52 protein-coding genes and 3 pseudogenes (2 of these 55 running past the window's edge) are annotated in these 57,286 nt (G+C 70.9%); 35 read left to right on the top strand and 20 right to left on the bottom strand.

What is annotated here, in order from left to right; genetic code table 11:
* Positions 1-725 carry the 3' portion of a transglycosylase domain-containing protein gene (locus AB0F61_RS10020; RefSeq protein ID WP_357806401.1) on the top strand. It extends 1,390 nt beyond the left edge of the window, so the window shows 725 of its 2,115 coding nt (coding positions 1,391-2,115); its start codon lies beyond the left edge, outside the window; it ends in the stop codon at positions 723-725.
* Positions 726-737: 12 nt separating this feature from the next.
* On the opposite strand, the gene AB0F61_RS10025 is transcribed toward AB0F61_RS10020, so the two are convergent.
* On the bottom strand, positions 738-2,198 hold the full coding sequence (locus AB0F61_RS10025) for an SDR family oxidoreductase (protein WP_357806404.1): 1,461 nt from the start codon (positions 2,196-2,198) through the stop codon (positions 738-740).
* Between the two features lie 35 nt (positions 2,199-2,233).
* Here AB0F61_RS10025 and glyA point away from each other — a divergent pair, with 35 nt between their 5' ends.
* From glyA to AB0F61_RS10090, 13 genes are all read left to right on the top strand, one after another.
* Positions 2,234-3,523 (top strand): serine hydroxymethyltransferase, encoded by a 1,290-nt coding sequence (gene glyA, locus AB0F61_RS10030; RefSeq protein WP_357806407.1) that lies wholly within the window; start codon positions 2,234-2,236, stop codon positions 3,521-3,523.
* Complete coding sequence (locus AB0F61_RS10035; protein WP_357806411.1) at positions 3,516-3,941, top strand: hypothetical protein; 426 nt, start codon at positions 3,516-3,518, stop codon at positions 3,939-3,941. The genes glyA and AB0F61_RS10035 overlap by 8 nt, the downstream gene beginning before the upstream one ends.
* Positions 3,942-4,130: 189 nt before the next feature.
* Positions 4,131-4,367, top strand: coding sequence for an AtpZ/AtpI family protein (locus AB0F61_RS10040; protein ID WP_124773539.1), 237 nt, complete (start codon positions 4,131-4,133; stop codon positions 4,365-4,367).
* Positions 4,368-4,378: 11 nt separating this feature from the next.
* The gene (atpB, locus tag AB0F61_RS10045) at positions 4,379-5,176 is read left to right on the top strand and encodes a F0F1 ATP synthase subunit A (RefSeq protein ID WP_357806415.1); all 798 of its coding nucleotides are present in this window, start codon (positions 4,379-4,381) and stop codon (positions 5,174-5,176) included.
* Positions 5,177-5,239: 63 nt separating this feature from the next.
* On the top strand, positions 5,240-5,467 hold the full coding sequence (locus AB0F61_RS10050) for an ATP synthase F0 subunit C (RefSeq protein WP_074314047.1): 228 nt from the start codon (positions 5,240-5,242) through the stop codon (positions 5,465-5,467).
* 32 nt (positions 5,468-5,499) lie between these two features.
* A complete protein-coding gene (locus AB0F61_RS10055) occupies positions 5,500-6,039 on the top strand; it encodes a F0F1 ATP synthase subunit B (RefSeq protein WP_357806564.1) in 540 nt (179 codons plus the stop codon).
* The gene (locus AB0F61_RS10060; RefSeq protein WP_357806418.1) at positions 6,039-6,860 is read left to right on the top strand and encodes a F0F1 ATP synthase subunit delta; all 822 of its coding nucleotides are present in this window, start codon (positions 6,039-6,041) and stop codon (positions 6,858-6,860) included. Before AB0F61_RS10055 ends, AB0F61_RS10060 begins: the two co-directional genes overlap by 1 nt.
* 140 nt (positions 6,861-7,000) lie before the next feature.
* On the top strand, positions 7,001-8,653 hold the full coding sequence (atpA, locus tag AB0F61_RS10065; RefSeq protein WP_357806420.1) for a F0F1 ATP synthase subunit alpha: 1,653 nt from the start codon (positions 7,001-7,003) through the stop codon (positions 8,651-8,653).
* Positions 8,654-8,657: 4 nt separating this feature from the next.
* A complete protein-coding gene (locus AB0F61_RS10070; protein ID WP_357806424.1) occupies positions 8,658-9,587 on the top strand; it encodes a F0F1 ATP synthase subunit gamma in 930 nt (309 codons plus the stop codon).
* The gene (atpD, locus tag AB0F61_RS10075) at positions 9,587-11,023 is read left to right on the top strand and encodes a F0F1 ATP synthase subunit beta (protein WP_357806426.1); all 1,437 of its coding nucleotides are present in this window, start codon (positions 9,587-9,589) and stop codon (positions 11,021-11,023) included. Before AB0F61_RS10070 ends, atpD begins: the two co-directional genes overlap by 1 nt.
* Before the next feature lie 222 nt (positions 11,024-11,245).
* Positions 11,246-12,391 (top strand): LCP family protein, encoded by a 1,146-nt coding sequence (locus AB0F61_RS10080; protein ID WP_357806567.1) that lies wholly within the window; start codon positions 11,246-11,248, stop codon positions 12,389-12,391.
* An 88-nt stretch (positions 12,392-12,479) separates the two neighbouring features.
* Positions 12,480-12,761 (top strand): F0F1 ATP synthase subunit epsilon, encoded by a 282-nt coding sequence (locus AB0F61_RS10085; protein ID WP_357246353.1) that lies wholly within the window; start codon positions 12,480-12,482, stop codon positions 12,759-12,761.
* Between the two features lie 12 nt (positions 12,762-12,773).
* Positions 12,774-13,229: a DUF2550 domain-containing protein gene (locus tag AB0F61_RS10090; RefSeq protein WP_357246350.1), complete on the top strand. Its 456-nt coding sequence runs from the start codon at positions 12,774-12,776 to the stop codon at positions 13,227-13,229.
* 563 nt (positions 13,230-13,792) lie between these two features.
* Here AB0F61_RS10090 and AB0F61_RS10095 read toward each other — a convergent pair.
* Positions 13,793-14,365: a cob(I)yrinic acid a,c-diamide adenosyltransferase gene (locus AB0F61_RS10095; RefSeq protein ID WP_357806430.1), complete on the bottom strand. Its 573-nt coding sequence runs from the start codon at positions 14,363-14,365 to the stop codon at positions 13,793-13,795.
* Between AB0F61_RS10095 and murA the strand changes: the two genes are divergently transcribed.
* Complete coding sequence (murA, locus tag AB0F61_RS10100; RefSeq protein WP_357806433.1) at positions 14,364-15,806, top strand: UDP-N-acetylglucosamine 1-carboxyvinyltransferase; 1,443 nt, start codon at positions 14,364-14,366, stop codon at positions 15,804-15,806. The two genes, AB0F61_RS10095 and murA, sit on opposite strands and share 2 nt — an antisense overlap.
* Before the next feature lie 78 nt (positions 15,807-15,884).
* Here murA and AB0F61_RS10105 read toward each other — a convergent pair whose 3' ends face one another.
* Entirely contained in the window at positions 15,885-16,433 is a 549-nt protein-coding gene (locus tag AB0F61_RS10105; protein WP_357806436.1) for an RNA polymerase sigma factor, read from the bottom strand.
* A 44-nt stretch (positions 16,434-16,477) separates the two neighbouring features.
* On the opposite strand from AB0F61_RS10105, the gene AB0F61_RS10110 reads away from it, so the two are divergent.
* Positions 16,478-17,911 carry a serine/threonine-protein kinase gene (locus tag AB0F61_RS10110; RefSeq protein WP_357806438.1) on the top strand — a complete coding sequence of 478 codons (1,434 nt, stop codon included), beginning with the start codon at positions 16,478-16,480 and terminating at the stop codon, positions 17,909-17,911.
* On the opposite strand, the gene AB0F61_RS10115 is transcribed toward AB0F61_RS10110, so the two are convergent.
* Positions 17,902-18,516 carry a hypothetical protein gene (locus tag AB0F61_RS10115; RefSeq protein ID WP_357806441.1) on the bottom strand — a complete coding sequence of 205 codons (615 nt, stop codon included), beginning with the start codon at positions 18,514-18,516 and terminating at the stop codon, positions 17,902-17,904. The two genes, AB0F61_RS10110 and AB0F61_RS10115, sit on opposite strands and share 10 nt — an antisense overlap.
* Positions 18,517-18,739: 223 nt before the next feature.
* Here AB0F61_RS10115 and AB0F61_RS10120 point away from each other — a divergent pair, with 223 nt between their 5' ends.
* The gene (locus tag AB0F61_RS10120; protein ID WP_357806443.1) at positions 18,740-19,588 is read left to right on the top strand and encodes a 3-hydroxyacyl-CoA dehydrogenase family protein; all 849 of its coding nucleotides are present in this window, start codon (positions 18,740-18,742) and stop codon (positions 19,586-19,588) included.
* Between the two features lie 40 nt (positions 19,589-19,628).
* Here the strand turns inward: AB0F61_RS10120 and AB0F61_RS10125 are convergent, their stop codons facing one another.
* On the bottom strand, positions 19,629-20,474 hold the full coding sequence (locus tag AB0F61_RS10125; RefSeq protein ID WP_357806446.1) for an ABC transporter permease: 846 nt from the start codon (positions 20,472-20,474) through the stop codon (positions 19,629-19,631).
* Entirely contained in the window at positions 20,471-21,322 is an 852-nt protein-coding gene (locus AB0F61_RS10130) for an ABC transporter ATP-binding protein (RefSeq protein ID WP_357806450.1), read from the bottom strand. The genes AB0F61_RS10125 and AB0F61_RS10130 overlap by 4 nt, the downstream gene beginning before the upstream one ends.
* Before the next feature lie 151 nt (positions 21,323-21,473).
* Here AB0F61_RS10130 and AB0F61_RS10135 point away from each other — a divergent pair, with 151 nt between their 5' ends.
* Positions 21,474-23,480, top strand: coding sequence for a protein meaA (locus AB0F61_RS10135; RefSeq protein WP_357806453.1), 2,007 nt, complete (start codon positions 21,474-21,476; stop codon positions 23,478-23,480).
* Positions 23,481-23,496: 16 nt separating this feature from the next.
* Here AB0F61_RS10135 and AB0F61_RS10140 read toward each other — a convergent pair whose 3' ends face one another.
* The 3 genes from AB0F61_RS10140 to AB0F61_RS10150 form a co-directional block, all read right to left on the bottom strand.
* Complete coding sequence (locus AB0F61_RS10140; protein ID WP_357806456.1) at positions 23,497-23,793, bottom strand: DUF1540 domain-containing protein; 297 nt, start codon at positions 23,791-23,793, stop codon at positions 23,497-23,499.
* 98 nt (positions 23,794-23,891) lie between these two features.
* On the bottom strand, positions 23,892-24,578 hold the full coding sequence (locus tag AB0F61_RS10145; protein WP_357806458.1) for a response regulator transcription factor: 687 nt from the start codon (positions 24,576-24,578) through the stop codon (positions 23,892-23,894).
* The gene (locus AB0F61_RS10150; RefSeq protein WP_357806461.1) at positions 24,575-25,801 is read right to left on the bottom strand and encodes a sensor histidine kinase; all 1,227 of its coding nucleotides are present in this window, start codon (positions 25,799-25,801) and stop codon (positions 24,575-24,577) included. The genes AB0F61_RS10145 and AB0F61_RS10150 overlap by 4 nt, the downstream gene beginning before the upstream one ends.
* A 241-nt stretch (positions 25,802-26,042) precedes the next feature.
* Here AB0F61_RS10150 and AB0F61_RS10155 point away from each other — a divergent pair, with 241 nt between their 5' ends.
* Complete coding sequence (locus tag AB0F61_RS10155; RefSeq protein ID WP_357806464.1) at positions 26,043-26,501, top strand: hypothetical protein; 459 nt, start codon at positions 26,043-26,045, stop codon at positions 26,499-26,501.
* Positions 26,502-26,564: 63 nt separating this feature from the next.
* Here AB0F61_RS10155 and AB0F61_RS10160 read toward each other — a convergent pair whose 3' ends face one another.
* Positions 26,565-27,182 (bottom strand): DUF4126 domain-containing protein, encoded by a 618-nt coding sequence (locus tag AB0F61_RS10160; protein WP_357806467.1) that lies wholly within the window; start codon positions 27,180-27,182, stop codon positions 26,565-26,567.
* A gap of 71 nt (positions 27,183-27,253) precedes the next feature.
* Between AB0F61_RS10160 and nucS the strand changes: the two genes are divergently transcribed.
* Positions 27,254-27,913, top strand: a complete 660-nt coding sequence (gene nucS, locus AB0F61_RS10165; protein ID WP_357806469.1) for an endonuclease NucS — start codon at positions 27,254-27,256, stop codon at positions 27,911-27,913.
* 5 nt (positions 27,914-27,918) lie between these two features.
* On the opposite strand, the gene AB0F61_RS10170 is transcribed toward nucS, so the two are convergent.
* A complete protein-coding gene (locus AB0F61_RS10170) occupies positions 27,919-28,578 on the bottom strand; it encodes a class I SAM-dependent methyltransferase (RefSeq protein WP_357806472.1) in 660 nt (219 codons plus the stop codon).
* Positions 28,579-28,658: 80 nt separating this feature from the next.
* A complete protein-coding gene (locus AB0F61_RS10175; protein ID WP_357806474.1) occupies positions 28,659-30,155 on the bottom strand; it encodes an aldehyde dehydrogenase family protein in 1,497 nt (498 codons plus the stop codon).
* A gap of 276 nt (positions 30,156-30,431) precedes the next feature.
* Here AB0F61_RS10175 and AB0F61_RS10180 point away from each other — a divergent pair, with 276 nt between their 5' ends.
* From AB0F61_RS10180 to AB0F61_RS10210, 7 genes are all read left to right on the top strand, one after another.
* Complete coding sequence (locus AB0F61_RS10180) at positions 30,432-30,827, top strand: FHA domain-containing protein (RefSeq protein WP_357806477.1); 396 nt, start codon at positions 30,432-30,434, stop codon at positions 30,825-30,827.
* A gap of 100 nt (positions 30,828-30,927) precedes the next feature.
* Positions 30,928-31,992, top strand: coding sequence for an alpha/beta hydrolase (locus AB0F61_RS10185; protein ID WP_357806480.1), 1,065 nt, complete (start codon positions 30,928-30,930; stop codon positions 31,990-31,992).
* Between the two features lie 126 nt (positions 31,993-32,118).
* Positions 32,119-33,909, top strand: coding sequence for a 3-hydroxybutyryl-CoA dehydrogenase (locus AB0F61_RS10190; RefSeq protein ID WP_357806483.1), 1,791 nt, complete (start codon positions 32,119-32,121; stop codon positions 33,907-33,909).
* A gap of 40 nt (positions 33,910-33,949) precedes the next feature.
* Positions 33,950-34,444, top strand: coding sequence for a SigE family RNA polymerase sigma factor (locus AB0F61_RS10195; protein WP_357806488.1), 495 nt, complete (start codon positions 33,950-33,952; stop codon positions 34,442-34,444).
* Positions 34,441-35,502 (top strand): hypothetical protein, encoded by a 1,062-nt coding sequence (locus AB0F61_RS10200; protein ID WP_357806491.1) that lies wholly within the window; start codon positions 34,441-34,443, stop codon positions 35,500-35,502. The genes AB0F61_RS10195 and AB0F61_RS10200 overlap by 4 nt, the downstream gene beginning before the upstream one ends.
* Positions 35,503-35,539: 37 nt before the next feature.
* A complete protein-coding gene (locus AB0F61_RS10205; protein ID WP_036411703.1) occupies positions 35,540-35,869 on the top strand; it encodes a hypothetical protein in 330 nt (109 codons plus the stop codon).
* Between the two features lie 158 nt (positions 35,870-36,027).
* Positions 36,028-36,837, top strand: a complete 810-nt coding sequence (locus AB0F61_RS10210) for an alpha/beta hydrolase (protein WP_357806494.1) — start codon at positions 36,028-36,030, stop codon at positions 36,835-36,837.
* 16 nt (positions 36,838-36,853) lie between these two features.
* On the opposite strand, the gene AB0F61_RS10215 is transcribed toward AB0F61_RS10210, so the two are convergent.
* The 3 genes and pseudogenes from AB0F61_RS10215 to AB0F61_RS10225 all read right to left on the bottom strand — a co-directional run.
* Positions 36,854-37,954: an AI-2E family transporter gene (locus tag AB0F61_RS10215; protein WP_357806570.1), complete on the bottom strand. Its 1,101-nt coding sequence runs from the start codon at positions 37,952-37,954 to the stop codon at positions 36,854-36,856.
* Between the two features lie 108 nt (positions 37,955-38,062).
* On the bottom strand, positions 38,063-38,251 hold the full coding sequence (locus tag AB0F61_RS10220) for a DUF397 domain-containing protein (RefSeq protein WP_357806496.1): 189 nt from the start codon (positions 38,249-38,251) through the stop codon (positions 38,063-38,065).
* Positions 38,242-38,385 (bottom strand): annotated as a pseudogene (locus AB0F61_RS10225) (DNA-binding protein); the annotation flags it as partial. The gene AB0F61_RS10220 and the pseudogene AB0F61_RS10225, both read right to left, overlap by 10 nt.
* Between AB0F61_RS10225 and AB0F61_RS10230 the strand changes: the two are divergent.
* Positions 38,385-38,714: pseudogene (locus AB0F61_RS10230) on the top strand (hypothetical protein); the annotation flags it as partial. The pseudogenes AB0F61_RS10225 and AB0F61_RS10230 sit on opposite strands and share 1 nt — an antisense overlap.
* 94 nt (positions 38,715-38,808) lie before the next feature.
* Here the strand turns inward: AB0F61_RS10230 and AB0F61_RS10235 are convergent.
* The 4 genes from AB0F61_RS10235 to mce all read right to left on the bottom strand — a co-directional run bounded on the left by AB0F61_RS10235 (position 38,809) and on the right by mce (position 44,833).
* Positions 38,809-40,875: a hypothetical protein gene (locus AB0F61_RS10235; protein ID WP_357806498.1), complete on the bottom strand. Its 2,067-nt coding sequence runs from the start codon at positions 40,873-40,875 to the stop codon at positions 38,809-38,811.
* Positions 40,876-41,052: 177 nt separating this feature from the next.
* Positions 41,053-42,312 (bottom strand): DivIVA domain-containing protein, encoded by a 1,260-nt coding sequence (locus tag AB0F61_RS10240; protein WP_357806501.1) that lies wholly within the window; start codon positions 42,310-42,312, stop codon positions 41,053-41,055.
* A 315-nt stretch (positions 42,313-42,627) separates the two neighbouring features.
* Entirely contained in the window at positions 42,628-43,983 is a 1,356-nt protein-coding gene (gene ccrA / locus AB0F61_RS10245) for a crotonyl-CoA carboxylase/reductase (protein ID WP_357806573.1), read from the bottom strand.
* A 379-nt stretch (positions 43,984-44,362) separates the two neighbouring features.
* Entirely contained in the window at positions 44,363-44,833 is a 471-nt protein-coding gene (gene mce / locus AB0F61_RS10250; RefSeq protein WP_357806505.1) for a methylmalonyl-CoA epimerase, read from the bottom strand.
* Positions 44,834-44,910: 77 nt separating this feature from the next.
* Here mce and AB0F61_RS10255 point away from each other — a divergent pair, with 77 nt between their 5' ends.
* From AB0F61_RS10255 to AB0F61_RS10280, 6 genes and pseudogenes are all read left to right on the top strand, one after another.
* Positions 44,911-46,110, top strand: coding sequence for an acetyl-CoA C-acetyltransferase (locus AB0F61_RS10255; protein WP_357806508.1), 1,200 nt, complete (start codon positions 44,911-44,913; stop codon positions 46,108-46,110).
* 65 nt (positions 46,111-46,175) lie between these two features.
* Positions 46,176-47,111 (top strand): methylmalonyl Co-A mutase-associated GTPase MeaB, encoded by a 936-nt coding sequence (gene meaB, locus AB0F61_RS10260; RefSeq protein WP_357806578.1) that lies wholly within the window; start codon positions 46,176-46,178, stop codon positions 47,109-47,111.
* 114 nt (positions 47,112-47,225) lie between these two features.
* Positions 47,226-47,627, top strand: a complete 402-nt coding sequence (locus AB0F61_RS10265) for an Asp23/Gls24 family envelope stress response protein (protein WP_357806581.1) — start codon at positions 47,226-47,228, stop codon at positions 47,625-47,627.
* A gap of 125 nt (positions 47,628-47,752) precedes the next feature.
* The gene (locus tag AB0F61_RS10270; protein ID WP_357806510.1) at positions 47,753-49,441 is read left to right on the top strand and encodes a methylmalonyl-CoA mutase family protein; all 1,689 of its coding nucleotides are present in this window, start codon (positions 47,753-47,755) and stop codon (positions 49,439-49,441) included.
* Between the two features lie 244 nt (positions 49,442-49,685).
* Positions 49,686-50,609 carry a tetratricopeptide repeat protein gene (locus AB0F61_RS10275; RefSeq protein WP_357806513.1) on the top strand — a complete coding sequence of 308 codons (924 nt, stop codon included), beginning with the start codon at positions 49,686-49,688 and terminating at the stop codon, positions 50,607-50,609.
* A gap of 66 nt (positions 50,610-50,675) precedes the next feature.
* Positions 50,676-51,644 (top strand): annotated as a pseudogene (locus tag AB0F61_RS10280) (arginase family protein); the annotation flags it as partial.
* 865 nt (positions 51,645-52,509) lie between these two features.
* On the opposite strand, the gene AB0F61_RS10285 reads toward AB0F61_RS10280, so the two are convergent.
* A complete protein-coding gene (locus tag AB0F61_RS10285) occupies positions 52,510-54,474 on the bottom strand; it encodes a penicillin-binding transpeptidase domain-containing protein (RefSeq protein ID WP_357806515.1) in 1,965 nt (654 codons plus the stop codon).
* A 289-nt stretch (positions 54,475-54,763) separates the two neighbouring features.
* Here AB0F61_RS10285 and AB0F61_RS10290 point away from each other — a divergent pair, with 289 nt between their 5' ends.
* A protein-coding gene (locus AB0F61_RS10290) for an NAD-glutamate dehydrogenase (protein WP_357806518.1) crosses the window boundary here: on the top strand, positions 54,764-57,286 show its 5' portion. 2,547 nt of this gene lie beyond the right edge of the window; 2,523 of the gene's 5,070 nt are visible here — the first part of the coding sequence; its start codon is at positions 54,764-54,766; its stop codon lies beyond the right edge, outside the window.

Consider the following 57,286-nt stretch of genomic DNA (forward strand, 5'->3'; position numbering starts at 1 on the left):
CCGCGATGGACGGCCCCCGCACCATGTGGAGCGCGTTCGGCCGGTCGGTGAACACGTACTTCGCCTGGCTTACCGAGAAGGTCGGCGCCGACCGGGTGGTGGAGATGGCCGAGCGACTGGGCATCGTGCTGCGGGCCGACGACGACGCCCGACTGGCCCGGTACGGCGCGAAGGACTGGGGTCCGTTCACCCTGGGCGTCGCCGCGACCACGCCGCTGGACCTGGCCACCGCGTACGCCACGGTGGCGGCCGAGGGGACCTGGTGCGCGCCGCTGCCGGTGGTGTCGATCACCGACGCGGGTGGCCGCCCGGTCGACGCCGCCAAGCCGGACTGCCGGCAGGTGCTCGACGTCGACGTCGCTCGGGCGGCCACCGACGCGGCTCGCTGCCCGGTCGGTGACCAGTCGATGTACGGGCGCTGCGACGGCGCCACCGCACCCAACCTGCGCGCGCGGCTCGGCCGACCGGTGGCGGGCAAGACCGGCAGCTCGGAGCACTACGAGACGGAGACGGTCGTCGCGTTCACGCCGCAACTCGCGGTCGCCTCGATGGCGGCGAACCCGGACGATCCCCGGGACGCGGTCGGTCAGGCAGTGCAGGCCCGGATGGTGGACGCGGTCGGCGAGGTGCTCTCCACCGCCCTGCGCGGCCAACCGGTACGCGACTTCGTCCCGCCGAGCGAACGAACCGCCTTCCAGGTCACCGGAGCCCGCACCGGCAACTGAAGCCGCTGTGGGTCAGGGGGTTTGTTCGGCGTTGCGGGCGATGTTGCGGGCCATGCCGCCGAAGACCACAGTGTGGAACGGGGCCACCGACTTCCAGTAGGCGTGCCCCGGCAGGCCGCGCGGCAGGAAGACGGCGCGTTGCTGGTAGCGGCTGCGGCCGTCGTCGGCCGGAACCACCCGCATCTCCAGCCAGGCCCGGCCGGGTAGCCGCATCTCCGCGCGGAGCCGCAGCAACTCACCGGGGATGATCTCCTCGACCCGCCAGAAGTCCAGCGCCTCGCCGACCTGGAGGTGATGCGGGTCGCGTCGGCCTCGGCGCAGCCCGACCCCGCCGACCAGCCGGTCCAGCCAGCCGCGGATCGACCAGGCGAGGGGGAAGGAGTACCAGCCGTGTTCGCCGCCGACGCCCTCGACGACCCGCCAGAGCGCCAGCGGCGAGGCGTCCACCGCCCGTTCCCGGACGTCGGTGTAGGCGGTGCCGCCGGACCACACCGGGTCGGTGGGCAGCGGTTCGGCGGGTGCGTCCGGGCCGCTCGCGTTCGACCAGCGGGTCTCCACCTGGGCGTCGCGCACCTTGGCCAGCGCCAGCGCCACCGCGTCATCGAAGCCGGTCAGCCCGCCCGGCGGGTCGGGGACGTAGCGGGCAATGTCGTGTTCGTCCGCTACCGCCTCCTGGATCAGGCTCTCCACCAGCGGGCGGGCGATGGCATTCGGCACCGGGGTGATCAGGCCGACCCAGTGCGAGGAGAGCGAGGGGGTGAGCGCCCGGACCGGCACGATGAGCCGCCGGCGCAGCCCGGCCACCCGGGCGTAACGCTGCATCATCTCGCGGAACGTGAGCACGTCCGGTCCGCCGATGTCGAAGCCACGGTTGACGTCCGGCGGCAGCGCGGTGCAGCCGACCAGGTAGCTCAGCACGTCGCGGACGGCGATCGGCTGGATCCGGTTGCGCACCCAACGCGGCGTGACCATGGCAGGGAGTCGCTCGGTCAGGTACCGCAGCATCTCGAACGACGCCGAACCCGACCCGATGATCACCGCGGCCCGCAGCACCGCCGTGGGCACCCCACTGCCCAGCAGGATCCGGCCCACCTCGGCCCGGGAGCGCAGGTGCGGCGAGGGGACCGCGTCGGTGGCCGGCAGCGGACCGCCCAGGTAGACGATCCGGCGTACGCCTGCCGCGCGGGCCGCCGCCGCGAAGTTCGTCGCCGCCGCCCGGTCGGCGGCCTCGAAGTCGGGCCGGCCGAGTGAGTGCACCAGGAAGTAGGCGACGTCCACGTCGGCGAAGACGGCCGGCAACGTGTCCGGCCGACTCAGGTCCCCCTCGACGATCTCGGCGGCCGAGGCCCAGGGCACGTCGCGCAGCCGGACCGCCTTGCGGGCGAGGCACCGCACGGTGTGACCCTCGGCGAGCAGCAGCGGCGTCAGCCGCCCGCCGATGTATCCGGTTGCTCCGGTGACGAGGCATCTCACGAGGTCCAGTCTGCGGCCCCCTAGACTCGTTCGCTGTGGAGACCGAGACGAGCACCTTCTGGGGGCCGGATTTCGCGCAGCTCAGGGCGACCGACCCGGAGATCGCCGGGGTGGTCCTCGGTGAGCTGGACCGGTTGCGGGGTGGCCTGCAGCTCATCGCCAGCGAAAATCTGACCTCGCCGGCGGTGCTGGCCGCGCTCGGCTCGACGCTCACCAACAAGTACGCCGAGGGCTACCCGGGTCGGCGTTACTACGGCGGCTGCGCCGAGGTGGACCGGGCCGAGGAGATCGGCATCGCCCGGGCCAAGGAGCTGTTCGGGGCCGAGCACGCCAACCTCCAGCCACACTCCGGGGCGAGCGCCAACCTGGCCGCGTACGCGGCGCTTGTGCAGCCGGGGGACACGGTGCTGGCGATGGACCTGCCGCACGGCGGGCACCTCACCCACGGCAGTCGGGTGAACTTCTCCGGCAAGTGGTTCCACCCGGTCGGCTACCCGGTCCGGCCGGACACCGAGCTGATCGACTACGACGAGGTACGGGATCTGGCGCGGGCGCACCGACCCAAGCTGATCATCTGTGGTGCCACCGCGTACCCCCGTCTGATCGACTTCGCCCGGTTCCGGGAGATCGCCGACGAGGTCGGGGCGTACCTGATGGTGGACGCCGCGCACTTCATCGGCCTGGTCGCCGGCCGGGCGATCCCGTCCCCGGTGCCGTACGCGGACGTCGTCTGCGCCACCACCCACAAGGTGCTGCGCGGCCCGCGCGGCGGCATGATCCTCTGCCGCGAGTCGCTGGCCCAGCGGATCGACAAGGCGGTCTTCCCGTTCACCCAGGGCGGTCCGCTCATGCACGCGGTCGCGGCCAAGGCGGTCGCCCTGCGCGAGGCCGCCCAGCCGGAGTTCCAGACGTACGCCCGGCAGGTGGTGAGCAACGCCCAGGCGCTCGCGGCCGGGCTGGCCGACGAGGGGATGCGTCAGGTGTCCGGCGGCACCGACACCCACCTCGCCCTGATCGACCTGCGGGAGGCGGGGGTGACCGGGGCGGAGGCCGAGCGGCGCTGCGACGCAGCGTCGATCACCCTGAACAAGAACGCCATCCCGTACGACCCGCAGCCCCCGATGGTGGCCTCCGGTCTGCGGGTGGGCACCCCGTGCGTCACCACCCAGGGCATGCGGGAGGGGGAGCTGCGGCAGGTGGCGACCCTGATCGCCCGCGCGGTGCGCACCGATCCCGGGGCACCGGGCGGGGCCGACGAGCTGACCCGGATCGGTGCCGACGTGGCCGAGCTGGTCGCGGCGTTTCCGGCGTACCCCCGTGGCTGAGCCCGTGGTGGTCGCGCCCGACGGCGACCGGCGGTGGCGGCTGCGGCACCTGCCGGTGTTGCTGGCGGCGTCGGTGGGGCTGGCCGTGGTCGCCGCGGTCGTGGGTGCGGCGACCGGCGGCGCGACCGCCGCGCTCGGCGCGGCGGCCGGCGTGGGCGTCACGGTGTTCAGCTACACCCTCACCACAGTGGTGCTGGCCTGGGCCGACCAGATCAACCCGCAACTGCTGCTGCCGTTGGGCCTGGGCCTGTACGCGCTGAAGTTCACCCTGTTGGGTGTCGTGCTGGTGGCGGTGGCCTCGACCGGCTGGCCCGGGTTGATTCCGCTTTGCCTCGGCATCGTCGCCGGGGTGGCAGTGTGGACAGCGGTGCACCTCTGGTGGCTGACCAGGGTGTACGCCCACCGGCCACGGGACTGACCTGGCGATCGGCCGGCCGTCCCAACCAGCGGACGCGCCGCAATATGTCGGCCTCCGGTCATTTTCCGACGGGCGGAAGGGGAGTAGCGTGCCCACAGACGACGGCGCCCACGAGATGCCCACACAACGATGGTTGTGCGGGGGGTGAGGCACAGCCTCGTCTTCCCGGCTGATATCGTTCGCCCCGTCATGGCTGATGACCAAACCCCCCGTCCCGCCGGTGAACCGGACGACTATCCGTCCGGTGCCGGTCAGGGTTGGACCGCGCTCAGCTACCTCATCGGAGGCATGCTCGTGTGGGGTTTCATCGGCTGGCTGGTCGACCAGTGGCTCGACACCGGTGGCGTCGCCACCGGGATCGGCTTCGTGCTCGGCATGGCCGGGGGAGTCATCCTGGTCATCCGCCGACTCGGCACGCCTACTTAGGAAGGGACGCGGTGTTCGGACAGGCGAACGTCCTGGCAGCTGGCCAGGCGAATTTCCCACCCAGTGTGGAGGACTTCTACCTGCCCAGCATCCTGCCCTGGGGTGCACACGACTCGTACTGGATCACCAAGTTCACCTTGATGATCTGGATCGCGGTCGGTGTGCTGATCATCTTCTTCCTGGCGACCTACCGGAACCCGAAGCTGGTGCCGACCAAGAAGCAGTGGTTCGCCGAGTCGATCTACGGCTTCGTGCGTAACAACATCTCGGTCGACATGATCGGCCACCAGGGTGTGCGGTTCGCTCCGTACTTCACGACGCTGTTCTGCTTCGTGCTGGTGACGAACGCGTTCGCGATCATCCCGCTCTTCCAGATCTCGCCGAACTCGCACATCGCCTTCCCGGCGATCCTCGCGGTGATCAGCTACGTGCTGTTCAACTACATCGGCATCCGGCACCACGGCTTCGGCAAATACTTCAAGCACGCCCTGATCCCGCCGGCACCGTGGTACATCCTGCCGCTGCTGATCCCGATCGAGGCGTTCTCGACCTTCATCATCCGGCCGTTCTCGCTGGCCGTACGTCTCTTCGCGAACATGTTCGCCGGCCACATGCTCCTGCTGGTCTTCACGCTCGGCGGCTTCGCGATGCTCAACGCCAACGCCTGGCTGGCGCCGGTCTCGGTGGTCTCCTGGGTGATGACCGTGGCGCTGACCCTTCTCGAGGCGCTGGTCATCGTCCTGCAGGCCTACGTCTTCACGGTGTTGAGCGCCAGCTACATCCAGGGCGCGCTCGCCGAAGAGCACTGATCCACGCACCAACCGTTGTCGTCCCGCGTGAGAGTCACGCGTGATAACCAGGAGGAACCACTAATGGATTACGTCGCCGCGGTAGAGGGCAGCACCGCCGCCATCGGCTACGGCCTCGCGGCCATCGGCCCGGGTATCGGCGTTGGCCTGGTCTTCGCCGCCTACATCCAGTCGACCGCCCGCCAGCCGGAGTCGTCCCGGATGACCCTGCCGTACGTCTGGATCGGCTTCGCCGTCATCGAGGCGCTCGCGCTGTTCGGCATCGCCTTCGGCTTCATCTGGGCCGGCTGATTCCGCCCCTTCCGACCGGGAGGTCACCCATGTTGTTCCTCCTCGCCGCCGAGGGTGGAGAGTCAGACCACAACCCGATCATCCCGATCGGGGAGGAGATCGTGGTCGGCACGATCGCCTTCGCCGTGCTCTGCTTCGTGCTGATGAAGTTCGTCTTCCCGCGGATGGAGCAGACGTTCCAGGCTCGGGTCGACGCGATCGAGGGCGGCATCAAGCGCGCCGAGGCCGCTCAGGCCGAGGCGAACCAGCTGCTCGAGCAGTACCGTGCCCAGCTCGCTGAGGCCCGGACCGACGCCGCCAAGATCCGTGACGACGCGCGGGCCGACGCCGAGGGGATCCGGCAGGACATCCTCGCCAAGGCGCGGGAAGAGTCCGACCGGGTCATCCAGGCCGGCAAGGACGCGCTCGCCGCCGAGCGGGCCACCATCGTGCGTGAGCTGCGTGCCGAGGTCGGCACCATCGCGGTGGACCTGGCCAGCAAGATCGTTGGCGAGTCGCTGGCCGACGAGGCACGACGCAAGGGCACCGTCGACCGGTTCCTGAGCGGTCTCGAGAGCACGGGGGCCCGCTGATGCAGGCCGCCAGCCGGGAGTCGTACAAGGTCGCGGCCGAGGGCCTCGACGCGTACGTCCGCGGCACCGACGCGGTCGCTGCGGCTCACACCGCCAACGACCTGCTCGCCGTTGCTGGGCTGCTGCGGCGCGAGCCGCGGCTGCGCCGGGCGCTGTCGGACCCGGCCCGGTCCGGCGCGGACCGCGCCGAACTGCTCGGCGGGATGCTGCGCGGCAAGGTCGGCGACGGTGCGCTCGACCTGCTCGCCACGCTGGTCTCCGGCCGTTGGTCGACGCCGTCGGAGTTGCTCGACGGCGTCGAGCGGCTCGGCGTGGAGGCGGCACTGGCCAGCACCGAGGCCTCCGGCGATCTCGGCGAGGTCGAGGACGAGCTGTTCCGCTTCGGGCAGGTCGTCGCCGGCCAGCCCGAACTTTCGGCGGTGCTGTCCAACCCCGCGGTCCCGGTGGACCAGCGGGGGGTCCTGGTCGGCGACCTGCTCTCCGGCAAGGCCCACCTGGCCACCGTCCGCCTCGTCGAGGTGGCCCTGTCCGGCTTCGGTGGGCGCTCCTTCAGCGGATCGCTCACCCGGCTGGTCGAACTCGCCGCCGAACGGCGGGACCGTCAGGTGGCGTACGTCACCGTGGCGGCCCCGTTGAGTGACGAGGAGGAGCGCCGACTGGGTGCGAGCCTCGCTGGGATATACGGTCGAGAGGTCTCCGTCAAGCAGACGGTCGACCCCCACGTCCTGGGTGGCGTGAGCGTGCGGGTCGGTTCCGACCTGTACGACGGCACCATCCTGCGCCGCCTCAACGAGACCCGCAACGCGCTCGCGAAGCGCTGAACGGCTTCGCCGCCCAGCGGCTGAGCGGCTCAGCCGCTCAGCGTCGGGCGGCTCAGCCGCTCAGCGCCCGGAATGACAGACGCCATTCGGACCGGTCGGTACTAGGTATCCCGGGCCCCTGAATTTTAAGGAAGCAGAGGATGGCCGAGCTGACCATCTCGACGGAGGAGATCCGCGGCGCCCTGGAGCGCTACGTCTCTTCCTACTCGTCCGACGTCTCCCGCGAGGAGGTCGGCACCGTCGCCGACACCGGTGACGGTATCGCCCACGTCGAGGGCCTGCCCTCGACCATGACCAACGAGCTCCTGGAGTTCGAGGACGGCACGCTCGGCGTGGCGTTGAACCTCGACGTCCGGGAGATCGGTGTCGTCGTTCTCGGTGACTCCGCCAAGCTGGAGGAGGGGCAGCGCGTCAAGCGCACCGAGCGGGTTCTCTCCGTTCCGGTCGGCGACGCCTTCCTCGGCCGCGTGGTCGACGCGCTCGGCCAGCCGATCGACGGGCTCGGTGACATCGCCAACGAGGGCTACCGCGAGCTGGAGCTGCAGGCTCCGAACGTGATGTCCCGCCAGTCGGTGTTCGAGCCGCTGCAGACCGGCATCAAGGCCATCGACGCGATGACCCCGATCGGTCGGGGTCAGCGGCAGCTGATCATCGGTGACCGCAAGACCGGTAAGACCACTGTCGCCCTGGACGCGATCCTCAACCAGCGGGACAACTGGCGCACCGGCGACCCGAAGAAGCAGGTCCGCTGCATCTACGTCGCCATCGGCCAGAAGGCCTCCACGATCGCCTCGATCAAGGGCCAGCTCGAAGAGGCCGGCGCGATGGAGTACACGACCATCGTGGCCTCCCCGGCGTCCGACCCGGCCGGCTTCAAGTACCTGGCCCCGTACACCGGCTCGTCCATCGGGCAGCACTGGATGTACGGCGGCAAGCACGTCCTGATCGTCTTCGACGACCTGAGCAAGCAGGCCGAGGCGTACCGGGCCGTGTCGCTGCTGCTGCGTCGCCCGCCGGGCCGTGAGGCGTACCCGGGTGACGTCTTCTACCTGCACTCCCGCCTGTTGGAGCGCTGCGCGAAGCTCTCCGACGAGCTGGGTGGCGGTTCGATGACCGGTCTGCCGATCATCGAGACGAAGGCCAACGACATCTCGGCCTTCATCCCGACCAACGTCATCTCGATCACCGACGGCCAGATCTTCCTGGAGACCGACCTGTTCAACCAGGGCGTTCGTCCGGCGATCAACGTCGGCACCTCGGTCTCCCGGGTCGGCGGCGCCGCCCAGGTGAAGCCGATGCGCAAGGTCGCCGGTTCGCTGCGGCTCAACCTGGCCCAGTACCGCGAGCTGGAGGCGTTCGCCGCCTTCGCCTCCGACCTGGACCGGGCCTCCCGGGCCCAGCTCGACCGCGGTGTCCGCCTCGTCGAGCTGCTCAAGCAGCCGAACTACTCGCCGTTCCCGGTCGAGCAGGAGGTCGTCTCGGTCTGGGCCGGTGTCGAGGGCAAGCTGGACGACATCCCGGTGGGCGAGGTTCGTCGCTTCGAGGCGGAGTTCCTCCAGTACCTGCGGCACAAGCACGAGGGTGTGCTTGCCGGTATCGCCGACAACCAGTGGGGCGACGACATCGTCGGTTCGCTGGACGCGGCGATCACCGAGTTCAAGCAGGTCTTCCTCAACAAGGACGACGAGCGCAAGGTCAACGACGCGCCGGCCGCACCGCTTGAGGGCGACGAGAACCGCGAGACGGTGACCCGCTTCCGCGACAGCGCGACCGACCGCCCGGCCGAGAGCTGATCCCGTGGCGGCCCAGGTACGCGTTCTTCGTCAACGGATCCGCTCGGCGAAGTCGATGAAGAAGATCACCAAGGCGATGGAGCTCGTGGCGACGAGCCGGATCGCCAAGGCTCAGGCCCGGGTGCAGGCGTCCCTGCCGTACGCCCAGGCCATCACCGGTGTGCTCACGGCGCTGGCGTCCAACGCGCGGATCGACCACCCGCTGCTCACCCCGCGCGAGCGGGTGCGGCGGGCGGGCGTCCTGTTGGTCACCAGCGACCGTGGCCTGGCCGGCGGCTACAGCTCCAACGCGATCAGGATGGCGGAGTCGCTGATCGCGCGGCTCAAGGCGGACGGCAAGGAGCCGGTGCTCTACGTCATCGGACGTAAGGGCGTCGGGTTCTACCGGTTCCGCGACCGGCCGATCGAGGCGAACTGGACCGGCTTCAGCGAGCAGCCGTCGTTCGAGGACGCCCGTACCGTTGGTGAGACCCTGATCAAGGCGTTCACCGCCGGTGCGGACGACGCAGACGGCGGTGCCGGAGCGGACGGGGTGCTCGGCGTCGACGAGTTGCACATCGTCTACACCGAGTTCCACTCGCTGATGACGCAGAACCCGGTCACCAAGGTCATCGGTCCGATGCAGGTGGAGGACCGGCCGCGCTCCGAGGGGCTGCTGCCGGCGTACGAGTTCGAGCCGGAGGCGGAGGCGCTGCTCGACGCGCTCCTGCCGAGGTACATCAACACGCGGATCTACGCGGCGTTGATCGAGTCGGCGGCGAGTGAGTCGGCGGCACGGCGGCGGGCGATGAAGAGCGCCACCGACAACGCCGAAGACATGATCGAGAAGTACACGCGCGAGATGAACTCGGCTCGCCAGGCCGGGATCACCCAGGAGATCAGCGAGATCGTCGGCGGCGCCAACGCGCTGGCCGCGTCGGGAAGTGAAGTGTGATGACTGCACCAGTAGAGACCAAGACGGCCACGGGTCGCGTGGTCCGGGTCATCGGCCCGGTCGTCGACGCCGAGTTCCCGCGCGACGCCATGCCGGCCCTGTTCAACGCCCTCAACGTCAAGGTGAACCTGTCCGGCGGTGAGAAGACGCTGACCCTGGAGGTCGCCCAGCACCTGGGTGACAACCTGGTCCGTGCCATCTCGATGCAGCCGACCGACGGCCTGGTCCGCGGCGCGGAGGTGCGTGACCTCGGCGAGCCGATCAGTGTGCCGGTGGGCGACGCGGTCAAGGGCCACGTGTTCAACGCGATCGGCGAGGTGCTCAACCTCAAAGAGGGCGAGACGTTCGAGGCGGACGACCGGTGGGGCATCCACCGCAAGGCCCCGGCCTTCGCGGACCTGGAGCCGAAGACCGAGATGCTGGAGACCGGCATCAAGGTGATCGACCTGCTCGCCCCGTACGTCAAGGGCGGCAAGATCGGCCTGTTCGGCGGCGCGGGCGTGGGCAAGACGGTGCTCATCCAGGAGATGATCACCCGGGTTGCCCGCAACTTCGGTGGTACCTCGGTGTTCGCCGGCGTGGGTGAGCGCACCCGTGAGGGCAACGACCTCATCGCCGAGATGACCGAGTCCGGCGTCATCGACAAGACCGCGCTTGTCTACGGCCAGATGGACGAGCCGCCGGGCACCCGGCTGCGGGTGGCGCTCTCCGCGCTGACCATGGCGGAGTACTTCCGGGACGTGAAGAAGCAGGAGGTGCTGCTCTTCATCGACAACATCTTCCGCTTCACCCAGGCCGGGTCCGAGGTGTCCACGCTGCTCGGCCGCATGCCGAGCGCCGTGGGTTACCAGCCGACCCTGGCCGACGAGATGGGCGAGCTCCAGGAGCGGATCACCTCCGTCCGGGGCCAGGCCATCACCTCCATGCAGGCGATCTACGTGCCGGCGGACGACTACACCGACCCCGCCCCGGCCACCACGTTCGCCCACCTGGACGCGACCACCAACCTGGAGCGGTCGATCTCCGACAAGGGCATCTACCCGGCCGTGGACCCGCTGGCGTCCTCGTCCCGGATCCTCGCCCCGGAGTTCGTCGGCCAGGAGCACTTCCAGGTCGCCACCGAGGTGAAGCGGATCCTGCAGCGCTACCGCGACCTGCAGGACATCATCGCCATCCTCGGCATCGAGGAGCTCTCCGAGGAAGACAAGATCACCGTGGCGCGGGCCCGGCGGATCGAGCGCTTCCTCTCGCAGAACACCTACGCGGCGGAGCAGTTCACCGGCGTGCCGGGCTCGACGGTCCCGATCAAGGAGACCATCGAGGCGTTCCGCAAAATCAGCGAGGGTGAGTACGATCACTTCCCCGAGCAGGCGTTCTTCATGTGCGGCGGTCTTGAGGACCTGGAGCGCAAGGCTGAGGAGCTGATGAAGGCCTGACCGGCCCGATTCGACAGGTAACAAAAAGACTGCCCCGGCAATGCCGGGGCAGTCTTTTGTTCATCTTCGCGTCCTACCATCGTCGCGGTCCGTTACTCGGGGTCGTCCGTTTCGAACAACCCGAGATAGGTTCTATCCGCACGCTCACCCGAACGAGCGTTGATCTCTGCAACCTTTCGACGACGTGCGCCCGTCTTCCTTGCGTGGGCGTAACGAACGGAGCTGCTCGTGGGTAAGGCCGGCAAGCGTGGCCGCAAGTCATCCGTCTGGCGCGGCGTGCCGCGCTGGGCCAGGATCTGCACGGTGTTCGGCACCGTGCTGGTCGTGCTCAGCGGAGCGGTGCTCGTCGGCACGGAGGCCCTGATGGCCCGCTACGAGGGTGCGGTCGGCAAGGCGGACCTGTTCGGGGACCAGGCGGCGGGCGCCCAGCCGAAGAAGAGCGACATCAAGGGCCCACTCAACATCCTGCTCGTCGGCATCGACCCGCGTACACCGACCGCCGCGCCGCTGGCCGACTCGATCATGGTGCTGCACGTGCCGTCGTCCATGGACCGGGCCTACCTCTTCTCCCTGCCGCGCGACCTCTACGTGCCCATCCCGCCGTTCAAGAAGGCCGACTTCCCCGGCGAGACCACGAAGATCAACGCTGCCATGTCGTTCGGCAGCAAGGTGCCGGGGGCCAACCCCGACGCGGCGCGGGGCTTCGAGCTGCTGGCCACCACGGTGCAGAACGTGACGGGCATCAAGCGGTTCGATGCCGGCGCCATCATCAACTTCACCGGCTTCCAGAAGATCGTCGACGCGATGGGCGGCGTCGACATGTACATCGAGCGCGACGTCAAGTCCGAGCACAAGCAGCCGGACGGTAAGCCGCGGCCGGGCAAGACGTACGGCGAGGGTTACGTCGGCCCGCAGGCGCTCTACAAGAAGGGCAACCAGCACCTCAGCGGGTGGCAGGCGCTTGACTACGTCCGGCAGCGCTACCCGAAGAACGGTGTTCCGGACTCCGACTACGGTCGGCAGCGCCACCAGCAGCAGTTCGTCAAGGCCATGGTGGGCCAGGCGTTCAGCGCCGACGTGGTGGCCAACCCGATCAAGCTGGACAAGGTGCTCCGCGCCGCCGGCCAGTCGCTCATCTTCAACGGTCGGGGCAGCAGCGTTGTCGACTTCGGGCTCGCCCTGAAGGACATCCGCCCCAACACCATTCAGATGATCAAGCTCGCCGGTGGTGAGCTCAAGAACAGCAGGGGTGCCTACCTCGGTGAGCAGTTCCAGGCGGATGTCCCGGACTTCTTCACCGCACTGCACAACGAGCAGCTCGACGCCTTCCTGCTTGAGCATCCGGACTTCGTGAACAAGACCAAGTAGTCGTGGCGCGGGTTCTCCCACCCGCGTTGGGAGCGCGTGCGCGTCAGGCTAGACTTTCGGCAATCCGTCGCCGCAGCAAGGAGACAGCGTGGCAAAGCAGCTTCACGTCGAGCTCGTCGCCGTCGAGGAGAAGGTCTGGTCCGGTGACGCCGAAATGGTCGTCGCCCGGACGACCGAAGGCGAGCTCGGTGTCCTGCCGGGGCACGCGCCGCTGCTCGGCCAGCTCGCCGAGCCCGGTCAGGTCCGCATCAAGCTCGCCGGCGGTGAGCAGGTCTCCTACGAGGTGGCCGGCGGCTTCCTCTCGGTGAGCGCCGACGGCGTCATCGTGCTGGCCGAGAGCGCTACCCCGGTCTCCGCGCAGAGCCGCTGAGTCACACCGGGGATGGACATCGTCGAAGGAATCGGGATCGGCGTTGTCGTCATCCTCGGCGCGCTTCTGACCCTCTTCGTCCGGCGAGCCCTGGTCACCCGCAGCGGTGGCATCATCCGGCTCAGCGTCCGCGTCACCACCATGCTCGACGGCCGTGGCTGGTCGCCCGGCTTCGGCCGGTTCGCCGGTGACGAGCTGCGGTGGTACCGGATGTTCAGCTTCGCGATCCGTCCCAAGCGGGTGCTCTCCCGCAAAGGGCTGGCGGTCGAACGCCGTCGGTTGCCGGAGGGTCAGGAACGGCTCTCCATGCCGGCCGACTGGGTGATCCTCCGCTGTACCAGTCACCACGCACCGGTGGAGATCGCCATGGCGCGGTCGACAGTCACCGGTTTCCTCTCCTGGCTCGAGGCCGCCCCTCCGGGGGCGGTCTCGCCGCGTATGGCCTCCCAGGACTGGCCGGCTGCCTGACGCCGGTCTTCTGTGGTTGCGCTTGGGGTTTCCGGGGGAGCCCGCCCGGCTCTTTCGTGGTTGCGCTTGGGGTTTCCGGGGGAGCCCGCCCGGCTCCGGGCGGTCAGGCTTGATCCCTGCGCCGGGCGGGCTCCCCCGGAAACCCGTCGTGGGCACTGTGCGTCACTTCGGTGCGGTTTTTCGTCACCTGCCGTTGCCGGTGAGGCTGAGTCTTGCCTTCCCGGGTCGTCTGGCGGCCTTGATCGACTCGGGTTCCTTGATGTCGGGGTGTCCTGCCGGTCTGATACCCCGGTCTCAAGGAACCCGAGTGGATCACGCCGCCCCGCGCTCGCTGCGCGCCCGCGCCGCCGCGGCCTGGCGTCCGTCGTGCGGCCTGGCGTCCGTCGTGCGGCCTGGCGTCCGTTGTGCGGCCTGGCGTCCGCCGTGCCGCGGCGGGCCCTCGCGCGCTGCGCCGTCGCGGGCCCTCGCCCCCCGCGCCGCGGCGGGCCCTCGCGCGCCTCAGGTACGCGTGGGGGCGGCCAGAGTGGGAATCCCTACCTGGACGTGGTGCGATGCGCCGACGGTCAGCGCTTGCCGCCTGGCACCCATAGCACATCTCCCGCCGGATTTGCCGTTCTTGACAGGATAAAGAGCAGATCGGAGAGCCGGTTGAGATACTTTGCCGGGAGGGTGCTGGTCCGTTCCGGATCGTGGCTTACCAGCGCCCACGCCGCGCGTTCGGCACGCCGGGCGGTGGTCCGCGCCACGTGGAGCAGCGCCGCTCCGGGGGTGCCACCGGGGAGGATGAAGGAGTCGAGCTTGCTCAGGCGTGCGTTGTACTCGTCGCACCAACCCTCGAGGCGCTCGACGTACTCCTCGGTCACCCGCAGCGGCGGGTACTTCGGCTCCGCCTCGACCGGGGTGGACAGGTCTGCGCCGACGTCGAACAGATCGTTCTGCACCGACTCCAGCACGCCCCGCAGTTTCTCGTCGAGCCCACCCAGGGCGAGCGCGACGCCGATCGCGGCGTTGCACTCGTCGACGTCCGCGTACGCGGCGATCCGTGGATCGGTCTTCGGCACCTGCTCGTTGTTGCTCAGCCTGGTCATGCCGGCGTCGCCGGCCTTGGTGTAGATGCGCGTGAGGTGGACGGCCATGACGCACAGCCTACGGATTCCCGACCTGACGATCCCGGCGCGGCCGGACAGCGCGGCCAGTTGGCCGGTGGTGGTGGGCCCCGGCGACGCGGGCGACCCGGCGGTCAGCGACGTCGACGTGATCCGGGTGCGCGGTGACGCTCGGCTCGCCGGCACCGTGCACGTGGTGGGGGCCAAGAACTCGGCGTTGAAGCTGATGGCCGCCGCGCTGCTCGCCCCGGGCCGCAGCGTGATCACGAACGTCCCTCGGATCACCGACATCGCGATCATGGGCGAGGTGCTGCGCCGGCTGGGCTGCGGCGTCCGGTTCGACGCGGACGATCCGGTCGACCCGATGGTGGCCCGCGGCGGGGTGGCCCGGTCCCGTTCGGTGACCATCGACGTGCCGGAGCAGCCGGGCACGGACGCCGATTACGACCTGGTCCGACGGTTGCGCGCGTCGATCTGTGTGCTCGGCCCGCTGCTTGCCCGCCGGGGGTACGTGCGGGTGGCCCATCCTGGCGGCGACGCCATCGGGTCGCGAGGGCTGGACATGCACATCTCCGGGCTGACCCGGATGGGCGCGGAGATCTCCGGTGAGCACGGCTTCGTCATCGCCTCCGCCCCGCACGGGCTGCGCGGCGCGGACATCGTGTTGGACTTCCCCAGCGTGGGCGCGACCGAGAACCTGGTGATGGCGGCGGTGCTGGCCCAGGGTGTCACGATGATCGACAACGCCGCCCGGGAGCCGGAGATCGTCGACATCTGCACGATGCTCAACGAGATGGGGGCGCGGATCTCCGGTGCGGGCACGTCCATGTTGCGGATCACCGGCGTGCCGGGTCTGCACGCGGTGCGGCACGCCACGGTGGGGGACCGGATCGTCGCCGGCACCTGGGCGTTCGGGGCGGCGATGACCCGGGGGGACGTGACGGTGACCGGGCTGGACCCGGCGTACCTGGAGGTCGCGCTGGACAAGGTGGTGGCGGCCGGCGGCCTGGTGGAGACCCGGGGAGACGGTTTTCGGGTACGGATGGACGACCGGCCCCGGGCGGTGGACGTGGTGACGTTGCCGTACCCCGGCTTCGCCACCGACCTGCTGCCGATGGCGATCGGGCTGGCCGCGGTCAGTGACGGTGCCTCTCTGATCACCGAGAACATCTTCGACGGCCGGTTCATGTTCGCCAACGAGATGATGCGGCTCGGCGCGGACATCAAGACCGACGGGCACCACGCGGTGGTCCGGGGCCGGGGTCGGCTCTCCGGCGCACCGGTGCAGGCGACCGACATCCGTGCCGGCGCGGGGCTGATCATCGCTGGGCTGTGCGCGCAGGGGGTCACCGAGGTTTCCCACGTGCACCACGTCGACCGGGGCTATCCGGACTTCGTGGCCGACCTGCGGGCGCTCGGGGTGGCGGTCGAGCGGGGCACCACCCCGGAGGAACCGTCGCTGGAGATCTGAGACCGGCTCCGTGCGTGGGGCCGCACCGGTGGGCGTCCACGCGCGCGACGTCCACCCCGGACGGCGGCTCTCGCGATGTCAGGCGGCCTGCAACGAGGCACGTACGTGCCGTCGCGCGTCGTGGATGCGTGACTTCAGGGTGCCGATCGGAATGGCGAGGTGGTCGGCGATCTCGTCGTAGGTCAACTGGCACAGGTCACGCATGACCAGAGGGGCGACCAGTTCGGGTCGGTGAGCCTCCAGCCGTTCCAGCGCGTCCAGCAGGTCGAGCCGGGAGCCCGCGATCACGCTCGTCGTGCGCGGGTCGGCGGCATCGAGCGGAAGCAGTGGCATGGACTGCTCGTCGGCTCGGCGCTTGAGGCTTCGGTACGTCTGCCGGGCGCAGTTGGCCGTGACGACGTACAGCCAGGTGGAGAACTTGGACCGCCCCGCGAAGCCGTCTATCTTGCGAGCGACCTGGAGGAGGGCGTCCTGGCACGCCTCTTCGGCGTCCTGCCGGCACGGGAGGAGGCGCAGACACTGCCGCAGGACCTGCGGGCCGATCCTGATCAGCAGCGCGTCGAGAGCGGCAGCGTCGCCCTTGGCGGCGCGGCCGGCGAGCTCCTCGATCTCAAGATCCTCTGACATGCTCAGGCCCCGTTCCTCCCCGTCCTGGGGGCCATAATACGGGCGTGTCAGTACCCGACAAGATCGGCCGATATCGCGTCCTGCGGCGCATCGGTTCCGGAGCGTTCGCCACTGTGTGGCTCGGCGCGGACGACGCCCTGGACGCGTCGGTGGCGATCAAGGTGCTGGCCGACAACTGGTCGTACCACGCCGATCTGCGGGAGCGCTTCGAGCAGGAAGCACGGATCATGCGGCGGACGGATTCCAGCCTGCTCGTGCGTGTTCTCGACGTCGGTGAGCTGCCGGACGGCCGGCCGTATCTGGTGATGCCGTACGCGGCCGGTGGCACCCTCGCGGATCGGCTCGTCTCGGGGCCCATGCCGGTACGGGAGGCCCTGCTCGTCGCGGCCGATATCGCCAGTGCCGTCACGGTGCTGCACGAGGCCGGTGTGCTGCACCGTGACCTCAAGCCGTCCAATGTGTTGTTCCAACCGGCCGCGGATCGGGATCGGGTACTCGTCGCCGACCTCGGCCTGGCGAAGGCGCTCGCGAACGCGTCCGGCTTCACCATCGCCGCCGGCACACCCGGCTACATGCCGCCCGAGCAGGCTACCCCCGGCGGAGGCCTGGACATCCGCGCCGACGTGTACGCGATCGGCGCGACCATGTACCACATGCTGACCGGGAGCCCTCCCGAGCAGGCCAGCCGCGCGGGCAGGGGCGGGCGGTCGGTGCCCAGGCCGTCTCAGGTGCGGCCCGGCGTGCCCTCCACGGTGGACGACCTGGTGCGACGCGCGCTGCACCACGACCCGCGGCAGCGGTGGGCGTCCGCCGCGGTCCTGGTCGAGGAGCTGCGCCGGGTCATCGCGTCGATGGAACGGGACACGGGTCGCGGCCGGTTCGTGCGGCGGTCGGGGAGGGTCGTCGGCGTCGGTGTCGCACTGACCGCGCTGCTGGCCACGACGGGCTCCAACCCGAGCCTGCCGGCACGGTCGGGTTGGGTACGTGTGCACGACGTCTCTGGTGCCCTGTCGGTCGCGGTGCCGTCGAGCTGGGCCGGCCAGGTGAAGGACGCCGGATGGGATCCTTCGGTGCTGCGACTTCCCGCCGGCCAGGCGCCGGGTCTCGTGGTCGCCCCGGATCTTGACGTCTGGCCGGATCCGGCGAGCGGAATACCAGGTGTGTTCATCGGTGCGAGCAAGGCCCTGCTGGCCGGCGGCGCGGCACCCGCGTTACCCAGCCACACCTCCTGCGTCCAACAGCCTGACCGGACCGTGGACGTGGGCGGCAACCCGGCCCGGGTACGGCGGTGGACGTCGTGTGGCGCCTCGGTCTCGTTCAGCGAGGTGCTGCTCTCCGTGCCGCAGCGCAGCTATGGCGTCTACCTGCAGATCAAACAGGTGGGCGACGCCGACCTGACCGACGAGATCCTGGCCGGCCTGCGGTTGTCCAGCTCACTGGTGCCGCGGGCCGGCCGGTTCGGGTCCGTCTACTCGTAGCAGTTCTGGTTCGCGTACTGCAGAGTCAGTTGGACCACGGTGCCCTTGACCATCTCGATGCGGTAGACGGCCTTGTTGTTGCCGGGCGTCTTCGCGAAGCCGCGACCGTTTGTCGCGTCCCCGTCGGCCGCTGACCACCCCGGGTAGATGCGAAGCATGTCGGCGCTGGACATGCCGACTCGCGCTCCCTCGGGCGTCTTGATGCTGCCGTACGCGTCGATGGTGGCGATCCCCAGAGTTCGGGAGACGTTGACATTCCCCTCGTCGGTCGGGGCGGACCGCAGTTGTGCCAGCGCGCACTCGCCCTGGTAGTCGCCGAACGGGCGCAGGATTCCGGTCGCGGTGGCCTGCTGACGGGACATTCCGAGCTTCAGCGAGCCGAGCCCGTTCGGGCCCAGGACGAGGGCGGTGGTGGTGCCGCTGCTGGACGGCCGCGCGGACGGCGAAGGCGACGCGGACGGCGAAGACGACGTCGGCGTCCCGGTGGTGGGCGCGCTGGCCGTCTGCTCCGGGGAACCGGCCGGTGCCGCGTCACCGCTCCGGTGCGTGGGTGACGCGCACGCCCCCACGAGCAGGAGGCAGGTGAGGGTTCCGACCACAGGCATTGCACGCATCGTTGGCTCCTGGCTCATTGCACTGGGTTGTTGTCGTAGGGTTCGATGCGCCCGAACCGGAGTTTGTTCGCCGCGCGGAGTCGTGAATATGTCACCCCGGCGCGGCTTCGATCCCCGTCCGGGCTGGGTCGGCGTCCGGCAACTCGCTTAGTCATCGTTCAGGCTCGCCGACTAGGGTGCAGTGAGGCACTCAATCGCAGCGAGGGAGAAGCAGATGGCGGGTCGACTCGCGGTCGTCGGGGCTGGGCTGATGGGTTCCGGCATCGCCCAGGTGGCGGCGCAGGCGGGCTGGCAGGTGACGCTGCGCGACCTGGACGACGCGGCCACCACCCGTGGGCTCGGCGGCATCCGGAAGTCGTTGGAGAAGTTCGCCGAGAAGGGCAAGATCGAGGCGTCCGAGGTCGAGGCGACGCTGGCCCGGATCACCCCGACCACGGAGCTGGAGGCGGCGGCCGACGCGGACATCGTGGTCGAGGCGGTCTTCGAGCGGCTGGAGATCAAGCACGAGGTCTTCCGCGCCCTGGACAAGATCTGCAAGGCCGACGCGGTGCTCGCCACCAACACCTCGGCCATCCCGGTCACCCAGATCGCCGCGGTGACCGAGCGGCCGGAGGCGGTCGTCGGCACCCACTTCTTCTCTCCGGTGCCGATGATGCAGCTCTGCGAGCTGGTGCGCGGTTACAAGACAAGCGACGCGACGCTTGACACCGCGCGGGCCTTCGCGGAGGAGATCGGCAAGACGGTGGTGGTCGTCAACCGGGACATCGCCGGCTTCGTCACCACCCGGTTGATCTCCGCCCTGGTGATGGAGGCGGTCAAGCTCGTCGAGTCCGGCGTGGTGTCCGCCGAGGACCTGGACACGGCCTGCCGGCTGGGCTTCGGGCACGCCATGGGCCCGCTTGCCACCACCGACCTGACCGGCGTGGACGTGCTGCTGCACGCCTCGAAGAACATCTACACCGACACGGCCGACGAGAAGTTCTTCCCGCCGGAGCTGCTCCAGCGGATGGTCACCGCCGGCGACCTGGGCCGCAAGACCGGCAAGGGCTTCTACACGTACTGAGTCACGGCGACCGGGGCGGGCACCCGCCCCGGTCGACCGCTCAGCCGTCGCGCTTGGTGGTCCAGCGGAAGGTGGTCAGGCAGAGCACCACACCGATCACGCACCACAGGGCCAGCACCAGCGCGACCCGGCCCAGCTCGAACGAGCCGCCCGGCTCCTGGGCGCCGAAGCTCTCCGGCAGGAAGACCGACCGCAGCCCCTGGCACATCCACTTGAGCGGGAACAGCGCCGCGACCTGCTGCATCCAGGTGGGCAGGTCGGTGAAGACGAAGAACACCCCGGAGATGAACTGGAGCACCAGGGCGACCGGGGTGACGACCGCCGAGCCACTGCGGGCGGTGCGGGCGAGCGACGAGATGGCGATGCCGCAGAGGGTGCAGGCGGTCACCCCGAGCACGGCGACCCAGCCGAAGGTGGCCCACTTCCCGACCGTGCCCGGCAGGTCGAGGTCGAACAACGCCACAGCGACGGCCAGCAGCAGCGCGGTCTCGGCGATGCCGATCGCCACCACCATGATCACCTTGCCGGCGAACCAGACCCACCTGGGCATCGGCGTGCCCCGGTAGCGCTTGAGCACGCCCCGGTCCCGCTCGATCGGAATCCAGATGCCGAGGTTCTGGAAGCTCACGGTCATCAGGCCGGTCGCGATCATGCCGGTGATGAAGTACTGGGTGAACTTGACCCCGCCGCCGATCGTGCCACCGAAGATCGACGCGAAGATCAGGATCATGATGATGGGGAAGCCCATCGTGAAGACCACTGACTCCCGACTGCGCAGGAACTGGGTGATCTCCAGCCGGCCCTGGCGCAGCGCGAGCGCGCCGGCCCCCGGCCGACGGCCATGGCTCGCGGCGACAGGTGTCGCCGGCTTCGTCGTGGTGGTCATCGCGCGTGTCCGATCATGGTGAGGTAGACGTCCTCCAGGGTCGGCCGGGTCACGGTGAGCCCCGGCACCTCGCCGCCGTGGCGCGCCGCCAGCTCGGCCACGAGGGCCGTCGGCGTCGCGCTCTGCGCGCTCTCCAGCGTCCCGTCCGGGGTACGCCAGGAGACCGTGGCCAGGGCCGCCTGTCGGTTGCCCAGCTGGTTCGGGGCGGCCACCTCGACCAGCCGGCCGCCGGCGATCACCCCGACCCGGTCGGCGAGGGTCTCCGCCTCGTCCAGGTAGTGGGTGGTCAGCACGATTGTGGTGCCGGCTGCGGCGAGGTCGCGGATCAGCTCCCAGAACTCGCGGCGGGCCTCCGGGTCGAAACCGGTGGTCGGCTCGTCGAGGAAGAGCAGCTCGGGGCGACCGATGATGCCCAGCGCCACGTCCAGGCGGCGTCGCTGCCCGCCGGAGAGGCTGTGCGTACGGGCCTTCGCCTTGGCGGCCAGCCCGACCCGCTCGATCACCTTGTCCGGGTCGTCCGCGTCGGGATAGAAGCCGGAGAAGTGCCGGATCACCTCGCCCACGGTCAGCTCGTCGAACTCGCCGGTGCCCTGCAACACGATGCCGACGCGGGAGCGCCAGTCGGCGTCCGGGTGGGCGGGGTCCGTGCCGAGCACGGAGACCTCGCCGGCATCCCGGCGTCGGTAACCCTCCAGGATCTCCACCGTGGTGGTCTTGCCTGCGCCGTTCGGGCCGAGCAACGCGAAGACCTCGCCCCGGCGCACGTCGAGGTCCACGCCCGCCACCGCGACGTTGTCGCCGTACGCCTTGCGCAGCCCTCGGACGGAGATGGCCAGCTCGTCATCCATGCCGTCAAGTGTGCGCCCCGACCAGGCCGCCTGCTGCCCCGGGGCATGGCGGTGCGCGCCACTGCGCGCACTTCGCGCCCGGGCGTCCCCGACATGGACCTGTGTGGTTTTCCACAGCCCGTTTTACTGAACGGTAACTTAAGCTCCAGCCATGGATGAGACGGCATCTTCGGGGCGGCTGCCCGAGCGCGACCGCCCGTGGGTGATGCGTACCTACGCCGGCCACTCGTCGGCGACCGCTACCAACGCCCTCTTCCGCCGCAACCTGGCGAAGGGACAGACCGGCCTCTCGGTCGCCTTCGACCTGCCCACGCAGACCGGCTACGACCCGGACCACGAACTGGCCGCCGGCGAGGTCGGTCGGGTCGGCGTGCCGGTGGCCCACCTCGGCGACATGCGGGCGCTCTTCGACGGCATTCCGCTCGCCGAGATGAACACCTCGATGACCATCAACGCCCCGGCGATGTGGCTGCTCTCCCTCTACGGCACTGTCGCCATGGAGCAGGGCTGCACCGCCGACCTGCTCTCCGGGACCACCCAGAACGACATCATCAAGGAGTACCTGTCCCGGGGGACGTACATCTTTCCGCCGGCCGCGTCGCTGCGGCTCACCGCCGACGTCATCGCCCACACGCTGAAGACCATGCCCCGGTGGAACCCGGTCAACATCTGCTCGTACCACCTCCAGGAGGCCGGGGCCACGCCCGTGCAGGAGGTCGGCTTCGCGCTGGCCACAGCGGTCGCCGTGCTCGACGCCGTCCGTGACTCCGGTCAGGTGCCGCCCGAGCGGATGGGCGACGTGGTGCAGCGGATCTCGTTCTTCGTCAACGCCGGGGTGCGTTTCGTCGAGGAGATCGCCAAGATGCGCGCGTTCGGCGTGCTCTGGGACGAGATCACCCGGGACCGGTACGGGGTCACCGAGGCCCGGCAGCGGCGCTTCCGCTACGGGGTGCAGGTCAACTCGCTGGGCCTCACCGAGGCGCAGCCGGAGAACAACATCCAGCGCATCGTGTTGGAGATGCTCGGGGTGACGATGTCCCGCGACGCCCGGGCCCGCGCGGTGCAGTTGCCCGCCTGGAACGAGGCGCTCGGCCTGCCCCGACCCTGGGACCAGCAGTGGTCGCTGCGGATGCAGCAGGTCCTGGCGTACGAGTCGGACCTGCTCGAATATCCGGATCTCTTCGCCGGCTCGCACGTGATGACGGCGCTTGTCGACGAGGTCGTCACCGGGGCGCGGGTCGAGCTGGACAAGGTGCTGGAGTTGGGCGGTGTGGTGGCCGCGGTGGAGACCGGCTACCTCAAGAGCGCGCTCGTCGCCTCGCTGGCCGAGCGCCGCCGCCGGATGGAGTCCGGCGCCGACGTGGTGGTCGGCGTCAACAGGTACGTCGAGACCGAACCCTCCCCGCTGACCGCCGCCGGTGCGGAGGCCGTCGAGCAGGTCGACCCGGCGGTCGAGGCGGCCGCCGGGGACGGCGTACGGCGGTGGCGGGCCGATCGGGACGCGGACGCCGTCGACGCCGCCCTTGCCCGGCTCCGCGCGGACGCCGCGACCACCGCCAATCTGATGCCCGCCACCCTGGAGTGCGTGCGGGTCGGGGTGACCACCGGCGAGTGGGCCGGAGCGCTGCGGCAGGTCTTCGGCGAGTACCGGGCGCCGACCGGCCTGACCGGTGCCGCCGGCGGCGGCGGGGATCCGGGCCTCGTGGCGGTCCGCGAGCGGGTAGCCGCCACCGCACGGGAACTGGGCAGCGGCCGGCTGCGACTGCTGGTCGGCAAACCCGGCCTGGACGGGCACTCCAACGGTGCGGAGCAGATCGCGGTACGTGCCCGCGACGCCGGCTTCGAGGTCGTCTACCAGGGCATCCGGTTGACCGCTGGGCAGATCGTCGCCGCCGCCGTCGAGGAGGACGTCGACCTGGTCGGGCTGTCCGTGCTGTCCGGATCGCACCTGGCCGCCGTGCCCGCGGTGCTCGACGGGCTGCGGGCGGCCGGCCGGGCGGACCTACCGGTGGTCGTGGGCGGCATCATCCCCGCCGGTGACGCTGACACGCTGCGGGCGGCCGGGGTGGCCCGGGTCTTCACCCCGAGGGACTTCGCCCTCACCGGCATCATCGACGACCTGGTGACTGTCATCCGGCAGGCCAACGACCTGCCCTGATCCGGCTGTCGGTGGGTCAGCGGCCGGCGTACGTCATGCAGTCGGCCAGGTCGTTGTCCGGGCCGACCCGGATCGACTCCGCGTGGCACTCCAACTGCTCGTTGTGCCGGCAGTCGGAGCGCTGGCAGGCGCCGACCTGGGCGATCAGGTTCTCCACGCCGCCCTGGACGGGCGACTCGACGAAGGTGTGGCAGTGGGCGTGATCCATGCTGCCGATCGTGATCGCGAAGGCGTGGCAGTCACCCGACTGGTTGTACGCGCACGCGGCGACGACACATTCCTGGACTCGGGGCATCTCCAACGCTGCGGTCATGCCAACCTCCTCTAGGTCTTTGCCCTGATCCTAGGCTTTTGCCGATCCGGCCAACCCCGATATGGCCGCCCGCCGGTCACCCGCCTACACCCCGAGGGTCAGCTCGGTTGGCGACGGCGGGCCGACCCGTGCGGGACGACAAGGCCCGCCTCGTACGCGGCCACCACCGCCTGGGCGCGGCTGCACAGGTTCAGTTTGGTCATGGTCCGGTTGATGTGGGTCTTGACCGTCGCCTCGCTGAGGACCAGGGTGTCGGCGATCTCGCCGTTCGTCATTCCCCTCGCGACCAGCCGCAGCACCTCCAACTCCCGGGCGGTCAACGCGCCCAGGTCCGGCGGCGGCCCGGCCGGGTCCCGGTCCCGGCGGGTGTACGCCTCGATCAGCCGCCGGGTCACCGTCGGCGCGAACAGCAGCTCGCCCTCGGCAACGGTCTCGATGGCGGCGAGCAACCGTTGTGGCGGGGTCTCCTTCAGCAGGAAGCCACTCGCGCCGCCGCGAAGCGCGGCGTAGACGTACTCGTCCAGGTCGAAGGTGGTGAGGATGAGGATCCGGGGTGGCGTGTCGGTGGCCGCGGCGAGGATCCGCTCGGTGGCCCGGACACCGTCGAGCCCGGGCATCCGAATGTCCATGAGGATGACGTCCGGACGGGTCGACCCCGCCAGGGCCACCGCCTCGTGACCGTTGGCCGCCTGACCCACCACCTCCAGGCCCGGGGCGGCGCTGATCAACGCCGAGAGGCCGGCACGGATGAGCACCTGGTCGTCCACCACGAGCACTGTGATCACGAGAGATCCCTCCCCGGGTCGGCGCGGTCGTCATCCACCATCGCAGGTATCGGCAGGGTGAGGACAACCTCGAAGCCGCCCTCCGGGTGTGGCCCGGCGGTCAGCGTGCCGCCGTAGAGGTGCGCTCGTTCCCGCATGCCAACCAGACCATGGCCCTCGGTGACTCCGCTCGGGCCCGCCCCTGGCCCGCCGTCGTCCCGGACCCGAGCGGTCAGCCGGTCCCGGGCGTAGTGCAGTGCCACGGTCGCCGCCGCCGTCGGCGCGTGTTTGAGCACATTGGTCAGACCCTCCTGAACGACCCGGTAGGCGCAGAGATCGATGCCCGGTGGCAACGCCCGTACGACGCCACTCGTGCTCGTCTCGACCCGTACGCCGGCGGCCCGGACCCGCTGGATCAGCTCGTCGAGCTGATCCAGGCCGGGAGCGGGGGCGTACGAGCCGCTCTCCTCGCCGCCGTCGTCCACGTTCAGGCGCAACAGGGACAGCAGTCGACGCAGCTCGTCCAACGCCTCGCCGCTGGTTTCCAGTACGGTGCCCAGCGCGTTCCGAGCGGTGGGCGGATCGGTGGCGAGGACGTACCGGGCGAGCCCCGCCTGGACCGAGATGACCGACATGTGGTGGGCGACGACGTCGTGCAGCTCCCGGGCTATGCGGACCCGCTCCTCGACGACAGCACGACGGGCGCGCTGCTCCTGCTCGTACTCCAGTTGCCGGGCCACCCGGGCGAGCCGCTTGTTGCTCGCGGCCAACTGCCCCGCGCCGTGCCCGATCCACGCCACCACGCCGGTCCACGCCACGCCCTGCACGACGGCGACCAGCAGGGACTCGTGGCCGGCGTACACCCAGACCGTGGCCGCGATCACCACGGCGGTGAGCGCCGTGCGGACCCGGCATCTCGCGGCGACCGTGTAGAGCGCCAGCAGCATCCCCGGGCTGTTCACCACCGGCCAGTAGCCGAGGTCGATGTAGCCGGCCCAGACGGCGCAGTACACCAGCAGAACGGCCACCGGCGCCCGTTGCCGCGCCACCAGCAGCGCACCGAGCAGGCAGGTCAGGGCGTAGCCCGGCAGGTCCATCGGGCGGATCCCCGCCGGTGGCTGTTGGCTGGCCAGCGCCAGGCCGACGGCGACCGTCGCGGTGGCCAGTAGCCCGTCCACGAGGAGCGGGCGGTGACCGACGAGGCGCCGCAGGCGGCCCGGCCACCGTGCCGCATGAGCGACCATGCGCGCACGGTAACCCAGCCCCTGGGCCCGGGTCGTCAACCCGTGACGGGCTTTCGCGATACCACAGTGGTTGTACGACGGACGGCGGCACTCCCACGCTCCGACGCCGATCGCGACCGCGCCGGTACCGCAAAGGTTTCCACGAACGTCAATCCCTGGCGGGACGATCGGAGGCCGCCCCGTCCGTAGCGTCCTCAGTGTGGCTGGCGACACCGCTGGCCCGATCAGGAGGAGGTGCACGATGGCGACAGGGACCAGGATGGGGCGCTGGACCGGCCGAGTGGCTGCCATCGCCGCGATCGCGGGGATGAGCCTCGCCGCGACGACAACGGCGGCCCAGGCCGCCGACGAGTGGTACGAGGTGGCTGCCAAGAGCGGCACGTGTCGGCTCGCCCAGAGCCTCATCTACGGGGCGTACGGCGACGCCGAGATCTGTTGGCGCGGCACCGAGGTCTGGGTCCGTGGTTACGTCGAGGACACCGAGCCGGACGGGTATAAGGCGGTGCTCCAGATCCGGTACCACGTCGATGGAGACGCGGCGTACCACTACCGGAACTACCTCAGCGACACCAATTCCGCGAACGGCGGGACCTTGGCGTCCTCCTGGTCGAAGGCGCGGTACCCGACCAAGGACCTCCACGCGCGAGCCTGTACCTACAGCGGTTCGACGAAGATCGCCTGCGACGGCACCTGGCGGTGACCGCGAGCGTACGGCGGGACGGCCCAGAGGGGGAGGCCCGTCCCGCCGTACCCCGGTGAACCGTCAGACGCGGAAGCCGGCGGCGCGGGCCGCCTCGCGTTCCCGGCGACGTTCCGAGCGTCGCCGGAGGAACCAGTAGACGAAGACCACAAGGCCGAGCAGGAAGGCAAGCACCAGCACCGGCAGGATGATCGCCACCAGGGAGACCACCACGCTGGTCGCGTCCTCGGCGGTGCTCGCCACGGGGGCGCCGAACCCGGCCGTGGTCGCGTTGATGACCGGCCGTGCCGCGGACTTGAGCAGGTGTACGCCCAACGCCAGCAGCACGCCTGTGACGACCGGCACCCACTGGTGCGACGAGAAGAAACTCCCCGGGTCGCTGACCGTCACCGTCTCCGACGACGACCCGGCGCCGAAGGCCAGGCCACCGGCGGTGGGTCGGACCACTGTCTGCACCACGTCGTTGACGTGGTCGACCACTGGCACCTTGTCCGCCACCGTCTCCACGGCGAGCAGCACGGCCAGGATGACGAGGACCCAGCCGTTGCCGAGCCAGGTCCAGCCGCTGGGAAGGTCGATCAGGTCGGTGTAGCGGCCGAGTAGACCGAGGGCGAGCAGGGGTATGTAGGCGTTCAGCCCCGCTGAGGCGGCGAGGCCGGTGCCGGTGAGGACTTCGAACACGGTCTCAGCATCGCACCGACGCGCCAGTGCCGCTCGGCGGCGACCGGTGGGTCCTCGGCTACCCTCGTCGGGTGCGGTTGGTCATTGCGAAGTGCTCGGTGGACTACGTCGGACGGCTCTCGGCTCACCTGCCGCCGGCCACCCGGTTGCTGATGGTGAAGGCGGACGGGTCGGTGTCGATCCATGCCGACGACCGGGCGTACAAGCCGTTGAACTGGATGAGCCCGCCGTGCCGGCTGGAGGAGGCCCCCGGCGTGTGGCGGGTGGTCAACAAGGCCGGCGAGGAGCTGCGGATCACCCTTGAGGAGATCTTCCAGGACACCTCGTACGAGCTGGGTGTGGACCCGGGTCTGCGCAAGGACGGGGTGGAGGCGCACCTACAGGAGTTGTTGGCCGCCAACCCCGGTGTGCTGGGTGAGGGGTTCACGCTGGTCCGCCGTGAGTACATGACGGCGATCGGCCCGGTCGACCTGCTGTGCCGGGACGCCAACTCCGGCGCGGTGGCCGTCGAGGTCAAGCGGCGCGGCGACATCGACGGTGTGGAGCAGCTCACTCGATACCTCGAGTTGATGAACCGGGACCCGCTGCTCAGCCCGGTGGCCGGGGTCTTCGCGGCTCAGGAGATCAAGCCGCAGGCCCGGGTGCTCGCCGCCGACCGGGGCATCCGGTGCGTGGTCGTGAACTACGACAGGCTGCGGGGCATCGAGAAGGACGAACTGACGCTCTTCTGATCGGCTCACCCGCCGGTGCGCACCGCGATCAGCGACTTGGGCAGGCCGAACGCCCGCTCGACAAGCATTGTCGAGTCGGGGAAGTAGTGGCGCATCTGCGAGCGGTCAAGCAGTTCGGTCCAGAGCACCTGGTGGATGGCGGCGTCGTGGCTGCGGGTCGGCTTGTGGCCCAGCGGCCAGCGGCGGGCGAACGCGGTGCGCAGTCGTACCGGCAGGAACTGCATGCCGGGCGCGATCCAGTGTGGCTCGATGGGGAAGTAGCGGTAGGGCGTCTGCACCCAGTGCCGCTCGGCCAGGCCGCGGGTGGTGGCGGCGAAGCGCAGCCGGCGTTCGTGCCCGCCCACATGCTCCAGGACGGAGTTGGAGAAGACCAGGTCGTAGTCGTTCCTGGCGAGGCGCGGAGGTAGGTCGCAGGCGTCGGCCTGTTCGACGTGGGCCCAGTCCGGCACGACGGCGGGCGGCTGCTCCAGGTTGATGACCGTCACCCGGGCCGGCCGGACGGTCGCGCGGTGCCAGGTGCCGAGCCGGCCGCCGAGATCGACCACGTGCATGTCGCCGATGCCCGGGAAGGTGCGCGCCAACCAGTCCGAGCGATGCCGGCGCCGCCGCGCACTCCACGACTGCTCGCTGTCGACAAGGCGGTAGCGCAATCGATTAGGGCCCATTTAACGCAATGTACCGCCGCCGACACCGCCTATAAACATGTGGATACGCCGATCCTTGGTGATGATCGGTTATCCGACACTCACCTTCCGTACATGATCTTGATGGCCTTGACGAGTCGGGCCACGTCGGTCGGGGTCCGTTCGAAGGTCATCGACGGCAGCAGCGACCGGGCCCGACGGCGGGTGACCGCCTTGGCCCGGCCAAACTCGCGCAGCCCGTCCTCCCCGTGGATGCGCCCGAAACCGGAGTCGCCCACCCCGCCGAACGGCAGGGTGGACATGCCGGCGAACGTCAGAGTGGAGTTGATCGAGGCCATTCCGGAGCGCAGCCGCCGCGCGATGGACACCGCCCGCCGCCGGCCGAAGACCGAACCCCCCAGGCCGTACGGCACGGCGTTGGCGCGGGTCACGGCCTCGTCGGCGTCACGGACCCGGCTGATGGTCAGCGTCGGGCCGAAGGTCTCCTCGCGGACGGCAGCCGACTCGTCCGGGACGTCCACGAGCACTGTCGGGTGCACGTACGGCGGCTGCACGGCACTCGGACCGCCGAGCACGGCACGCCCGCCGGAGGTGATCGCGGCGTCGATGTGCCGGCGGATCACGTCGAGCTGGCCGGGCATGGTGATCGGCCCGATGTCGGTGCCCTCCGGCCCGACGGTCAACTGACCGGCTCGGGCAACCACCTTGTCGACGAAGGCGTCGAAGACCGAGTCGACGGCGTACACCCGCTCGATGCCGATGCAGGTCTGGCCCGCGTTCGTCATGCCGCCCCAGACGCACGCCTCGGCCGCGGCGTCCAGATCGGCGTCGCTGTCGACGATCATGGCGTCCTTGCCGCCGCCCTCGATCAGCACCGGCGTCAGTGTCTCGGCGCAGGCGGCCATCACCTTCCGGGCGGTGGCGGTCGAGCCGGTGAATGCCACCTTGTCGACCCCCGAGCGACACAGCGCGGCGCCCACGTCGCCCAGCCCGTGCACGGCGGTGAACACCCGGTGCTCCGGCACCACCTCGGCGAAGCTGTCCACCAGCCACTGGCCGGCGGCCGGGGTGTACTCGCTCGGCTTGAGCACCACCGCGTTGCCGGCGGCCAACGCGTACGCGGCGGAACCGACAGGCGTGAACACCGGATAGTTCCAGGGCCCGATCACGCCGACCACGCCGTGCGGCTGGTATTCGAGGTGACCGGAGAACTCGGCGAGGATGAGCCGGGACCGCACCCGGCGCGGGCCGAGCACCCGGCCGGCGTTGCGGGCGGCCCAGTCGATGTGCTCGATCGCGGTGACGATCTCGACGATGGCGTCGGCGATCGGCTTGCCACCCTCGACGTGCACCAGCTCGGCCAACTCCTCGATGCGTTTGGCGAGCAGGGCGCGCCACCGCAGCATCCGTTCGCGGCGGTCGGTGAAGCCGAGCCCGGCCCACCACCCGCCGGCGGCTCGGGCGTCCTCGACGGCCCGCCGCACGTCGGCGTCGGTCGCGACCGGGAAGCGGCCGGCCTCAGCGCCGGTGGCCGGGCTGGTGGAGACCAGCCGACCTGCCTCGATGACCGGAAGACCGGGGACATGCACAGCCGTCATGACGGAAGTCTAGACCCGAAGATTACTCACCGGTAGGTCCGGATCGTGGCCGGCCGACCCGGAGTCGTACCCCCTCGTCTGATCGTTCATCAATGCAGGCCAGGGTGTTGACGGCGACCGCCACCCGCCCGAATCGTCGAACGGCGGGTAGCCGGGAGGTGACGAGGAGCTGACCGGCCGGTCGGTATCGATGATTACCGTCTGATGGCAGGCTGACGCGCGGAGTAACGGTGTGGGGTGGAGGGCTGACTGTCCATGGAGGAACATCCGGAACTTATGCCACTGCTGACGGTGGCGGGTGGGCCGATGCGCGGAGCAAGTTTTCGACTTCGGGTCGAACCGCAGGTGGTCGGTCGGGCACCGACCGGTCACGTCGTCATCAGCGACCCGCACCTGAGCCGCCGCCACGCGGAGGTGTGGCTGGCCCCGGAGGGCCCGTCGCTGCGGGACCTCGGCTCGACAAACGGCACCTGGCTCAACGACCGCCGGATCACCGAGGTCGAGCGTCTCTCCGACGGCGACGTGATCCGACTCGGCCGTACCGAACTACGCCTGTTCGACCCGGGGGTGGCACACACCGATCCGGTGGGGCTCAGCTTCGGCCCGTCCCGGCGGGACATTCGACCGACACTGCCGCTGCCGTTGGCCGCGCCGCCCAGTGCCCGCCGCTGACCGGCGCACGCCGACCCGGGCGTGACCCACACCTGGGCCGCGCCCGGGATGGCTGTCCGGCACCTGGACCGGCACCGGCGCGCGTGGCACCATCCCGCGGATGGAAACCGAGCAGCGGAGCGTCACCGCGAACGGCATCACCCAGGCGGTCCGGGTGGCCGGCCCGCCGGACGGCATCCCGGTGCTGCTGATCCACGGCAACTGCTCGTCCGCCCTGTTCTGGGAGCCGCTGGTCCGGCGGCTGCCGCCGACCCTGCGGGTGGTCGCCCCCGACCTGCGCGGGTACGGCGACTCCGCGACCGCCCCGGTGGACGCCACCCGCGGCCTGCGGGACTTCGCCGACGACGTGGCCGCACTGCTTGACGACCCGACGCTCTTCGGCCCCAGCGGCAACCGCCCGGTGGTGGTCGGGCACTCCCTCGGCGGCGGAGTGGCGATGCGACTGCTCGTCGACCACCCACACCGGGTGGGCGCGTTGCTGCTCGCGGCACCGGTCTCCCCGTACGGCTTCGGTGGCACCCGCGACCTGACCGGCACACCGACCACTCCCGACTTCGCCGGCACCGGCGCGGGCACGGCGAACCCGGACTTCGTCGCCCGGCTCGCGGCCGGCGACCGGAGCGCGGACACCGCGGCCAGCCCACGTGCCGTCCTGCGAGCCACCTATGTGGCCGATCCGGCTGCCCTGGGCGCCGACGAGGACCTGCTCCTGGACACGGTGCTCTCCACCGCCACCGGCGACGACAACTACCCGGGCACGGCGGTGCCCTCGCCGAACTGGCCGGGCACCGCGCCGGGGAAGCGTGGGGTGCTCAACGCGCTCGCGCCGACCTGGTTCCGGCTCGCCGACGAGCTGGTGGCCGTCGCCGACAAACCCCCGGTCACCTGGGTACGCGGCGACGCCGACGTCATCGTCTCGGACACCTCGCTGTTCGACCTGGCGTACCTGGGCTCGCTGGGTCTCGTTCCGGGCTGGCCCGGCGCGGAGGCCTGCCCGCCGCAGCCGATGGTCGGCCAGACCCGGTCGGTGCTGGAGCGGTACGCGGCGGCCGGCGGCACGTACCACGAGGTGGTGCTGCCCGGTTGTGGACACAGCCCGCACCTGGAACGGCCGGCCGAGTTCGTCGCGGAACTGCTGGCACTGACCAGCGGGCCCGTCGCCTAGCGGCCCCACGTCGCCGGCGGTGAAATATGCCACGGCGTCTCGACAACCAAGCGTCACGTGGCAGACTCGCGCGCATAGCCTTAGCGGCCGTTCAGGGGCCGTGCGGAGTGTCTGGGGAGGCCGGTCGTGGCGCGCGAGTTCAGCACCGTGGGTGTGGTGGGGCTGGGCACCATGGGTGCCGGCATCGTCGAGGTCTTCGCCCGCAACGGCATCGACGTGGTCGCTGTCGAGATCTCCGAGCCGGCGCTGGAACGCGGCCGGGCCACCCTCACCGCCTCCACCGACCGGGCGGTCGCCAAGGGCAAGCTCGCCGCGGCGGACCGCGACGCCCTGCACGAGCGGGTGCACTTCGCGGTCGGGCTGCCCGCGCTGCACTCCGTCGACCTGGTCATCGAGGCGGTGCCCGAGCACCTCGACCTCAAGCAGCGGATCTTCGCGGAGCTGGACCGGGTCTGCCGGCCGGAGGCCATCCTCGCCACCAACACCTCGTCGCTGAGCGTCACCGAGATCTCGGTGGCCACCACCCGGCCCAACCAGGTGATCGGCATCCACTTCTTCAACCCGGCGCCGGTGATGAAGCTGGTCGAGGTGGTCCGCACCGTCGTCACCTCGCCCGAGGTGGTCGCCGACGTCGAGGCGCTCTGCGCCCGGCTCGGCAAGGTCGACGTCACCATCAACGACCGGGCCGGCTTCATCGCCAACGCGCTGCTCTTCGGCTACCTCAACCACGCGGTCGCCATGGTCGAGTCGCACTACGCGACCCGGGAGGACATCGACGCCGCGATGAAGCTCGGCTGCGGCCTGCCGATGGGCCCACTGGCGCTGATGGACCTGATCGGCCTGGACACCGCGTACGAGATTCTGGACACCATGTACCGGCGCGGCGGGCGGGACCGCCGGCACGCTCCGGTGCCGCTGCTCAAGCAGATGGTGACGGCGGGGCTGCTCGGTCGGAAGTCCGGCCGGGGCTTCTACACCTACGTTCGGCCCGGCTCGCCGGTGGTCGTACCGGATGAGGCGACGCCGCTGACGACGGAGGCCGGCCTCGCCGACGGCGCGCGAGCGATCGCCAAGGTCGGCGTGGTGGGCTCCGGGACGATGGCCGCCGGGATCATCGAGGTCTTCGCGAAGGCCGGCTACGAGGTCGTGTCGGTGACCCGCGGCGCGGAGAAGTCCGCGACGGTCTGCGAGGCCGTGAAGACCTCACTGAACAAGGGCGTGGTGCGCGGCAAGCTCGCCGAGGCCGACCGGGACGCCGCGCTCGGCCGGATCAGCTGGTCGGCCACCCTCGACCACCTCGCCGACGTCGACCTGGTGGTCGAGGCGGTGGTCGAGGAGCTGAGCGTGAAGAAGGCCCTCTTCGCCAGCCTCGACGAGATCTGCAAGCCGGGCGTGGTGCTGGCCACCACCACCTCGTCGCTGCCGGTGATCGACGTGGCGATGGCCACCCAGCGGCCGGCCGACGTGGTGGGGCTGCACTTCTTCAACCCCGCGCCGGTCATGGCGCTGGTCGAGGTGGTCCGCACGATCCGCACCTCCCCGGAGGCCACCGCCACCGCCCGCGCCGTCTGCGCCGCGCTCGGCAAGACCGGTGTGGTCTGCGGCGACCGGTCCGGTTTCATCGTCAACGCGTTGCTCTTCCCCTACCTGAACGACGCGGTGAAGATGCTGGAGGCCAGCTACTCGACTGCCGACGACATCGACCACGCCATGAAGCTGGGCTGCGGCTACCCGATGGGCCCCTTCGAGCTGCTCGACGTGGTGGGGCTGGACGTCGCGCTGGCGATCCAACGCGAGCTGTACCTGGAGTTGCGCGAGCCGGGCTTCGCGCCCGCGCCGCTGCTGGAGCACCTGGTCACCGCCGGCTACCTGGGCCGCAAGACCCGCCGCGGCTTCCGCGACCACTCGCACCGCTGACCGGGTCAACGACCCGGGGTGCCTACGGCGTCTGCAGGGTGTGACCTTCGAGGAGTACGTCAGCAGCCGGGGCCCGGCGTTGGTCCGGCTCGCCCGGCTGCTGACCGGTGACGAACACCGGGCCGAGGACCTCACCCAGGAGGTGCTGTCCCAGGCGTACGTGCACTGGCGCAGGATCGCCCGCGCCGACCGGCCCGACGTGTACGTGCGCCGGATGCTCGTCAACGCCAACCACTCCTGGTGGCGGCGTCGGTCCAGCCGGGAGCTGGTCGTCGACTCCTTCGCCGAGCGGGCCCAGCGTGGCGACCTCGGCGGCGAGGCGGCCGACCGGGACGAGATGTGGCGGCTGATCCTCGGCCTGCCCGACCGCCAGCGGGCGGTGCTGGTGCTGCGCTACTACGAGGACCTCGACGACGCGACAATCGCCCAGATCCTGGACTGCTCGCCGGTCACCGTCCGCACCCACGCGATGCGGGCGATCGCCAACCTCCGGGAGCGCTGCGGTGCCCCGGCCACGAACGGGAGCCGACCGTGACAGACCTCGACCAGCGGATCGACCAGACGCTGCGCGAGCACGCCGAGGGCAGCGTGGACACCGACCGGCTGCTGGCCGTCGCGGTGTCCCGGGGTCGGGCGCGGATCCGTCGCCGACGCACCACCGCTGGCACGGTGCTCGGGGTGGTGGCCGTGCTCGGCGCGGGCGTGGCCCTCGGTCCGGTGCGGCTCTCCGGCTCCGGACCGGACGTCGTCATCCCAGGGCTTGGCCGGCCGGGTGACGCCGTGGAGGCCGTGACGCCGCCCCGGCTCGACGACGTACCGGGCGCGGCCGCCCGACCCGATCTGGTCGGCACGGACCCGGACGTGCTGCACTTCGGGTTCGTCCCGGACGGACCCCGATACCTCTCCTGGTCGGTGCAGAGCGGCGTGGAGATGGCGCGGCTCGACGTCGGCGGGCGCACCGTCACCGTGGAGCTGGCCGCCTCCGCGGAGGCCCTGCCCATGCGCGCGCAGGGCCTGCCGGCACTGGTGCCGGAGCTGATCAAGGACGGTGTCTTCGACGGATCGGTGTCGCACGCCGAGGGGCCCTACGGCGTCCTGGCCTGGCTGCGGCACTGGCAACCCGCCCCCGGGGTGTACGCACGGGCCAGCGGCAGCGGCCCGGACGAGCGGGACCTGTTCGACGTGGCCGCCGCGCTGCGGCTCGACCAGGCCCACCGCTGCGGTGGCCCGCTGCGGCTCACCGCGCTGCCGGCGGGCACACGGCTCGTCAGGTGCGAGGTGACTGTGGCACCGTTCCCGGCGGCGTTCGGCGTGCAGATGATGGTCTCCGGGAGCGACCCGGGCGCGATTCAGGTCGAGTTGCAGTACGCCACCGGTATCGCCGGGAACCGCATCGAGGGGAACCGGATGATCGGCGGCAAACCGGCGCACATCGATCAGCAGAACAAGGAACTTGAGCTGCTCGGCTTTCCCAAGGCCCACCTGACCGCGAACTTCGGCTGGCCGGCGCAGGGGTACGACGAGGAGGACGCGGCAACGGTGCTGGGCGGGGCGCAGGTCGCCGAGGCGCTGGACGAGCCCGCGTCCTGGTGACCGACCGGGCCGCCCCATCAGACGGACCGTACGCTTGGTGACTGTGAGCCCCCGTCGCAACCGCCCTCGTCGGGACGAGAACGCCAACCTGGACGCCGACCGCGTCCGGCAGGGTGTCGCCTCGGTGCAGCAGTGGACCGACGGCGCCTGGCAGGTACGCGGGATCGGCGCGGGGGCGTCCGTCAAGACGTACCGCTGCCCCGGCTGTGACCAGGAGATCCGACCCGGGGTGGCGCACCTGGTGGCCTGGCCGGCCGACGGCCTCGGTGACCTGACCGACCGGCGGCACTGGCACAGCGGCTGCTGGCGAGCCCGGGACCGGCGCGGCCCGGCCGTGCAACGCGGCCGGGGCACCCCCCGCTACTGACCTACCCGGCCGGGGCGCCCCGGGCGACGCGGCCGGGGCGCCCCGCGCCGCGCTGGGCGACGGCGGCCGGCGGTGCCCCGCGGCGGGGCTCAGCGACCTGGATCACGCTGTTCGTGCCCGGGCGGGCGGCGGCGGTGACTTCACGACACACTTGGGCGGTGAGCACAGCGATCCGCGCGTCGTCGATCCTGCCCGGCCGCCGGGAGGACATCGAGCTGCACACCGCCGACGGCCTGCGGCTGGTCGGCGAGCTGGCCCTGCCGGCCGACCGGCCGCCGGTGGCCACACTGGTCTGCCTGCACCCGCTGCCCACCCACGGCGGAATGATGGACAGCCACGTCTTCCGGAAGGCGGCCTGGCGGTTGCCCGCCCTGGCCGACCTGGCCGTGCTGCGGTTCAACACCCGGGGCACCAGCAGCCTGCGCGGCACCAGCGAGGGAGCGTTCGACGGCGCGGTGGGGGAGCGGTACGACGTGGCCGCCGCCATCGAGTACGCGGAGTTCGCCGAGCTGCCCGACATCTGGCTCGTCGGCTGGTCGTTCGGCACCGACCTGGCCCTCAAGTACGGCTGCGACCCGGCGGTCGCCGGGGCGATCCTGCTCTCCCCGCCGCTGCGCTTCTCGACACCTGCCGACCTGGACACCTGGGCCGCCTCGGGTCGGCCGCTCACGGCGCTGGTGCCCGAGTTCGACGACTACCTGCGTCCGGCCGAGGCGCGGGAGCGGTTCGCCGCCGTGCCGCAGGCCGAGGTGATCGGCGTCCCGGGCGCCAAGCACCTCTGGGTGGGCGACGCGGAGACGGTGCTCGACGAGATCGTCCGGCGGGTCAACCCGGCCGTCGAGGTGCCCCTGCCGACGACCTGGGACGGCCCGGTGGAGGCCGGCGACGTCAGCGCGTACGCCGACCGGACGGTGGCGTCGTTCGCCGACACGCCCGTCCCCGGCCCGGCCGCTGGTCAGGCCAGCTGACCCGCCGGGCCGCGGGTCAGCGGGTCTCCTGGCGGGGCAGCACCACCTCGCGCAGGATCAGTTGCAGCGCGGCCACCGTGGGGATGGCGATCAGCGCGCCCACCACGCCCAGCAGCGCCACGCCGAGCAGCGCGGCCAGCAGGGCGGCCACCTCGTTGACCTCCACCGAGCGTCGCATCACCTTCGGGTAGATCAGGTAGTTCTCCACCTGCTGGTAGATGAGGAAGAAGATCGCGCAGGCGATGCCGGTGGGCAGGTCGGAGGCGAAGCCGACCAGGCTCACGATCACCGCGCCCAGGGTGGCGCCGATCTGTGGGATCAGGTCGGTCACCGCCACCACCACGGCCAGCGCGAACGGGTACGGCAGCCCGACGATCAGCGCGAAGACGAAGGTGGTCGCACCGGCCAGCACCGCGATGCTCAGCGCCCCGACCATGTAGGCCCCGACCTTGGCGAGGATCTCGTCGCCGATCAGCTCCACCCGCTCCCGCCGCGACCGGGGCACCAACGCGTAGCCCAGGGCCCGCAGCTTGTTGAAGTAGGCCAGGAAGTAGATGGTCAGCACCAGCACGGTAAGCGTCCGGAACACCGTGCCGAAGATCAGTTGTGCGCCGCCCAGCACCCCGCCGAGCGCCCGACCGACCGTCTCCGCGTTGGCCGCGCCCTGCACGCGCTCCACCACGTCGTACCGCTCCACCAGGTCGTTGACCGTCGGATTGCGGCGCAGCTCGTCGAGCAGGCTCGGGATCTGGTCGATGAACTGCCCCGACTGCGTCACGATGGGTGGGACCAGCGCGACCACACCGCCGCAGAGCAGCAACACCACGGTCAACGCGACCGCCGCCACCGCCAGGCCGTGCGGCACGCCCCAGCGGCGTAGTCGTACCACCGCCGGGTTGAGACCGACAGCCAGGAAGAGCGCGATCACCACCAGCACCAGGATGCCGCCGGCGTTGCGAATCCCCAGATAGAGGGTGTACGCCAGGAGCACGCCAAGCGCCCCGGTGAACCCGATCAGGAAACTGCTGCGGCGCAGCGGACGCCCCGGTGTGCCGAACTTTCCGGACGGTACCGCCGGCGGCTCGTCCGGGTCGATCCCCGGAGCGGGGACCGGCACCGGTGGTGGCGTCTCCGCCGACGGCGGCGTCTCCGCTGGCGGGGGACCGGGGGGCACGTCCGGGTCGTCGCCGGACGGGTCGTTCTGTGGCACCACGGTCCTCCCGGTTCAGGCGTTGGGCCGACGGGTGGCGGCCACGAACGCCCGCCAGGCGGTCGGTGCGAAGACCAGCACCGGGCCGGTCGGGTCCTTGCTGTCCCGCACCCCCACCCGTCCGGGCAGGTTGTCCGCCACCTCGACGCACTCACTGTTGCCGCTACGGGTCGACGTGCGCCACTGTGCACCGGTCAGGTCCATGACGTCACAACTTCCTTCATCAGCTCGATCGACTGCTGGCGGGGCAGTGCACTGTTTCTGATCATCTCCCAGCGCGCCAGCAGCGTAGCCACCTCATGGTCGCCATCGACCACGAGACCGTCAATCTGGTGCTCCGCAGCCGCGGCTCGGGCCGTACCCGGCGTTTCCCCGATTCAGCGGCGCGCGGACGCCGCACACCCCGCTGCGACCCATGTGGTGCTGCCGGGCAGACGGCCGACCGTGGCCCTGCGCAGACGCTCGGCTGCTGCTCAAGGCGGAGTTCGACACCGACCCGGCGGCGCTGACCATCTACCTCGCCGGGCTCTACCACGAGGCGGCGCACGACCTGTACCAGCTCAACCCGTACGACGGGCCGGCACCCCGGGAACTGTTCGAGCGCTTCGTGGCGTGGGGCCCGTTCCGTCGTCCGATCATCGACCCACCACCCGACCAGCGGCCCTGATCCACTCGCCTTTAATGAAATCGGGGTGTCCGGGTAAGCCGGACACCCCGATTTCGCTGATGTCGTGTCGATCATGCCGCTGGCGGCGTACCCGTCAGTCCTTCTCGATGGTGACCTTGCTGGGCTTGGCGCTGCGCTCGTCGGTGGTCGGCTTGCTGGGTCGCTTGCCGTTCTCACCGGTGCTGGTGATCTTGGTTGGCTTGGCGCCCCGGCCACCCTCGCCCGGAACGGCGGCCACTGTCGGCTCCCCGTCCACCCCGGCGCTGGCCGCACCTCCGTCGACGGTGGTCACCGGCTCGGCCACCGGCCGGGTGGTGGACTGCCCGGCACCGTCAGCCCCGGCGTTCACCGGCTGCCGGGTGTCGGCGGGCTCGGTCTTCAGGCCGGTGGCCGCACCCGACCCCGGCGACGTGCCCGCCTCGGTGGCCGCAGTGCCGGACCCGGTCGCGCGGTCGTCTCCACCGTCGGTCGCGCTGCTGCTCACTCCGTCGCCAGCGGTCGGGCCGTCGATCGGGCCCGTGACGCTCTGCAACCGCAGCTCGGCCACCTGCCGCTTGAGCTCGTCGGACTCCTGCCGGGACTTCCAGGTCTCCTGCCGCAGGTCGGCGAGTTGCTGCTGGGCCTGGGCGATCTCCAGCATCACCTGGGCGAGCTGCTGTCGGCCCGCCGCCGACTCCTGCTGGGTGGCCGCCAGGTGCTGCTGGGTGGTGGCCAGGTGCTGCTGGGTGGTGGCCGCGTACTCCTCGAACTGCCGACGGGAGGCCGCGACATGCTCGTCGGCCTCGCGGCGCTTGTCGCCGGCCTCGGTCTCCGCCCGGCGCAGCAGCTCGGCGGCCTCCGCCTCGGAACGCTGGCGCAGAGCCGCCGCCTCCTGCTCGGCCGCCTGAAGGACACCGGCCGCGCCCTGCTCGATCTCGTTCTTACGCGTGGAGTACTCGGTCTCCAACTCGTCGCGGCGGGCGGTGAAACCCGCCTCCAACTCCTGCTGACGGCTGGCGAACCCGGTCTCCAGCTCCTGCTGGCGGGACTTGTGCTGCTTGTCCAGCTCGTCGCGGTGCTTGGCGAACTCCTGCTCGGCAGTGGACCGACGCTGCGCCAACTCCCGGTCGGCCGCCTCCCGCCGCGAGTTGACCTCCTGCTCCACGCCGGCCCGCCACGCGCCCAGCTCCTGCTGGGTCTGCGCCCGGGTGTGCTGCACGTACGCCTCGGTCTCGGCGCGCATCCGCTGCACGTACGCCTCGGTGTCGGCGCGGCTGCGCTTGGCCGCCTCGGCGGCCTGCGTGGTCAGCCGCTCCGCCTCCTGCTGCGCCTTCGCACGGGTGGCCCGCCCGGCCATCGACGCGTCGTCGATGATCTGCTTCGCCTCCTGCTGCGCCTTGGCGTGGCTGGCCCGACCGGCCTCGGTCGCGGTGTCGGTGAGCCGCTTGGCCTCCTGGAGGGCCTTGGCGTGCACCTCCTTGGCGGCGTCGCGCAGGTCGCTGGCCTCCTGCTGGGCGGTGGCCAAGGTCTCGCGGGCCGTCTCGCGCAGCTTGGTGGCCTCCTGCTGGGCCCGAGTGTGGATCTCCTTGGCGGTGTCCCGCAGCTGGGTGGCCTCCTGTTGGGCCTTCGCCAGCGCGTCCTGTGCCGCCTTGCGCAACTGCGCCGACTCGTCCTTGGCCGACCGCAGGGTGGCGTCCGCCTCGGACCGTCGGGCGGCGCTGTGCCGCTCCTCCTCCGCGCGCCGAGCGGCGAGGGCCAGCTCGAAGTCCTTCAGCGCCCGCGCGGACTGCTCGCGGGCCTCCTCGATGATGTGCTCGGCCGCCGCGCGGCGGGCCTCGATCTCGCCGTTCGCGTCGGTCAGGATCTGCTCGGCCTGCTCCTCCGCGAGAGTGAGGATCGACTCGACCCGCGGGCCGAGATGCCGGAACGAGGCCCGGTCGACCACGTTCATCTGCTTGCGCACCTGCGTCAGGTCACGCTGGAGCACCTCGACCTGGCCGGCGAGCTTGTGGATCTGTGTATACGCCTGTTCCCGTTCGGAGGCGAGGGTCGCGATCTCGTGCTCAGCACGCGCGACATACCGATCAACCTGTTTCTTCTCGTACCCCCGCAGAGCGGACTCGAAGCTGGGCTCCGTCGTCACGTCCCCGCCGAGAGCGAACAGTTCCTCGCCGTGCGACATGCCCCCATCCTCACACGCAACAGGGCCTGCTGGGGCGATACGGACGCGCCTTGTGCGAGCTACTTCACTCCGTTGCGAGCAGGGGATACCAACGGTTGGGAAACGCACACGGCGCGAGGTTGCACCGGTTACCCGGTGTCACCTCGCGCCGTCGATGCCCCGACCTGACGTCTCGCGTCAGCCGGCGGTCTCCGCCGGCACCCGCTCCTGACCGCCATCGGTCTTCTTGGCCTCCGGCTTGGCCGCCGGGGCGGCCGCTGGCATCCCCGGGACGATGCCGGCGAGCCCGGAGAGCATCTGACCGAGCTGCGAGGTGACCGCGTCCTTCTGCCGGGTGAGGTCCTCGACCTCGCGGCGGGCGGCCTGCGTCGTCAACTCCGCCTCGGTGCGGGCCTCGGAGAGCAGGCGCTGCGACTCGGCCTTGGCCTCGTTGAGCGTCTTCTCGGAGTGCGCCTTGGCCTTGTCCAGCGTCTCGGCGGCGTTGCGCTCCGACTCGACCCGGCGAGCCTCGGCGCGCTGCTCGATCTCCTTCGCCCGCTCCTGCGCGGCCCGAGCACGCTGCTCGGCCTCGCTCACCATCTTCTGGGTCTGCGCGACCTGCGCGGCGTGCCGCTCGGACTCCTCGCGCTCGGACTTCTCCCGCCGCTCAGCCAACTGAAGCTCCAGCGCCTGGAGGTCCTTGTCGCGCTTGTCCCGCGCATCGGTCAGCAGCTTGGTCGCCTCGGCGCGCTTCTCCTCAGCCTCGCGGGCGGCCTTCGCCCGCTGCTGGGTGATCTCCCGCTCGGCGGTGGCCCGGAGCGTGGCGACCTCCCGCTCGACAGTCGACTTCAGCTCGGCGACCTCGTGGGCGGTGACGGTACGAAGCTGCTTGGTCTCGCGGTCGGCGTCCGCGCGCAGCGTGTCAGCCTCCCGGCGGGCCTGCACCCGGACCTCGGCGGCCTCGCGCTCGGCGGCGGTACGCAGGTTGCCAGCCTCGCGCTCGGCGCTGGCCTTCATGGCCGCGGCCTCGGCGCGCGCCTTGTCGGTGATCTCGCGGGCCTCGAGGCGGGCGGCGGAGAGGATGCCCTCCGACTCGCGCTTGGCCTCGTTGCGGTGGTCGTTGGCCTGCTCCTCGGCGAGCCGGAGGATCTGCTCGACGCGGGTGCCGAGACCGGAGAGGGTGGGCCGGCTGTTCTCTTCGAGCTGCTTGTTCGTGTCGGTGAGCTTCTGCTCCAGCGCACTCATGCGCTGTTCGGCCTGGCGGAGCCGACGCTGGGCGTCGTTCATCCGCTGCTCGGCCTCGGCACGGGCCTGCTCGGACTGGGTCAGCGCGGCGGTCATCCGGCCGAGGAAGTCATCGACCTGGTGAGTGTTGTAACCGCGCAGGCCGACGGTGAAGTCTGGCTGCGAGTTCGCGTTATCGAAGAACGCGAGAGGGGAGGACTGCTGCTGGGGCATTGGGACATACTGGCAGACGCCCCAGGGTGCTTCGCAAGAGCGGTGCGCAGCTTTCGTGGCCTCATTACATGGTCAACTCCCACCATCGGCGCGGCTGGACCAATCGGCGATCTTGGCAGGTCCCGGGCGGGTCGGACGCCACGGAGCGTGACGCGGAAAAGGGCCCCGGGGTTACCCGAGGCCCTTTGTTCGATCCTGGTGGGTTTCTCGCTAATGGGAGCGGAAGAACAATGTCCGATCACCGCATTGGACATCGAGCGTTCACCCGTCCGGCCGGTGGTCGGACGCGGTGCCTCCCCGGGCCGGCGGTGCCGGTCAGTGTCCCCGGAACCGGTTGATGGCGTCCTCGTGCCGGGCCCGCAGCTCCCCGTCGCGTACGCCCAGACCGTCGGTGGGCGCGAGGCAACGCACCCCGACCTTGCCCTGGTGGGCGTTGCGGTGCACCTCGTACGCGGCCTGACCGGTCTGCTCCAGCGAGTAGGTGCGGGACACCGTCGGGTGCACCTTGCCCAGCGCGACCAGGCGGTTGGCCTGCCACGCCTCGTGATAGTTGGCGAAGTGGCTGCCCACGATCCGCTTGAGGTGCATCCACAGGTAGCGGTTGTCGTACTGGTGCTGGAAGCCGCTCGTGGAGGCGCAGGTGACGATGGTCCCACCGCGCCGGGCCACGTAGACGCTCGCGCCGAACGTCTCCCGACCCGGGTGCTCGAAGACGATGTCCGGGTCCTCGCCGGCGGTCAGCTCGCGAATCCGCTCGCCGAAGCGCTTCCACTCGTCCGGGTCCTGGGTCTCCTCGTCCTTCCAGAAGCGGAAACCCTCCGCCGCCCGGTCGATGACCAGTTCCGCGCCCATCCGGCGGCACAGCTCGGCCTTCTCCGGCGAGGAGACGACGCAGACCGGGATCGCGCCGCCGTTGAGCGCCATCTGGGTGGCGTACCCGCCGAGGCCGCCGGAGGCGCCCCAGATCAGCACCACGTCGCCCTGCTTCATGTTGGCCCCGTGGTGCGAGACGAGCTGCCGGTACGCGGTGGAGTTGACCAGCCCGGGACTGGCCGCCTCCTCCCAGCTCAGGTGCCGTGGCTTGGGCATCAGCTGGTTGGCCTTGACCACCGCCAGCTCGGCCAGCCCACCGAAGTTGGTCTCGAAGCCCCAGATCCGCTGCTGCGGGTCGAGCATGGTGTCGTCGTGCCCGGCGGCGTCCTCCAGCTCGACGGAGAGGCAGTGCGCGACCACCTCGTCGCCGGGTGCCCACCGGGTCACCCCGGGGCCGGTGCGCAGCACCACGCCCGCCGCGTCCGAGCCGACGACGTGGTACGGCAGGTCGTGCCGGCGGGTCAGCTCGGAGACCCGGCCGTAGCGCTCCAGGAACTTGAAGGTGGGCAGCGGTTCGAAGATGCTCGTCCACACCGTGTTGTAGTTGATCGCGCTGGCCATGACCGCGACCAGCGCCTCGCCCGGCGCCAGCTCCGGCGTCGGCACCTCCTGGACGTGCAACGCCTTGCGCGGGTCCTTGTCCCGGGTGGCCATGCCGTCGAACATCCGGGCCTCCTCGGCGCGGACCACCACGCCTCGGTAACTCTCCGGTACGGGCAGCCCGGCGACGCCGGCGAGTTCGCGGTCCGGATCGCTCGATTCCTCCGCCGCCATGATCGCTTCGAGGATGTCCTGCACGGTGACCTCCGGTTCGTCCGCACCCGCACGGGCCCGGGTGCTGCCATCGTCGGCGCCGGTGGGGCACGACCGCCATGTCGGCATTCGACACATCCGACCCCGTCGCGCTCCGGTGGGGCCGGACGTTACTGAACGGTAGCTAGGCCGGGAAGTCCTCTGTGAAAAACTGCATCCGCCGATGCGTGAAGGTGTCCGGCCACCCCTCCAACCGCGCACTGACGTGCGTGGCTGGAGCCTCCGGAGGGCGCGGGGCGGGGCGCGCGGGGCGCGCGGGGCGCGCGAGGCAGCAACATCAGGGATGTTGCTGCCTCAAGAGCGGTGGAGGCAGCAACATCCCTGAAGTTGTGCGGATCTTGCCGACGGCGGCGTCGGCGCGGGGTCAGTGGGGGGCGGGCTCGACGAGTTCGACAAGGACGCCACCGGCGTCCTTCGGGTGCACGAAGTTGATCCGGCTGTCCGCGGTGCCGCGCCGCGGTGCGTCGTAGAGCAGCCGCATCCCCCGCGCGCGCAGCGCCGCGCAGGCCGCGTCGATGTCGACAACCGTGTACGCGACCTGCTGCACACCCGGCCCGTTGCGGTCCAGGAACTTGGCGATCGTCGACTCCGGGGTGAGCGGGGCGAGTAGCTGCACGCAGCCGCCCTCGGTGGTCGGCCCGACGGCAAGCATCGCCTCCTGTACGCCCTGCTCGGCGTTGGTCTCGATGTGCACGCAGCGCATCCCGAACGTCCGCTGGTAGAAGTCGATCGCGGTGTCCAGGTCGGCCACGGCGATCCCGACGTGGTCAATCTTGCGAAGCCCGATGTCTGTGACGGAGTCGGCACCGGGCTCGGCGGAGGAGTTCTCAGTCATGACGCTAGTCTGACCGAACACTCGTCTGACCGAACATTCGTTAAGGCGTACAGCACGGCACCCCCTCGGAGGCAGGCATGGCTTCGGTGATCATCAGCGGCGCGCGGACCCCGATGGGGCGGCTGCTGGGCAACCTCAAGGACCTCCCGGCCACGAAGCTCGGCGGGATCGCCATCAAGGCCGCGCTGGAGCGTGCCGGGGTCGGCCCCGACCAGGTCCAGTACGTGATCATGGGGCAGGTGTTGCAGGCCGGCGCCGGTCAGATCCCGGCGCGGCAGGCGGCGGTCGAGGCGGGCGTACCGATGTCGGTGCCGGCGCTGACCATCAACAAGGTCTGCCTCTCCGGCCTGGACGCCATCGCCCTGGCCGACCAGTTGATCCGTGCCGGCGAGTTCGACATCGTGGTGGCCGGTGGCATGGAGTCGATGACCAACGCCCCGCACCTGCTGATGGGGCAGCGCACCGGCTACAAGTACGGCGACGTGGTGGTCAAGGACCACATGGCGCACGACGGGCTCAGCGACGCCTGGGACTGCTGCTCGATGGGCGAGTCGACCGAGCGCCTCGGCGCCAGGCACGGCATCACCCGCGAGGAGCAGGACGCGTTCGCCGCCGCCAGCCACCAGCGGGCCGCCGCCGCGCAGAAGAACGGCCACTTCGCCGACGAGATCGCCCCGGTGGTGATCCCGCAGCGCAAGGGTGACCCGCTGGTGATCAGCGAGGACGAGGGCATCCGCCCGGACACCACTGTCGAGTCGCTTGCCAAGCTGCGTCCCGCCTTCGCCAAGGACGGCACCATCACCGCCGGCAGTTCGTCGCCGATCTCCGACGGTGCCGCGGCAGTGGTGGTGATGAGCAAGGCCAAGGCCGTCGAGTTGGGGCTGACCTGGCTGGCCGAGATCGGTGCGCACGGCAACGTGGCGGGCCCGGACAACTCCCTGCACTCGCAGCCGTCCAACGCGATCAACCACGCGCTGAAGAAGGGTGGCCTGAGCGTCGCCGACCTGGACCTCATCGAGATCAACGAGGCGTTCGCGCAGGTCGGCGTGCAGTCCACCCGGGACCTCGGCATCAGCCCGGACAAGGTCAACGTCAACGGCGGCGCCATCGCGCTGGGGCACCCGATCGGCATGTCCGGCGCGCGTCTCGTCCTCACCCTCGCCCTGGAGCTGAAGCGGCGTGGTGGCGGCACCGGCGCGGCGGCGCTCTGCGGTGGCGGTGGCCAGGGCGACGCGTTGATCATCCACGTGCCGGGCAAGGCTGCGTCGGCCCGGTGAACGAAGCCGCCGAGCAGGTCCCGTCGACGGGCGCCACGTCGGTGCGCCGCAGTCGGGACGTACCGATGCTTGTCGAGCGGGCCCGCGCGGGTGACCCCCGCGCGGTGGCCCGGCTGATCACTCTTGTGGAGAACGGCGACGACCTGCTGCCGGCGATCGCCGCCGCGTTGGCGCCGTACGCCGGGCAGGCCCAGGTCGTCGGGCTGACCGGTTCGCCCGGGGTGGGCAAGTCGACCACCACGAACGAGCTGGTCCGCGCGCTGCGGGCGCGGGGGCATCGGGTCGGCGTGCTGGCGGTCGACCCGTCCAGCCCGTTCACGGGTGGGGCGATCCTCGGTGACCGGGTGCGGATGCAGGACCACGCCACCGATCCGGGCGTCTACATCCGGTCCATGTCCAGCCGGGGTCACCTCGGCGGGTTGGCCGCGGCGACGCCGCAGGCGGTCCGGGTGCTGGAGGGCGCCGGGTGTGACGTGGTGCTTGTGGAGACCGTCGGCGTCGGGCAGGCCGAGGTGGAGGTGGCCTCCCTTGCCGACACCACGCTCGTGCTGCTCGCCCCCGGCATGGGTGACGCGATCCAGGCGGTCAAGGCCGGCATCCTGGAGATCGCCGACGTGTTCGTGGTCAACAAGGCCGACCGGGACGGCGTCGACGCCACCGTCCGTGACATCCAGGGCATGATCGCCCTCGGTGAGCGCGGCCCGGGGCAGTGGAGACCGCAGGTGGTCCGCTCGGTCGCCGCACGTGGCGAGGGCATCGACGAGATCGCGGCGGCGATCGACAAGCACCGGGGTTGGCTCGTCGAGCACGGCGAGCTGCGCCGCCGCCAGGAGGCGCGGGCCGCCGCCGAGGTCGAGGCGATCGCGCTCGGCGCCCTCCGCGCCCGGATCGGCTCACTGCGCGACGGTACGGAGTTGGCCACGCTCGCCGCCAAGGTCGCCGAGGGCGCGATCGACCCGTACCGGGCGGCGGACGAGTTGCTCGCCCAGCTCGCTCGCTGAGCGTCCACCGGGGACACCCTGGCGGCCTGCCTCCCTTGTAGGCTCGCAGCGCCCCACGGCGGTGGGGGCCGGGCGGTGTGCCGGCGCGGTGGCGTGAGGAGCAGGGGAGTGGCTATGGACCACGAGGCGACGCAGGAGCTGATCACGGCGTCGGCGGGGGCTGGCGGAACGACGCAGGTCTCCGACGAGGTGATCGAGAAGATCGCGGTCGCGGCAGCCCGCGCGGTTCCCGGGGTGGCCGAGTTGGGCGGGGACGTGGCCCGGTTCTTCAACTCCGTGCTGGACCGGGTCGGGCTGGATCAGGTGGGCGATGCCCGGCGGGGTTGCTCGGCGCACGTGACCGGGGACGCCGCAGTGGTCAACCTGGTGTTGGTGATCCAGGCCGGCCAGCCGGTGCCGGAGATCACCGGGCAGGTGCGGGCCCGGGTGACCGAGGCGGTCGAGGCGTACGGGCTGCGGGTCGACGAGGTCAACATCCGGGTCGACGACGTGGCGATGGGCGGGCCGGCCGTCTAGCCCGGATCGGGGCGGCGGGGGTTCCAGGCCGCACGTTACCGGTCGGTACGACGGGACTTAGCGATCGTTCAGGTGGGGGCCCTACACTCGACGTGCAGTCGAGGACCCGAGGAGGAGCCCTGCTCATGGACGCCGACGAGATCGATGCCGGACGGGCGCGTTGGCAGGCCCGGTACGACGCCGCACGCAAGCGTGACGCCGACTTCACCACGCTTTCCGGGATGCCTGTCGAACCGGTCTACGGGCCGCCCGAGGGCAGCGCGTACCCGGGCTTCGAGCGGATCGGCTGGCCGGGCGAGTACCCGTACACCCGGGGTCTGTATCCCACCGGCTACCGCGGGCGGACCTGGACGATCCGGCAGTTCGCCGGCTTCGGCAACGCCCAGCAGACGAACGAGCGCTACAAGATGATCCTCGGCGCCGGCGGTGGCGGCCTCTCGGTCGCGTTCGACATGCCGACGCTCATGGGCCGCGACTCGGACGACCCGCAGGCGCTCGGCGAGGTCGGCCACTGCGGTGTCGCCATCGACACCGCCACCGACATGCAGGCGCTCTTCGACGGCATCGACCTGGCCGACGTCACCACCTCGATGACCATCTCCGGCCCGGCCGTGCCGGTGTTCTGCATGTACCTGGTCGCCGCCGAGCGGCAGGGCGCCGACCTGTCCAAACTGGACGGCACGCTGCAGACCGACATCTTCAAGGAGTACATCGCGCAGAAGGAGTGGCTCTTCGACCCGGAGCCGCACCTGCGCCTGATCGGCGACCTGATGGAATACTGCGCCGCCGAGATCCCGCGCTACAAGCCGCTCTCGGTCTCCGGCTACCACATCCGCGAGGCCGGCTCGACCGCCGCGCAGGAGCTGGCGTACACCCTGGCCGACGGTTTCGGGTACGTCGAGCTGGGCCTCTCGCGCGGCCTGGACGTGAACGTGTTCGCGCCGGGGCTGAGCTTCTTCTTCGACTCGCACCTCGACTTCTTCGAGGAGATCGCCAAGTTCCGGGCCGCCCGCCGGATCTGGGCCCGCTGGCTGCGCGACGTCTACGGCGCGACCAGCGAGAAGGCCCTCTGGCTGCGGTTCCACACGCAGACCGCCGGGGTTTCGCTGACCGCGCAGCAGCCGGTCAACAACGTGGTACGCACCGCCGTCGAAGCCCTCGCGGCGGTGCTCGGCGGCACGAACTCGCTGCACACGAACGCGCTCGACGAGACCCTGGCGCTGCCCACCGACGAGTCGGCCGAGATCGCCCTGCGGACGCAGCAGGTGCTGATGGAGGAGACCGGCGTGGTCAACGTGGCCGACCCGCTCGGCGGCTCCTGGTACGTCGAGGCGCTCACCGACAAGATCGAGGCCGAGGCGGAGGAGATCTTCGCCCGGATCCGGCAGCTCGGTGGGGAGGGGCCGCACCAGATCGGCCCGATGACCTCGGGCATCCTGCGCGGCATCGAGGACGGCTGGTTCACCGGGCACATCGCCGAGTCGGCCTTCGTCTACCAGCAGGCTCTGGAAAAGGGCGACAAGAAGATCGTCGGGGTCAACTGCCACACCGGTACGGTCGCCAAGGAGCTGGAGATCCTGCGCATCTCGCACGAGGTGGAGCTGGAGCAGCGCCGGGTGCTGGCCGAGCGCAAGGGCGCCCGGGACGACGCGGCGGTCCGGGCGGCGGTGAGCCGGATGGTCGACGCCAGCCGCACCGACGAGAACATGATCCCCGCGATGCTCGACGCCGTCCGCGCCGAGGCGACCCTCGGCGAGATCTGCGACGCCCTGCGCGCCGAGTGGGGCACCCACCGCGAGCCCGCCCGCTTCTGACCCCGCCGTCCGCGTCCCCCCGCTCCCCATCCCCGCGCCCCAGCCCCGCGTTCCGCGGACGTTCGTGATCGTGCCGAGGCGGTCCCGGGGGACCACGCGAATGCCGCGTTCCGGCGATCGGAATTGCGTGATCGCCGGGGCCGGGGGCGGGGGTGCGGGCGAGGTGGCGGAGCAGGGTGAGAGTTGCAACGTCGGGGTTGTGGGTGAGCTGAGATCGGCGGCTCACGTGCGAGACTAGGTAACCATGAGCGACCCACGGATCACCTCGTCGATCTTCACCCGCGGCGCGGTCGACCTCAGCACGCTGCGTGGCCCCGCACCAGCAAGTACCCGCCCTGGCACGCCCCCGCAGGGCGGCCCGTCCAACGGCACCCCCGGCGCGCCCACCGCCGGCGGGAGCACCGCCATCATCGACGTCACCGAGGCGACAATCCAGTCCGAGGTGCTCGAACGGTCGATGACCGTGCCCGTCGTCGTGTTCTTCGGCGCGGCCGGCTTCCCGGAGAGCGACGAGTTCGCCCCGGTCCTGGAGCAGTTGAACGCCGAGGGCGGCGGCACCTGGGTGCTGGCACGGGTGGACGTGCAGGAAAATCCGCGAATCGCCCAGATGTTCCGAGTCCAGGGCATCCCGATGGTCTACGCGATCGTCGGCGGTCAGCCGGTCGACGCCTTCTCCGGGGTGGTGCCCGAGGCCCAGCTTCGGCAGTGGATCCAGGCCGTGCTCAAGGCCGGCGGCGTGACAGTCGCCGAGCCGGAGGACCCCCGCCTCGACGAGGCCGACGACGCGCTGATGAGCGGCGATCTGGACGCCGCCGAGCAGGCGTACCGGAAGATTCTGGCCGATGCCCCGGCGGACGCCGCGGCCACGGCGGGGCTGGCTCAGGTCGGGGTGGCCCGACGGGTCGCCGGCGCGGACCCGGCCGCCGCGCTGGCCGCCGCCGAGAGCGCACCCGACGACGTGGCCGCCCAACTGCTGGCCGCCGACATCGAGGTGCTCAGCGGCCTGGCCGAGCAGGCGTACGCCCGGCTCGTCGGTCTGGTCCGGCGCACCGCCGGAGAAGACCGGGAGACCGCCCGCCAACACCTGGTCTCGCTCTTCTCCATCGCCGGCCCGGACGATCCGGCCGTCGCCTCGGCGCGCCGGGCACTGGCCAGCGCCCTGTTCTGAGTTCGTAGCACGCCAGCGCGGGCCGGCGTTCCGGCCGGCCCGCCCGACAAACGAGGACGGGAGCTCATGATGCGCCGGATCGCCGTCCTCGACGCGCCGACAAATCTCGGTCTGCGGCCGCCGACGTCCACGTCGGTCCCCGGTTGCGCCAAGGCGCCCGGCGCGCTGCGCGACCACGAACTGCTGGCCCGGCTCCGCGCCCGCGACGCCGGCTGCGTCACCCCGGCCCGCTACGACCCGGGCGACTGGCGGCCCGGCGACGGGGTGTGCCACGCCCGGGAGATCGCCGACTACTCGCTGGCCCTCGCCGAACGGATCGGCTCGATCATCGACCGGGGCGAGTTCCCGGTGGTGCTCGGCGGCGACTGCTCCGTGCTGCTCGGCTCGGCGCTGGCCATGCACCGCCTCGGTGAAGCCGTCGGCGGGCGGATCGGGCTGGTCTTCGTCGACGGGCACTCCGACTTCCGGCACCCCGGCAACGCCTCCTACGTCGGCGCGGCAGCCGGGGAGGACCTGGCCCTCGTCACCGGGCGCGGCCAGGCCGACCTGGCCGCGATCGAGGGTCGCCGGCCCTACTTCCGCGACATCGACGTGGTGGTGCTCGGCATCCGAGCCCAGGACGAGTACCGGCTCGACCTGCAGGCCGCCGGGATCACCACCCGGCCGGTGCCGGCGCTGCGCGCCGAAGGCGCCGCCCGGACAGCCCAGTGGGCGCACGAGCAACTCGCCGACTGCGCGGGCTACTGGGTGCACATCGACGTGGACGTGCTCGACCCCGCGGTGATGCCCGCCGTCGACGCCCCCGACCCCGGTGGGATCGCCTTCGCCGAGCTGGAGATCCTGCTCGCCGGCCTGGTCGACACCCCACACTGCCTCGGCGTGGAGCTGACCGTCTTCGACCCCGACTACGACCCCGACGGTTCGTACGCGGCCGAGATCGTCAACACCGTCGTCGCCGGCCTGGCCCCGGTCACCGCCCCGGAGGCGGTTCCGCCCCGGCTGCTGTCGTCCCGGCCCACCCCCGGCCCTCGGCGCGGTAACGGCCGGTCCCCGGCCGCCACCGAGCGACCCGACCGCTCCCAGCGGGCCGACGGGCCGGATCGGGTTGAGCGGGTTGGTGGGCCGGAGCGGGTTGGTGGGCCGGAGCGGGTTGGTGGGTCGGATCGGGTTGAGCGGGTCAACGGGCTGGCTGGTGTGGTCGGCGGCGAGGCGTCATTCGCCGAGGCCCCCTCGTGGGACTCGTCCGTCGAGGCCAGGGGGCTGGCGGAGGCCGGGTCCTCCGACGCGGGGGCCATCGCCATCGACCGTGCCGGGATCGACCGTGCCGGGATCGACCGTGCCGGCGGTGAGGTGGCTGCTGCCGAACGGTTCGGCGGTGACTCGGCCGGCGGCGCGGCGCACATTCCGGCTACTGCCGAGCGGGAGCCGGTCGGCCCGCCCGCGTCGGCCGGCCCAGGCCTGCTCCGACGATCCACGTCGCCTGACGAAAACCCCTCCGACCACCACAAAGCCGACACTGCCTGACCCCAATCCCGACCCGCCGGGCCATGATCGACTCGGTTTCAATGATGTCGGGCTGTCCGGGTGCCGTGGACACCGCGTTTTCAGCAAAACCGAGTGGATCACCGCCCCAGCGGTGCGGGGTCACCGCCCGGGCAGTGCGCGGGATCGCCGCCTGGGCGGTGCGCGGGTTGCCGCCCGGGCAGTGCGCGGGATCGCCGCCTGGGCGGTGCGCGGGTTGCCGCCCGGGCAGTGCGCGGGATCGCCGCCTGGGCGGTGCGGGATCGCCGCCCGGGCAGTACGGGGTCGCCGCCCGGAGAGTGCCGGGTCGCCGACCAGGCAGCGCGGGGCCTGGTCGGCGCGCGGGGTCAGGGTCGGGCGCGCAGGGCCTGACCTGGCGTCAGGAGGCGGGGAGGGCGCGCAGGAAGCGCTCGGCGATCGGGACGGCGGACGCCGTGCTGGCGCCACCCTTCTCCACGAAGACGGCGAACGCCACGTCGCCCCGCCAACCGACGAACCAGGCGTGGGTGTGGGCCGGGTTGTCGTCGTACTCGGCGGTGCCGGTCTTGCCGTAGACCTCGCCCGGCACATCCTTCAGCGCGCTGCCGGTGCCGGTGGTGACCACCTCGCGCATCATGGCGCGCAGTGCCGCTACCGATTCCGGCTTGAGTTGCTCGCCCGCCGGGGCCGGCTTGGCCGGCGCCGGGTCGATCAGCAGTTTTGGCTGCTCGAAGCGGCCTCGGGCGACCGCCGCGGTGGCACCGGCCATGGCCAGCGGGCTGACCAGCGTGGTGCCCTGCCCGAACGACGCCGCTGCCTGCTCGGCCAGGCTGCCGCCCGTGGACACCTTGCCGGTGAAGGCGTCAGTGCCCAGGTCCCATTCGCCCTCCAGGCCCAACGAGCGCCCGGCGGCGGCCAGCCCGTCGCCGCCGAGCTTCGGGGCCAGCGAGGCGAACGCCGTGTTGCAGGACTTGGCGAAGTCGGTGCGGAACGGCACGGAACCGAGCTCGAAGTTGTCGGAGTTCTTGAAGGACCGACCGTCCACGGTGAAGGTCTTCGGGCAGGCCACCGGCCCGTCCAGAGTGACCGCGCCCCGGTCCAGCAGGCCCAGCGTGCTGACCATCTTGAACGTGGAGCCGGGCGGCACCTGCGCGTCGAAGGCCAGGTTTTCCCCGGCCGGCCCGGGGCCGTTCGCCGCGGCGAGCACCGCACCGTCGCTGATTCGAAGCGCCACCAGCGCGGACCGCCGCGGCTCGGCGCGCAGAGCCCCGTCGGCCGCGTTCTGGACGGCGACGTCGAGCGTGGTCTTCAGCGCCTGACCGGGCTGCGGCTCGCGGCGGAACAACTCGGTGCCGGTGGGTTCCAGTTTGCCGCCCTCGGCGGGACGCTCGACCACCACGGTCAGCCCGGTGCCGCCGCGCAGCCGTTCGTCGTAGCGGCCCTGTAACCCGCCGTGCCCGACCAGGTCGCCGACGACGTACCGGTCGGGGTGTGCGGCGAGGTCGTCGGCCTGCGCCGCGTCGACAGTGCCGAGCAGGGCCCTGGCGAACTCCCGGGTCGGCGCCAGGTCGATCTTGTCGGAGGTGAACTTGGTGCCGGGCAGGTCGTAGATCCGGGGCTTGATCTGCCGGTACGCCTCCTCGCGGAGCGACACCACCTCGACGAAGGCTCCCGGCTCGGCCTTGGACACCCGCTCGGGCAGGTCGGTCAGGTCGACAGCGGGGACCAGGGCGGGGCGGATCGCCTTGAACGCCGCATCGAGATCCTGCACGAGCTTCTTGAGGTCGGTGACCCCGTCGGGCTGCACGCCGACCCGCACCACCGGCCGGGGGGTCACGATCGGTTGCCCGGCAGCGTCCAGCACCCCGGCGCGGGTGCCGGCGTCGCGGCGCAACGCCAACCGGTCACCCTTGGTGAGCTGCTCGTGCACCACCTTCGGCTCCCAGATCACCTGCCACTGGTCGTCGTCGCCGTGGGCGAGACGCAGCTCGCGGTCGTACGTCCAGCGGGTCTGACCGGGCAGGTTCCACTCCACCTGGACGGTTGTGGTGGCGATGTCCGCCTTGACCTTCGGCTCGCCGCGACGCGTAAGCGTCGGCGGGGTCGCCGCCAGCTCACCGGAGAGCTCCTTGATCTCGCGACTCACGTCGGCCGACGGCAGCTTGCTGCCGGTCGGGTCGATCAAACCGACCGCCTGGAGATCGCCGCCGCGCCAACCGTCGAGGAACGCGTCGACGGTGCTCGCCGGCCCGTCGTCACCCGAGCAGCCAGCCAGAACGCCGGCCGTGAGCAGCGCCGCGGTGAGGGCGGCGACCACGCGGCGGACGGGGTTCGGCCGGTGGGGCCGAGGGTACGACGAGGGCATGAAGCTGGTCCTTCCGATCTCGGAGCGCCTTCGCACGGTAGTACGCCGACGACGTCCCCAACGTCCCCCACCGGGGCGGGCGCGCTCAAAGACGGGCCGGGCCGGTGTGATGAACATCGCGTGGCGGGGTATCCCGGAGCCGGCCAACCTCGGACCCGCAACGGGTGAAAGGACAAAGTCCCGATCCGGACGTCTGGCCTGTGGTCCGCCGACGAAGGCTGACAACGGCAGGGCCTAGGCTGAGCGGCAGAGTGACCCACAACGCGGTGGGTCGAGGGGAGTGGCACCGATGGACCGGCGTCCGGCGATCAAACCGGAACCCGACCTCCGGCAGGATGACTCCGGCCGGGACGACGACAGCTTCGATTCGGCGACCGACGGGGACGGCTACGGCCGGCTCGACACGGGAGTCACCGGGCTGACCGGGTCGAGCATCGACACCATCTACGATCTGGGCCTGCCGACCGAGGCGTTGGCCGACGACGTGGAGGACGCCGAGCTCGACGAACCTGTTCCCAACGCGGAGCGCCTGGTGGCCCAGGCTGTCGCGCTCGCGGGGGACGACCACGACGCGGCGACACTCGTCGGCCGGTTCTGGCGGTTCGCACCGGATGAGGAACTGGTCGGTTTCACGGCGGAGGAGATGCTCGACGCGGCCCGCGCGCACCGGGACCTCGCCCAGCAGCGGGTGCCAGGCGAGTTGAAACTGCGGATCCACGAGCCGCACGCCGACCAGCACCACACGGTCGTCGAGATCGTCACCGACGACATGCCGTTCCTGGTCGACTCGGTGACCGCGCTGCTCAACTCGTACCACCTGGATGTGCACCTGCTGGTGCACCCGCTGGTGGTGGTCCGGCGTGAGCCGTTGGGCCGGCTCACCGAGGTCTCCGCGGACGTGGAGCCGGACGACGCGATCGCCGGCGACATCATCGAGAGCTGGATGCGGATCGAGATCGACCCGGTCCGGGACGCGGCCGAGCGGGACCGGCTGCGCCACGAGTTGCAGCGGGTGCTCACCGACGTGCGGGAGGCGGTGGAGGACTGGCCGAAGATGCGGCAGCGCGCCCTCGCGCTCGCCGACGAGCTGGCCTCCGCGCGGACCGCCGACAACCGCCCACCGGTGCCGGAGAAGGACATCACCGACTCGGTGGAGCTGCTGCGGTGGCTCGCCCACGACCACTTCACCTTCCTCGGCTACCGCGAGTACCGGCTGGTGGACGCCACGGACGGCGATGCCGACGGCAAGGCGTTGGAGGCGGTGCTCGGCACCGGTCTGGGCATCCTGCGCTCCGACGCGCCGGAGGCCCGGCCGTTGGCGTCGATGACGCCCGAGGCGCACGAGAAGGTGCTGGAGAAGCGCCTGCTCATCATCACCAAGGCCAACTCGCGTGCCACAGTGCACCGCTCGGCGTACCTGGACTACATCGGCTTCAAGATCTTCAACGAGGCCGGCGAGGTGATCGGCGAGCGCCGTTTCCTCGGTCTGTTCTCCACCGCCGCGTACCGGACCAGCGTCCGGGAGCTGCCGGTGGTGCGCCGCAAGGTGGCCGAGGTGCTGGACCGCTCCGGCCTGAGCCGGCGCAGTCACTCCGGTAAGGACCTGATCCAGATCCTGGAGACCTACCCGCGCGACGAGCTGTTCCAGATCAAGACCGACGACCTGTACCACGCGGTGATCGGCGTGCTGCGGATGGCCGGTCGCCGGCAGCTACGGGTCTTCCTGCGCCGGGACGCGTACGGGCGGTTCATCTCCTGCCTGATCTACCTGCCCCGGGACCGGTTCACCACCCAGAACCGGCTGCGCATGCAGGACATCCTGCTGCGTGAGCTGAACGGTGTCGGGGTGGACTACACCACCCGTGTCACCGAGTCGATGCTGGCCCGGGTGCACTTCATCGTGCGTACCGACCCGACCCGGCCACCCGGCGAGATCGACGCCGACCTGTTGGCCGAGGAGTTGGCCGACGCGACCCGACTCTGGGACGACGACTACCGGCTGGTGCTGGAGCGCAAGCTCGGCGACGAGCAGGCCAAACACCTGTTCACCAGGTACGCCGACGCCTTCCCGGAGGGCTACAAGGACGGGCACACGCCGTACGAGGCGATGAAGGACCTGGCGAAGCTGGAGCTGCTGGAGGAGCCCGGCCAGCTGGAGATGCACCTGTTCCGCAAGCAACTCGCGCCCCGCCCCGGCACCCGGGTGCCCGGCGCGGACCTGGCCGAGGCGATGGACGTCCGGTTCAAGGTCTACCGGTACGGCGAACCGATGATGCTCTCCGCCGTGCTGCCGGTGCTGCACTCCCTCGGTGTGCGGGTGGTCGACGAGCACCCGTACGAGGTGGACCGGATCGACGGGCGGGTCTACCTGTACGACTTCGGCCTGATGCTGCCCGAGGGGCACCACGAGCTGGCCGAGGTACGCCCGCACGTGGAGAACGCCTTCGCGGCGGCCTGGCGCGGCGAGGCCGAGGTGGACCGGTTCAACGAGCTGGTGCTGCGCGGCGGGCTCACCTGGCGGCAGGTGGTGGTGCTGCGGGCGTACGCGAAGTACCTGCGGCAGGCCGGCACGGTCTTCTCCCAGGACTACATGGAGCAGACCTTCATCGCGTACCCGAAGCTCGCCGCGTTGCTCGTGGAGCTGTTCGAGACCCGGTTCGCGCCGGGCGAGCAGACCACCGAGCAGCGGCAGCAGCGCAGTGGTGAGCTGGTGGAGACGATCCGGGCCGGGCTGGACGACGTGGCGAGCCTCGACCAGGACCGGATCCTGCGCTCGTACCTGACGCTCATCGAGGCGACCCTGCGGACCAGC

Origin of the sequence: Micromonospora sp. NPDC023888, from assembly GCF_040639415.1 — a bacterium.
Lineage (GTDB): Bacteria > Actinomycetota > Actinomycetes > Mycobacteriales > Micromonosporaceae > Micromonospora.

Coding starts and splice junctions, on each gene's coding strand:
- AB0F61_RS10040 (WP_124773539.1), top strand. CDS start 4,131: ATGGCTGATGACCAAACCCCCCGTCCCGCCGGTGAACCGGACGACTAT.
- AB0F61_RS10050 (WP_074314047.1), top strand. CDS start 5,240: ATGGATTACGTCGCCGCGGTAGAGGGCAGCACCGCCGCCATCGGCTAC.
- AB0F61_RS10060 (WP_357806418.1), top strand. CDS start 6,039: ATGCAGGCCGCCAGCCGGGAGTCGTACAAGGTCGCGGCCGAGGGCCTC.
- atpA (WP_357806420.1), top strand. CDS start 7,001: ATGGCCGAGCTGACCATCTCGACGGAGGAGATCCGCGGCGCCCTGGAG.
- atpD (WP_357806426.1), top strand. CDS start 9,587: ATGACTGCACCAGTAGAGACCAAGACGGCCACGGGTCGCGTGGTCCGG.
- AB0F61_RS10090 (WP_357246350.1), top strand. CDS start 12,774: ATGGACATCGTCGAAGGAATCGGGATCGGCGTTGTCGTCATCCTCGGC.
- murA (WP_357806433.1), top strand. CDS start 14,364: ATGACGCACAGCCTACGGATTCCCGACCTGACGATCCCGGCGCGGCCG.
- AB0F61_RS10095 (WP_357806430.1), bottom strand. CDS start 14,365: ATGGCCGTCCACCTCACGCGCATCTACACCAAGGCCGGCGACGCCGGC.
- AB0F61_RS10105 (WP_357806436.1), bottom strand. CDS start 16,433: ATGTCAGAGGATCTTGAGATCGAGGAGCTCGCCGGCCGCGCCGCCAAG.
- AB0F61_RS10115 (WP_357806441.1), bottom strand. CDS start 18,516: ATGCCTGTGGTCGGAACCCTCACCTGCCTCCTGCTCGTGGGGGCGTGC.
- AB0F61_RS10120 (WP_357806443.1), top strand. CDS start 18,740: ATGGCGGGTCGACTCGCGGTCGTCGGGGCTGGGCTGATGGGTTCCGGC.
- AB0F61_RS10125 (WP_357806446.1), bottom strand. CDS start 20,474: ATGACCACCACGACGAAGCCGGCGACACCTGTCGCCGCGAGCCATGGC.
- AB0F61_RS10130 (WP_357806450.1), bottom strand. CDS start 21,322: ATGGATGACGAGCTGGCCATCTCCGTCCGAGGGCTGCGCAAGGCGTAC.
- AB0F61_RS10135 (WP_357806453.1), top strand. CDS start 21,474: ATGGATGAGACGGCATCTTCGGGGCGGCTGCCCGAGCGCGACCGCCCG.
- AB0F61_RS10140 (WP_357806456.1), bottom strand. CDS start 23,793: ATGACCGCAGCGTTGGAGATGCCCCGAGTCCAGGAATGTGTCGTCGCC.
- AB0F61_RS10150 (WP_357806461.1), bottom strand. CDS start 25,801: ATGGTCGCTCATGCGGCACGGTGGCCGGGCCGCCTGCGGCGCCTCGTC.
- AB0F61_RS10155 (WP_357806464.1), top strand. CDS start 26,043: ATGGCGACAGGGACCAGGATGGGGCGCTGGACCGGCCGAGTGGCTGCC.
- AB0F61_RS10170 (WP_357806472.1), bottom strand. CDS start 28,578: ATGGGCCCTAATCGATTGCGCTACCGCCTTGTCGACAGCGAGCAGTCG.
- AB0F61_RS10175 (WP_357806474.1), bottom strand. CDS start 30,155: ATGACGGCTGTGCATGTCCCCGGTCTTCCGGTCATCGAGGCAGGTCGG.
- AB0F61_RS10180 (WP_357806477.1), top strand. CDS start 30,432: ATGCCACTGCTGACGGTGGCGGGTGGGCCGATGCGCGGAGCAAGTTTT.
- AB0F61_RS10185 (WP_357806480.1), top strand. CDS start 30,928: ATGGAAACCGAGCAGCGGAGCGTCACCGCGAACGGCATCACCCAGGCG.
- AB0F61_RS10220 (WP_357806496.1), bottom strand. CDS start 38,251: ATGGACCTGACCGGTGCACAGTGGCGCACGTCGACCCGTAGCGGCAAC.
- AB0F61_RS10235 (WP_357806498.1), bottom strand. CDS start 40,875: ATGTCGCACGGCGAGGAACTGTTCGCTCTCGGCGGGGACGTGACGACG.
- AB0F61_RS10240 (WP_357806501.1), bottom strand. CDS start 42,312: ATGCCCCAGCAGCAGTCCTCCCCTCTCGCGTTCTTCGATAACGCGAAC.
- mce (WP_357806505.1), bottom strand. CDS start 44,833: ATGACTGAGAACTCCTCCGCCGAGCCCGGTGCCGACTCCGTCACAGAC.
- AB0F61_RS10255 (WP_357806508.1), top strand. CDS start 44,911: ATGGCTTCGGTGATCATCAGCGGCGCGCGGACCCCGATGGGGCGGCTG.
- meaB (WP_357806578.1), top strand. CDS start 46,176: ATGCTTGTCGAGCGGGCCCGCGCGGGTGACCCCCGCGCGGTGGCCCGG.
- AB0F61_RS10265 (WP_357806581.1), top strand. CDS start 47,226: ATGGACCACGAGGCGACGCAGGAGCTGATCACGGCGTCGGCGGGGGCT.
- AB0F61_RS10270 (WP_357806510.1), top strand. CDS start 47,753: ATGGACGCCGACGAGATCGATGCCGGACGGGCGCGTTGGCAGGCCCGG.
- AB0F61_RS10275 (WP_357806513.1), top strand. CDS start 49,686: ATGAGCGACCCACGGATCACCTCGTCGATCTTCACCCGCGGCGCGGTC.
- AB0F61_RS10285 (WP_357806515.1), bottom strand. CDS start 54,474: ATGCCCTCGTCGTACCCTCGGCCCCACCGGCCGAACCCCGTCCGCCGC.